The 56,621-nt window shown below is 62.9% G+C and carries 56 protein-coding genes (2 of these 56 cut by a window edge); 29 read left to right on the forward strand and 27 right to left on the reverse strand.

Annotated features, from left to right (window positions below; all coding sequences use genetic code 11):
- Positions 1–82 carry the 5' end (the start) of an aminotransferase class I/II-fold pyridoxal phosphate-dependent enzyme gene (locus IGB42_RS04615; RefSeq protein WP_201799822.1) on the reverse strand. Its footprint begins 1,214 nt before the window's first position, so the window shows 82 of its 1,296 coding nt (coding positions 1–82); the start codon lies at positions 80–82; its stop codon lies beyond the left edge, outside the window.
- A 446-nt stretch (positions 83–528) separates the two neighbouring features.
- Between IGB42_RS04615 and IGB42_RS04620 the strand changes: the two genes are divergently transcribed.
- From IGB42_RS04620 to IGB42_RS04655, 8 genes are all read left to right on the forward strand, one after another.
- A complete protein-coding gene (locus IGB42_RS04620; RefSeq protein WP_201799823.1) occupies positions 529–1,512 on the forward strand; it encodes a diiron oxygenase in 984 nt (327 codons plus the stop codon).
- On the forward strand, positions 1,509–2,552 hold the full coding sequence (locus IGB42_RS04625) for an iron-sulfur cluster-binding domain-containing protein (protein WP_159667483.1): 1,044 nt from the start codon (positions 1,509–1,511) through the stop codon (positions 2,550–2,552). The genes IGB42_RS04620 and IGB42_RS04625 overlap by 4 nt, the downstream gene beginning before the upstream one ends.
- A 38-nt stretch (positions 2,553–2,590) precedes the next feature.
- On the forward strand, positions 2,591–3,406 hold the full coding sequence (locus IGB42_RS04630; protein WP_236822490.1) for a YggS family pyridoxal phosphate-dependent enzyme: 816 nt from the start codon (positions 2,591–2,593) through the stop codon (positions 3,404–3,406).
- A 15-nt stretch (positions 3,407–3,421) separates the two neighbouring features.
- Positions 3,422–4,141 carry a glutamine amidotransferase gene (locus IGB42_RS04635; RefSeq protein ID WP_159667489.1) on the forward strand — a complete coding sequence of 240 codons (720 nt, stop codon included), beginning with the start codon at positions 3,422–3,424 and terminating at the stop codon, positions 4,139–4,141.
- The gene (gene pdxK, locus IGB42_RS04640; protein ID WP_159667492.1) at positions 4,138–5,055 is read left to right on the forward strand and encodes a pyridoxine/pyridoxal/pyridoxamine kinase; all 918 of its coding nucleotides are present in this window, start codon (positions 4,138–4,140) and stop codon (positions 5,053–5,055) included. Before IGB42_RS04635 ends, pdxK begins: the two co-directional genes overlap by 4 nt.
- Before the next feature lies 1 nt (position 5,056).
- Positions 5,057–5,296, forward strand: coding sequence for a cytoplasmic protein (locus IGB42_RS04645; protein ID WP_159667495.1), 240 nt, complete (start codon positions 5,057–5,059; stop codon positions 5,294–5,296).
- Between the two features lie 56 nt (positions 5,297–5,352).
- A complete protein-coding gene (locus IGB42_RS04650; protein WP_159667498.1) occupies positions 5,353–6,573 on the forward strand; it encodes an aspartate aminotransferase family protein in 1,221 nt (406 codons plus the stop codon).
- A 274-nt stretch (positions 6,574–6,847) separates the two neighbouring features.
- Complete coding sequence (locus IGB42_RS04655) at positions 6,848–7,315, forward strand: CreA family protein (protein ID WP_159667501.1); 468 nt, start codon at positions 6,848–6,850, stop codon at positions 7,313–7,315.
- A gap of 47 nt (positions 7,316–7,362) precedes the next feature.
- Here IGB42_RS04655 and creD read toward each other — a convergent pair whose 3' ends face one another.
- From creD to creB, 3 genes are all read right to left on the reverse strand, one after another.
- Entirely contained in the window at positions 7,363–8,763 is a 1,401-nt protein-coding gene (gene creD, locus IGB42_RS04660; RefSeq protein ID WP_159667508.1) for a cell envelope integrity protein CreD, read from the reverse strand.
- 105 nt (positions 8,764–8,868) lie between these two features.
- On the reverse strand, positions 8,869–10,299 hold the full coding sequence (gene creC, locus IGB42_RS04665; protein ID WP_159667513.1) for a two-component system sensor histidine kinase CreC: 1,431 nt from the start codon (positions 10,297–10,299) through the stop codon (positions 8,869–8,871).
- Positions 10,299–10,982 carry a two-component system response regulator CreB gene (gene creB, locus IGB42_RS04670; protein ID WP_159667518.1) on the reverse strand — a complete coding sequence of 228 codons (684 nt, stop codon included), beginning with the start codon at positions 10,980–10,982 and terminating at the stop codon, positions 10,299–10,301. The genes creC and creB overlap by 1 nt, the downstream gene beginning before the upstream one ends.
- Positions 10,983–11,084: 102 nt before the next feature.
- Here creB and IGB42_RS04675 point away from each other — a divergent pair, with 102 nt between their 5' ends.
- Both IGB42_RS04675 and IGB42_RS04680 read left to right on the forward strand, forming a co-directional pair.
- Complete coding sequence (locus tag IGB42_RS04675; RefSeq protein WP_159667540.1) at positions 11,085–12,653, forward strand: diguanylate cyclase; 1,569 nt, start codon at positions 11,085–11,087, stop codon at positions 12,651–12,653.
- Between the two features lie 103 nt (positions 12,654–12,756).
- On the forward strand, positions 12,757–14,079 hold the full coding sequence (locus IGB42_RS04680) for a DUF1615 domain-containing protein (RefSeq protein ID WP_236822491.1): 1,323 nt from the start codon (positions 12,757–12,759) through the stop codon (positions 14,077–14,079).
- Positions 14,080–14,283: 204 nt separating this feature from the next.
- On the opposite strand, the gene IGB42_RS04685 is transcribed toward IGB42_RS04680, so the two are convergent.
- Together IGB42_RS04685 and IGB42_RS04690 are read right to left on the reverse strand one after the other, a co-directional pair.
- The gene (locus IGB42_RS04685) at positions 14,284–14,742 is read right to left on the reverse strand and encodes a carboxymuconolactone decarboxylase family protein (protein WP_159667550.1); all 459 of its coding nucleotides are present in this window, start codon (positions 14,740–14,742) and stop codon (positions 14,284–14,286) included.
- An 86-nt stretch (positions 14,743–14,828) separates the two neighbouring features.
- On the reverse strand, positions 14,829–15,746 hold the full coding sequence (locus IGB42_RS04690) for a LysR family transcriptional regulator (protein ID WP_159667555.1): 918 nt from the start codon (positions 15,744–15,746) through the stop codon (positions 14,829–14,831).
- Positions 15,747–15,868: 122 nt separating this feature from the next.
- Between IGB42_RS04690 and IGB42_RS04695 the strand changes: the two genes are divergently transcribed.
- On the forward strand, positions 15,869–16,798 hold the full coding sequence (locus tag IGB42_RS04695) for an alpha/beta fold hydrolase (RefSeq protein ID WP_159667560.1): 930 nt from the start codon (positions 15,869–15,871) through the stop codon (positions 16,796–16,798).
- Positions 16,799–16,883: 85 nt separating this feature from the next.
- Here the strand turns inward: IGB42_RS04695 and IGB42_RS04700 are convergent, their stop codons facing one another.
- On the reverse strand, positions 16,884–17,756 hold the full coding sequence (locus IGB42_RS04700; RefSeq protein ID WP_236822492.1) for an RNA polymerase sigma-70 factor: 873 nt from the start codon (positions 17,754–17,756) through the stop codon (positions 16,884–16,886).
- Between the two features lie 148 nt (positions 17,757–17,904).
- On the opposite strand from IGB42_RS04700, the gene IGB42_RS04705 reads away from it, so the two are divergent.
- A complete protein-coding gene (locus IGB42_RS04705) occupies positions 17,905–18,984 on the forward strand; it encodes a DUF748 domain-containing protein (protein WP_159667563.1) in 1,080 nt (359 codons plus the stop codon).
- A gap of 121 nt (positions 18,985–19,105) precedes the next feature.
- Positions 19,106–19,642 (forward strand): YaeQ family protein, encoded by a 537-nt coding sequence (locus IGB42_RS04710; RefSeq protein WP_159667566.1) that lies wholly within the window; start codon positions 19,106–19,108, stop codon positions 19,640–19,642.
- Between the two features lie 409 nt (positions 19,643–20,051).
- Here IGB42_RS04710 and IGB42_RS04715 read toward each other — a convergent pair whose 3' ends face one another.
- Positions 20,052–20,954, reverse strand: a complete 903-nt coding sequence (locus IGB42_RS04715; RefSeq protein ID WP_159667569.1) for a LysR family transcriptional regulator — start codon at positions 20,952–20,954, stop codon at positions 20,052–20,054.
- A gap of 123 nt (positions 20,955–21,077) precedes the next feature.
- Between IGB42_RS04715 and IGB42_RS04720 the strand changes: the two genes are divergently transcribed.
- Positions 21,078–21,998, forward strand: a complete 921-nt coding sequence (locus IGB42_RS04720; RefSeq protein WP_159667571.1) for a DMT family transporter — start codon at positions 21,078–21,080, stop codon at positions 21,996–21,998.
- A gap of 132 nt (positions 21,999–22,130) precedes the next feature.
- Here the strand turns inward: IGB42_RS04720 and IGB42_RS04725 are convergent, their stop codons facing one another.
- Complete coding sequence (locus IGB42_RS04725; RefSeq protein ID WP_159667574.1) at positions 22,131–23,003, reverse strand: polysaccharide deacetylase family protein; 873 nt, start codon at positions 23,001–23,003, stop codon at positions 22,131–22,133.
- A 569-nt stretch (positions 23,004–23,572) separates the two neighbouring features.
- Between IGB42_RS04725 and IGB42_RS04730 the strand changes: the two genes are divergently transcribed.
- Entirely contained in the window at positions 23,573–24,643 is a 1,071-nt protein-coding gene (locus IGB42_RS04730) for an SGNH/GDSL hydrolase family protein (RefSeq protein ID WP_159667577.1), read from the forward strand.
- 4 nt (positions 24,644–24,647) lie between these two features.
- On the opposite strand, the gene IGB42_RS04735 is transcribed toward IGB42_RS04730, so the two are convergent.
- From IGB42_RS04735 to IGB42_RS04745, 3 genes are all read right to left on the reverse strand, one after another.
- A complete protein-coding gene (locus tag IGB42_RS04735) occupies positions 24,648–25,127 on the reverse strand; it encodes a DUF4124 domain-containing protein (RefSeq protein ID WP_159667580.1) in 480 nt (159 codons plus the stop codon).
- 108 nt (positions 25,128–25,235) lie between these two features.
- Positions 25,236–26,060 (reverse strand): SAM-dependent methyltransferase, encoded by an 825-nt coding sequence (locus tag IGB42_RS04740; RefSeq protein WP_159667583.1) that lies wholly within the window; start codon positions 26,058–26,060, stop codon positions 25,236–25,238.
- A gap of 94 nt (positions 26,061–26,154) precedes the next feature.
- Positions 26,155–26,487 carry a cupin gene (locus IGB42_RS04745; RefSeq protein ID WP_159667586.1) on the reverse strand — a complete coding sequence of 111 codons (333 nt, stop codon included), beginning with the start codon at positions 26,485–26,487 and terminating at the stop codon, positions 26,155–26,157.
- Positions 26,488–26,597: 110 nt separating this feature from the next.
- On the opposite strand from IGB42_RS04745, the gene IGB42_RS04750 reads away from it, so the two are divergent.
- From IGB42_RS04750 to IGB42_RS04775, 6 genes are all read left to right on the forward strand, one after another.
- Positions 26,598–26,807 (forward strand): SlyX family protein, encoded by a 210-nt coding sequence (locus tag IGB42_RS04750; protein ID WP_159667589.1) that lies wholly within the window; start codon positions 26,598–26,600, stop codon positions 26,805–26,807.
- 79 nt (positions 26,808–26,886) lie between these two features.
- Positions 26,887–27,393, forward strand: a complete 507-nt coding sequence (locus IGB42_RS04755) for a hypothetical protein (RefSeq protein ID WP_159667591.1) — start codon at positions 26,887–26,889, stop codon at positions 27,391–27,393.
- Positions 27,394–27,480: 87 nt separating this feature from the next.
- Entirely contained in the window at positions 27,481–28,080 is a 600-nt protein-coding gene (locus IGB42_RS04760; RefSeq protein WP_159667594.1) for a short chain dehydrogenase, read from the forward strand.
- A gap of 163 nt (positions 28,081–28,243) precedes the next feature.
- Positions 28,244–30,445 carry a YgiQ family radical SAM protein gene (locus tag IGB42_RS04765; RefSeq protein WP_159667597.1) on the forward strand — a complete coding sequence of 734 codons (2,202 nt, stop codon included), beginning with the start codon at positions 28,244–28,246 and terminating at the stop codon, positions 30,443–30,445.
- 32 nt (positions 30,446–30,477) lie between these two features.
- On the forward strand, positions 30,478–30,903 hold the full coding sequence (locus tag IGB42_RS04770; protein WP_159667600.1) for a hypothetical protein: 426 nt from the start codon (positions 30,478–30,480) through the stop codon (positions 30,901–30,903).
- Between the two features lie 398 nt (positions 30,904–31,301).
- Positions 31,302–32,855, forward strand: coding sequence for an FAD-dependent monooxygenase (locus IGB42_RS04775; RefSeq protein ID WP_159667603.1), 1,554 nt, complete (start codon positions 31,302–31,304; stop codon positions 32,853–32,855).
- A gap of 143 nt (positions 32,856–32,998) precedes the next feature.
- Here IGB42_RS04775 and IGB42_RS04780 read toward each other — a convergent pair whose 3' ends face one another.
- From IGB42_RS04780 to IGB42_RS04800, 5 genes are all read right to left on the reverse strand, one after another.
- Positions 32,999–33,439: a cupin domain-containing protein gene (locus IGB42_RS04780; protein WP_159667605.1), complete on the reverse strand. Its 441-nt coding sequence runs from the start codon at positions 33,437–33,439 to the stop codon at positions 32,999–33,001.
- 153 nt (positions 33,440–33,592) lie between these two features.
- The gene (locus tag IGB42_RS04785; protein WP_159667608.1) at positions 33,593–34,159 is read right to left on the reverse strand and encodes a hypothetical protein; all 567 of its coding nucleotides are present in this window, start codon (positions 34,157–34,159) and stop codon (positions 33,593–33,595) included.
- A 115-nt stretch (positions 34,160–34,274) separates the two neighbouring features.
- Complete coding sequence (locus IGB42_RS04790; protein WP_201799824.1) at positions 34,275–36,443, reverse strand: TonB-dependent receptor; 2,169 nt, start codon at positions 36,441–36,443, stop codon at positions 34,275–34,277.
- A gap of 37 nt (positions 36,444–36,480) precedes the next feature.
- Positions 36,481–36,882 (reverse strand): alternative ribosome rescue aminoacyl-tRNA hydrolase ArfB, encoded by a 402-nt coding sequence (gene arfB / locus IGB42_RS04795; RefSeq protein ID WP_159667611.1) that lies wholly within the window; start codon positions 36,880–36,882, stop codon positions 36,481–36,483.
- A complete protein-coding gene (locus IGB42_RS04800) occupies positions 36,879–38,150 on the reverse strand; it encodes a TIGR03862 family flavoprotein (RefSeq protein WP_159667615.1) in 1,272 nt (423 codons plus the stop codon). The genes arfB and IGB42_RS04800 overlap by 4 nt, the downstream gene beginning before the upstream one ends.
- Positions 38,151–38,338: 188 nt before the next feature.
- Here IGB42_RS04800 and IGB42_RS04805 point away from each other — a divergent pair, with 188 nt between their 5' ends.
- Positions 38,339–38,554, forward strand: coding sequence for a hypothetical protein (locus tag IGB42_RS04805; RefSeq protein WP_159667618.1), 216 nt, complete (start codon positions 38,339–38,341; stop codon positions 38,552–38,554).
- A gap of 232 nt (positions 38,555–38,786) precedes the next feature.
- Here the strand turns inward: IGB42_RS04805 and IGB42_RS04810 are convergent, their stop codons facing one another.
- The 6 genes from IGB42_RS04810 to IGB42_RS04835 all read right to left on the reverse strand — a co-directional run bounded on the left by IGB42_RS04810 (position 38,787) and on the right by IGB42_RS04835 (position 46,539).
- Complete coding sequence (locus IGB42_RS04810; protein WP_159667621.1) at positions 38,787–40,406, reverse strand: NAD(P)/FAD-dependent oxidoreductase; 1,620 nt, start codon at positions 40,404–40,406, stop codon at positions 38,787–38,789.
- Positions 40,407–40,728: 322 nt separating this feature from the next.
- Entirely contained in the window at positions 40,729–41,760 is a 1,032-nt protein-coding gene (fdhD, locus tag IGB42_RS04815; RefSeq protein ID WP_236822493.1) for a formate dehydrogenase accessory sulfurtransferase FdhD, read from the reverse strand.
- Positions 41,760–44,033 (reverse strand): FdhF/YdeP family oxidoreductase, encoded by a 2,274-nt coding sequence (locus IGB42_RS04820; RefSeq protein WP_159667623.1) that lies wholly within the window; start codon positions 44,031–44,033, stop codon positions 41,760–41,762. Before IGB42_RS04820 ends, fdhD begins: the two co-directional genes overlap by 1 nt.
- A gap of 255 nt (positions 44,034–44,288) precedes the next feature.
- Positions 44,289–44,546, reverse strand: a complete 258-nt coding sequence (locus IGB42_RS04825; RefSeq protein WP_159667626.1) for a hypothetical protein — start codon at positions 44,544–44,546, stop codon at positions 44,289–44,291.
- 334 nt (positions 44,547–44,880) lie between these two features.
- Positions 44,881–45,261: a hypothetical protein gene (locus IGB42_RS04830; protein ID WP_159667629.1), complete on the reverse strand. Its 381-nt coding sequence runs from the start codon at positions 45,259–45,261 to the stop codon at positions 44,881–44,883.
- A gap of 78 nt (positions 45,262–45,339) precedes the next feature.
- Positions 45,340–46,539, reverse strand: coding sequence for an MFS transporter (locus tag IGB42_RS04835; protein WP_159667632.1), 1,200 nt, complete (start codon positions 46,537–46,539; stop codon positions 45,340–45,342).
- Positions 46,540–46,739: 200 nt separating this feature from the next.
- On the opposite strand from IGB42_RS04835, the gene aceK reads away from it, so the two are divergent.
- From aceK to IGB42_RS04855, 4 genes are all read left to right on the forward strand, one after another.
- Entirely contained in the window at positions 46,740–48,533 is a 1,794-nt protein-coding gene (gene aceK / locus IGB42_RS04840; RefSeq protein ID WP_159667635.1) for a bifunctional isocitrate dehydrogenase kinase/phosphatase, read from the forward strand.
- An 86-nt stretch (positions 48,534–48,619) separates the two neighbouring features.
- The gene (locus IGB42_RS04845; protein WP_159667638.1) at positions 48,620–49,561 is read left to right on the forward strand and encodes a hypothetical protein; all 942 of its coding nucleotides are present in this window, start codon (positions 48,620–48,622) and stop codon (positions 49,559–49,561) included.
- Between the two features lie 404 nt (positions 49,562–49,965).
- On the forward strand, positions 49,966–50,487 hold the full coding sequence (locus IGB42_RS04850; protein WP_159667641.1) for an ABC transporter substrate-binding protein: 522 nt from the start codon (positions 49,966–49,968) through the stop codon (positions 50,485–50,487).
- 154 nt (positions 50,488–50,641) lie between these two features.
- Entirely contained in the window at positions 50,642–51,658 is a 1,017-nt protein-coding gene (locus tag IGB42_RS04855; RefSeq protein WP_159667644.1) for a class I SAM-dependent rRNA methyltransferase, read from the forward strand.
- Positions 51,659–51,678: 20 nt separating this feature from the next.
- Here the strand turns inward: IGB42_RS04855 and IGB42_RS04860 are convergent, their stop codons facing one another.
- Positions 51,679–52,242 carry a flavin reductase family protein gene (locus tag IGB42_RS04860; RefSeq protein WP_159667647.1) on the reverse strand — a complete coding sequence of 188 codons (564 nt, stop codon included), beginning with the start codon at positions 52,240–52,242 and terminating at the stop codon, positions 51,679–51,681.
- Positions 52,243–52,365: 123 nt separating this feature from the next.
- Between IGB42_RS04860 and IGB42_RS04865 the strand changes: the two genes are divergently transcribed.
- The gene (locus tag IGB42_RS04865) at positions 52,366–52,857 is read left to right on the forward strand and encodes a M48 family metallopeptidase (protein WP_159667650.1); all 492 of its coding nucleotides are present in this window, start codon (positions 52,366–52,368) and stop codon (positions 52,855–52,857) included.
- Between the two features lie 12 nt (positions 52,858–52,869).
- Here the strand turns inward: IGB42_RS04865 and IGB42_RS04870 are convergent, their stop codons facing one another.
- Genes IGB42_RS04870 through IGB42_RS04880 form a run of 3 tightly spaced genes read right to left on the reverse strand, consistent with a single transcriptional unit; the run spans position 52,870 to position 54,825 of the window.
- Positions 52,870–53,826 (reverse strand): SAM-dependent methyltransferase, encoded by a 957-nt coding sequence (locus tag IGB42_RS04870; RefSeq protein WP_159667653.1) that lies wholly within the window; start codon positions 53,824–53,826, stop codon positions 52,870–52,872.
- 21 nt (positions 53,827–53,847) lie between these two features.
- Complete coding sequence (locus IGB42_RS04875) at positions 53,848–54,075, reverse strand: RNA-binding S4 domain-containing protein (protein ID WP_159667656.1); 228 nt, start codon at positions 54,073–54,075, stop codon at positions 53,848–53,850.
- Positions 54,076–54,135: 60 nt separating this feature from the next.
- Positions 54,136–54,825: a phospholipase D-like domain-containing protein gene (locus tag IGB42_RS04880; RefSeq protein WP_159667659.1), complete on the reverse strand. Its 690-nt coding sequence runs from the start codon at positions 54,823–54,825 to the stop codon at positions 54,136–54,138.
- Between the two features lie 290 nt (positions 54,826–55,115).
- On the opposite strand from IGB42_RS04880, the gene IGB42_RS04885 reads away from it, so the two are divergent.
- Entirely contained in the window at positions 55,116–56,039 is a 924-nt protein-coding gene (locus tag IGB42_RS04885; protein WP_159667662.1) for a DUF808 domain-containing protein, read from the forward strand.
- Positions 56,040–56,270: 231 nt separating this feature from the next.
- Positions 56,271–56,621 carry the start of an ABC transporter ATP-binding protein gene (locus IGB42_RS04890; protein ID WP_159667665.1) on the forward strand. The gene runs 1,521 nt beyond the window's last position, so only the first 351 of its 1,872 coding nucleotides appear in the window; the start codon lies at positions 56,271–56,273; its stop codon lies off the right edge, out of view.

Here is a 56,621-nt window from a genome sequence, read left to right on the forward strand (position 1 = left end):
GGTGGCCAGGCTTCCAGTGCTCGAAGCGGATCAGGCGGTCTATCGATGCGGCAATTTCCACCGCAGTCGTACCCTCAGGCATGAATGTACTCATGCCAACATAATTTCATATTAATACATAAACGAGAAGTACCCGGATCAAAAAAGCCCTGCCTGTACAAAATGTTCCTTCATGGTGCCATGCCCTGCTTTGGCGCACTAATCATTGTTTTTTATAGCATTTTCATCAAATTTTTTTGAAGAAATGCGCACCCGTGTGGGGCGTGCAGTGCTTTTTCGCACCCAAATGATGCGGAAAGGTTGACGACAGTTGCAAGCACTGCTTTAATGTACTCATTCATAACGCAATTTGAACTAATACAAAAATGATTTGCCAGCAGTAACCGGTGCGGGGGCATGCATCGCTGGCAACGGTACGCCACCCTGCGCAAGCGGGCGGCGGCGGCCGGCGGCACCACCAAGCAACTTGTAACTGCAATAACCGTGTTCTCTGTGTTTCAACCAACCCAACGAAACGAGGTAACGACCATGGCAAGTTTCGAAGTTGTACGTGATGATTCAGTCGCCGCAATGCTCAAAAAACTCTCCTCGCTATGGCGCACGCGCGCCGCAGTGAATCAGGAGCTGCCCGAATACGCCGATCTGGCATTCGATCCGGCCAAGCAGGATTTCAGCGCCTCGCTGCTGCCGTTCAAGGATCACGAGGCGTGGCTGAGCGCGCCGGAGCACCTCAAGTCGAAGTGCCTGTCGTATGCATGGGGGATCTACAACCTCAAGACCATCTATATCGAGTGCGATATCGTCACGCCGGCGTGCGAAGACCTGATCAAGACGCCGCCCTCGTTCTCGCGCAACCGGGAAATCATCCAGGACGTGATTTCCGAGGCACTGCTGGACGAAGCGCTGCATACGCGCATGTCGGTCAGTGCATGCAACTACATCTACAGCATGCGTGGTATCCCGGCGCTGGATTTCGAGGACTTCAACCTAGTGAAGTGGCGCGATGCAGCGCTGGCCGAATGCTCGGCCGAGTGGGAGCGCAAGCTCACGCGCTTCGGCATTGCATGCGCCAGCGAAACGCTGATCACCGATTACCTGAAAACCATGGCGGAAGACACCGCCATCCAGGCCATTTGCCATCAGGTCACCCGTACCCATGCCATTGATGAATGGAGCCATTCCAGCGTATTCAGCTTCGTGGCGGCCGATATCGTGCAGGGGCTGGGCCGTGCAGAGCGTGCCTACCTGCGCGAGACCATCCTCAAGACCGTGCAGCTGTTTGCCAACAACGAGCTGGGCGCATGGGAAAAAGCCTTCTCGCTGGTGGGGCTACCGCACTATCAGGACATCCTCAATGACGTGGGCGATACCAACGAGATCGGCGTCTACACCGGATCGGTGGAAGCCCTGATCGAACGCATCGGCCTGGCCGATACCCAGCATGTGGGCGTGGTGACATCGCTGCCTGCCACGGGTGAGCGCAAGCTGGAAACCGCGGAGATCATTCCATGACAGCCCTTGTCCATGCGCGCTGCGAACAGGCCTGGCCTGAAGCAGGCGGCGTGAAGGTGTTCACGCTGCGCGCCGGCGCCGAGCAATGGGGCCTGCAGCCCCCCGCCCCCGGCGGCCATATCGCCATCGAATACCCGGATATCCGCGGTATTGCCCAGCAGCGCTTCTATTCGGTAGTACGCAAGAGCGCGCCGGATCTGTTTGAAATTGCCGTCAAGCGCACCGGCAACCAGGGGGTATCGGACAGCCTGCACGCCACGCTGACCGAAGGCGCCATCCTGCCGATCAGGTATGCATCCGGCCACATCACCGTGGCGGCCATTGCGCACCGGCAAAGCGTGCTGATGCTGGCCGGCGGCATCGGGCTGACCCTGCCGATCGCGCTGATCCGCGAGCTGGGCAAACTGGATGACGCCGGCCAGCCGGTGCCCAACGTCCATCTTTACCTGTGCAGCACCACCATCGGAGATGTGCCTTTCCTGCACGAGCTGCTGGCGCTGGACCTGCGCAGCAGCTGGTTCAAGGTACGCATTTTCGTCACGCGGGACGAAATCAGCAGCCGGGCACCGCACTTCGTGCAGGGCCGCCCCACCGAGCAGGACTTGCGCGGCTTCGGCAGCCCCGATGCCGTGGTGATCTGCGGTGGCCACAGCTTTGCCAGCACGCTGCAGCAAACGGTGAAGCGCATCCACCCGGCGGCGGAGATCCTGGTGGAGTCATTCACGCCACCGGCCGCCAAGGCAGAGCCCATCGTACTGGACGGCAAGCTTGCTACCGGCGGGCGGCTGCTGATTCCCAGCCTGGACCGGGCCATCAGCGTGAACACGCACAAGAGCATCCTGGATCAGCTGGAAGAGAACCAGATTTCCATCAAGAGCCAGTGCCGCTCGGGCATATGCGGCAGTTGCCGCATCAAGATCCTGGCTGGCGGTTGCCGCCGTGAGATCGATTTTGCCCTCAGCGATGCGGACCGCAGCAGCGGCTACGCGCTGGCGTGCTGCACCTACCCGGCGCAGGAAGAACTGACCATTTCCCTATGACCCTGCGCCAGCCGGCGCAAACAGCACGAGGCCGATCATTGAACGCACATGACCCGGAGCCGCCGCCCGCAGGCGCGGTGCCCACCTACCTGAAGGCAAGCTCGCAAGCCGAGCTTGCCCATAACCTGTCGGCCGTGCGCGCGCGCATTGCCGCAGCTTGTACACGGGCCGGCCGCAGTGCTGGCGCAGTGCGCTTGCTGCCGGTATCCAAGACGGTGGATGAAGCACGCATACGCCTGGCGTATGCCGCCGGCTGCCGCGAGCTGGGTGAGAACAAGGTGCAGGAAGCAGACAGCAAGTGGGAAGCCATGGGCGATCTGCCCGACCTGCACTGGAGCGTGATCGGCCACCTGCAAACCAACAAGGCCAAGGTGGTAGCGCGCATTGCGCACGAGTTCCAGGCGCTGGACAGCCTGCGCGTGGCCGAGGCGCTGGAGCGGCGGCTGCAGGAGCTGGGGCGTGGGCTGGATGTGTTCGTGCAGGTGAATACCTCGGGCGAGGCCAGCAAATACGGGCTGCCGCCGGAGGAAGCCAGCAGCTTCGTGCGCCAGTTGGCCGGCTTTCCGGCGCTGCGTGTGCACGGGCTGATGACGCTGGCGCTGCAATCGGACGACCAAACCCGCGTGCGGCACTGCTTTGCGCTGCTGCGCGATCTGCGCGCGCAGATGCAGCAAGACCTGCCTGCCGGTGCGGGCATCAAGGAATTATCCATGGGCATGTCGGGCGACTTTGAAATGGCCATCGAAGAAGGCGCCACTGTGGTACGGGTGGGCCAGGCCATTTTCGGCGCGCGCGCATTGCCGCATAGCCATTACTGGCCCGGTGTGGCCGATACCCATCCCTCCCCAACCTGAACAGGAGCAATCAGCATGTCCACCATCGTTGCAATCCGTCATATCCATTTCGAAGACCTGGGCACGCTGGAGCCGCTGCTGCGTGCACGCGGCCACAGCATTGAATACGTGGATGCCACCACGGCCGATCTGAGCACGCTGGATGTGCTCAGCCCCGAGCTGCTGGTGGTGCTGGGTGGCCCGATCGGCGCCTACGACGAGGCCATCTATCCGTTCGTATCCGCAGAGCTGGCACTGGTACGCGAGCGGCTGGCCGCCCACCTGCCCATCCTGGGCATCTGCCTGGGCGCGCAGCTGATTGCCCGCGCGCTGGGCGCCAAGGTGTACCCGCTGGGGGTGAAGGAGATCGGCTACTCGCCGCTGACGCTGACCGGCGAAGGGCGGCAATCGCCGCTGGCGGCCATCGGCAATACGCCGGTACTGCACTGGCATGGCGATCAGTTCGATATCCCCGAGGGCGCGGTGCGCCTGGCCAGCACACCTGTGGGCGCCAACCAGGCATTTGCATTGGGCCAGCACGTGCTGGGCTTGCAGTTCCACCTGGAAGCCGATGCCAGCCGTATCGAACGCTGGCTGGTGGGCCATGCCAGCGAGCTGGGCCAGGCAGGCATAGACCCGCGCCAGCTGCGCCAGGCCGCGCAGCAGTCCGGCTCGCAGTTGGTGGCCGCCGCGCATGACGTAGTGGGCAACTGGCTGGACGGCCTGGCTGCCGGGCCGCTGGCATCCGCAGCATGACAGCGGCAGCGCTGTTGCCCATCACCCCCGCGCTTCGCCAAGGCCGTGCACTGCCGATCGACGTGATCTCGGTGCAATCGCAGGTGGTATACGGCTGCGTGGGCAACAGCGTGGCCGTGCCCACGCTACAGGGCCTGGGGCTGGGCGTGGCAGCGGTGCCGACGGTACTGCTGAGCAACACGCCGCACTACCCCAGCGTGGACGGCGGCGCCATCCCGGATGCGTGGTTCTCCGGCTACCTGTACGAGCTGGAAGCCCGCGGGGTGATGGCCAGCGTGCGCGCCATCCTGCTGGGTTACCTGGGCAATCCGGGGCAGGCGCGCATCCTCGCCAGCTGGCTGGAACATACGATGGCGCGCTGGCCGGATATCCGCGTGCATATCGACCCGGTGATCGGCGATTACGGCCAAGGCATTTACGTATCGCCGGAGCTGATCCCGGCGTACCGCCAGCGCTTGCTGCCACACGCGCACGGCTTGACGCCCAATGGCTTCGAGCTGGCACGGCTGACCGGCCGGCGGCTGCACGGCATCGACACGGTGATCGATGCCGCACGCAGCCTGCTGGTGGGCCGCACCGAATGGGTAGTGGTAACCAGCGCTATCGATCCGGACAGTGGCCCCGCAATGCCGGCGCCGGTTGACGACAGCATCACCGTCGCAGTGGTGACCCGCCACGGCGCGCAGCTGCTTGCCCACCCGCGCATTGCGCTGGATGCCAAGGGTACCGGCGACCTGTTCAGCGCGATGCTGACCGGGCAATTGCTGGCCGATGTACCGCTGCGCGATGCGGCAGCGCGCGCATGCGATGAAGTGATCGCCACGCTGAAACGTACCCGCCAGGCGGGTTGCAACGAACTGATCCTCAACAGCCATACCGCGCTGCAGCCATGCAGCCACAACAAGGAGCACTGACATGCAGAAATACCGTTTGATCATCTGGCGCCACGACGAAATGCTGGGCTTTTTCGAAACCGAAACACCCCGCGCGCGCGAAGCGGTGGATCAGATCCTGCAGCACCTGCCATCGCGCGAGGGCTTCCGCGTCGAGGTGCAGACCGCGCAGGGCGAACGCCGCATCCTGGAAAGCGGCCCGGATGGCTTGCGCGTGCTGGGCACCGAAACGCTGTTCAAGAGCGCTGCACTGGCGTTGTAACTCCCCCCAAAAAACCATACCACCCCCTTAACCATCCCCCGGAGACCACACCCGCCATGGCCCAGCCCGCCGCCCACCTCATGCACGCGTACGCCCGCCAACCGGTCCATTTCGAACACGGCCAGGATGCCCGGCTGTGGGACAGCAATGGCCGCGAATACCTGGATGCCATCGCCGGTGTGGCGGTGACCAACCTGGGGCATTCGCACCCGGAAATCGCCGCAGTGATTGCCGATCAGGCCACGCGGCTGATGCATACCTCCAACCTGTTCGGCATTGCCTGGCAGGAGCGGCTGGGCGAGCGCCTGTGTGAGCTGGCCGGCATGGAGCGGGCGTTTTTCTGCAACTCCGGCGCGGAAGCGAACGAAACCGCGCTGAAGCTGGCGCGCCTGCACGCGCAATCGCGCCAGATAAAGCACCCGGCAGTGATCGTGATGGACAACAGCTTTCACGGCCGCACGCTGGCTACGCTGGCCGCCAGCGGCAACCCGGCGGTGCATCGCGGCTTCGAGCCGCTGATGCCGGGCTTCGTGCGTGCGCCGTTCAACCAGATCGATGCCGTGCGCGAGCTGGCAGCGCACAACCTGGACATCGTGGCCGTGCTGGTGGAAGCAGTGCAGGGCGAAGGCGGCGTGCATGTGGCCAGCACCGAATACCTGCAGCAATTGCGCGCGCTGTGCGATGAGTACGGCTGGCTGCTGATGATGGACGAAGTGCAGACCGGCATGGGCCGCACCGGTACCTGGTTCGGCTACCAGCACGCCGATGTGCTGCCGGACGTGATGACGGTGGCCAAGGGCCTGGGCAACGGCTTTCCCATCGGTGCCTGCCTGGCGCGTGGCAGGGCGGCGGAGTTGTTCGTGCCGGGCAACCATGGCTCCACGTTCGGCGGCAACCCGCTGGCATGCCGCGTGGGCTGCGCGGTGCTGCACATCATCGAGCGTGAACAGCTGCCGCAACGTGCGGGCGTACAGGGGCAAAAGCTGCTGGCCGGCCTGCGCCGCAGCCTGGCCGATCACCCCGCGGTAGCAGCCATCCGCGGCCACGGGCTGATGCTGGGCATCGAGCTGACAGCGCCGTGCGGCGAACTGGTCACCCGTGCGCTGCTCGATGAAGCATTGCTGATCAGCGTCACGCGCGAGCGCACCATACGGCTGCTGCCGGCATTGATCATCAATGATGGGCAGGTGGCACAGATCGTCGAGCGGGTAAGCCGGCTGGTGCATAGCTGGCATGCGGCACGCGAGAGCAAGCGCAGCCTGGCCCATGCGGGTTGACGGGGCGAATTGACGAACTAGCCGTCATCATCAGCAGCGGTTTGGGTTGCATGGTATTGCCCGGCGAACTGCTAGCCAGAAACCGGCCGCCACGTACCAGGCGACACAGCCGTTAGACAACGCCGTTTCTTCCCGAAAGAAACGGCGTTATTCATTACACGCACACAGCGGATGCGCCTGCATATCATCAGGCAAGACGGGCTGGCATCGTGCGCAGCAAGGCGGCAACATGGGCATGCTTGACTGTTATCCCTGCCCCCAACTCAAGGCCGCCATGAAAACCACTACTGCACTCGCTGCGTTCTTGCTGCTGACCACCACGCTGGCTGGCGCCGAGGAGGTCGGTTCGGTCGATACCGCATTCCAGTGGCTGGGCCCGGATCACAAGGTGGTGGTCGAGGCATTCGATGACCCCGGCGTGACGGGTGTGGCGTGCTATGTATCGCGCGCCAAGACCGGCGGGCTGAAAGGCATGGTGGGCATGGCCAAGGACCCGTCGCGTTTTTCGGTGGCCTGCCGGCAGATCGCGCCGCTGAAATTCCCCAAGGCATTGCCCCGGCAGGAAGAAGTCTTCAAGGCCGGGGCGTCGTTCATTTTCAAGCATGTACGGGTGGTGCGGGTGGTGGATGCCAAGCGCAACGCGCTGATCTACCTCACCTATTCGGACAAACTGGTGGATGGCAGCCCGGATAATGCAGTGACCGCGGTGCCGGTGCTGGGCCAGAAAATCCCGCTGCGCTAACAACAAGGCCGGCCACCCGGGCCGGCCTTGCGCATTACACCACGTCGTTACACCGCGCCCGGCAGCGGCGGCACTTTATCCGCCGTTGCATCGTTGCCGATACCGTACCAGTTGACCTTGCGCGTGAGCACCATCACCACCGCCAGCAGGCCGAACAGCACCAGGCTACCCATCAGCAGCGCCATGTCTTCCGACTGCAGGATGCCGAACAGCACCGCATACAGCACCGCCAGCAAGCCGGAGAAGCCCAGCCCGCGGCGCCAGCCGGCCAGCACATGGCTGATGTAATAGCCCAGCAGCGCAATCGACGAGGCCGCGGCGATCCAGTACGCGCTGGCAAAGCTCATGTGCTCGGACAACGACAGCGTCAGCAGGAAGAACAGCGCCAGTGCCAGGCCCACCAGACCGTATTGCACCGGGTGCACGATCAGGCGCTTGAGCACTTCCATCAGGAAGAACGCGCCGAAAGTCAGCAGCAGGAACAGCTCCGCGTATTTCACCGTGCGCTCCACCAGCACGTAGCGGTCTACCGGGTCGATCAGGCGCAAGCCAAAGCTGCCCACGCCCAGTTGCTCGCATTCCTTGTCTGCATCCGCGCAGCGCGCCAGCTTCTCTTCGGTCAGGCCGGTTGCCCAGTCGTTGGCCTGCCACGAGGCGGAAAAGCCCTTGGCCGCGGTGGTGCGCTCTGCCGGGGCAAACGGGCCGACAAAGCTCGGGTGCGCCCAATCACCGGACAGCGCCAGCTTGTTGGCTTTGCCGATGGGAGTGACGTTGAGCGTTTCGGTGCCGGACAGCGCCACGTTGAATGCGAAATCAAACTGCTGCACGTCTTCGGTGGTGGTGGTGTTGAGTGGCGCATGCACGCCGGCGCCCAGCCAGGATTGCGTGCTGCCCGGCAGGAATTTGAGCGCTACGCCGCCAATCGAGCCGGCTATCGTGCCAAGGCCACGCGCATCGCTCACGCCAACCGCCAGGTAAGGCTGGCCCCAGCGGTATTCGTAGCGCTTGCCCTGCGATTCACCACGTTGCTCCACGCTGCCGCGTGCTGGCAGCGTAAAGCGGCCGGCCAGCTTCAGGCCGGATTTGTAGATCGGCGCCTGGAAGATACCGCGCTTGAGCATGGTGACGGCAACGTTGCCGTTCACATCCAGCATATCGGGCTGCACGATGATGCGATGCACGGTTTCACCGCCGGCCTGCCACTCCTTGATGACCTCGCCGCGCTCCTTGCGCTCGGTCAGCGTCCATTCGGTCTGGATATACGGCGCGATCAGGAATGGCCCGGTCAGCGTTTGCGCCCGCGCGCTATGCTCGGCAATTTCCGCCACCACCTCTTGCGCCCGGTGCTGTCGCTCGTTGACGAGCGAGCGCACCAGCGACATCACGATCATCAATACCAGCACCAGAAAACCGATGGCCAGCAATTTGTACCCTACCGTCTTTTTCATTTCGCACTCTCCATGATGGGTTACCCCGCTGACGAGAGCATGCGATTGGAATATGGATGGACCGTGGAGCGTATGTGGAGGTGATGTGGAGAGCGTGTTGCCGGCTTAACTGGCGGTGCAGGGCAACCGCAGGCTGGCAACCACGCCCCCGCCTGCGGCATTGGCCAATGCCACGCTGCCGCCGTGCAGCTCGGCAATGGTGCGGGTGAGCGCAAGGCCAAGGCCGGTGCCTTTATGCTCGCGCCCGGGGCCAGGCAGCGAGAAGAAGCGCTCGAACAACCGTGGCAATGCAAAATCGGGGATGGGTGCCCCGTCGTTGTGGATGGTCAGCAGGCAATACCCGTCAGCAACGCTTGCCGCGACATGGATTGCGCCGCCGGCCGGCGTGAAGTCGAACGCGTTCTGCAGCAGGTTGCGCAGCGCCTGCTCCAGCAAAAAGCGCTCGCCGGTGATGCCGGCATCAGCAGCGATATCGCAATGGATGCTGCGCCCGTTGCGCCGGGGTTCCAGCGCGGCCAGCACGGTGTTGATCAGGTCGGCGAGCTTCACCTGTTCGGTGTCGGCCAGGCCATGGCGGGCTTCCAGCCGCGCCAGATCGAGCAGGCGGTCCACAATCGCCTGCATGCGCGCGCTTTCCTGCTGGATATGACCAACAAAGCGCGCATGGTCGGCGTCATCGAGCGGCTCTGCCAGCAGCTCGGCCGAGCCACGTATGCCGGCCAGCGGCGATTTCAGCTCGTGCGTGAGTGCGTGCACATACTGCTCGACATAGGTCTTGCCCTCCAGCCGATCACGCATTTCCCCCAGCGCATCCGCCAGGTGGGCCAGCTCGCGGTTGGCGGCAAATGCCGGCACGGCGGCGGGCTTGCCATCGCGTACCTCGCGGGCGAAATCGGTCAGCCTGGCGATGCCACGCGACAGCCACCACGAGAACACCGCACCCGCCAGCAGCGCCACCGCCACCAGGATCAGGCCGGCCCGCCACAGCTTGTTGCGGGCCCGGTCTATATACGGCTGCATGGCGGTATTGGGCTTGGCCACGGTCAGCACGCCGACGATGCGGCCGTTATCGATGATGGGCGCGGCCACGTACATCACGGTCGATTCGGCATCGTACGGATCGGCCGCGCTGGTGCGCGCACCGTACTGGCCGCGCAAAGTCAGGTAAACATCGCGCCATTGCGAGTAATCGCGGCCGATATCCGCACCGGCGGAATCGAGCTGGACGATGCCCTTGGCATCGGTCACGTACACGCGCAGATCAAGCTTGGTCTTGTCCTGCCCCCACACGGCGGCCTTGGGCGTGCGCTGCAGATAAGTGGCAATGGCGGCGGCAAAGCGGCCCTGATCGAGCCGGCCGGCAACGAAATCCACGCGGATCAGCTCGGCCAGCAGGTTGCTGGTGTCGATCATCACTTCTTCCGCCGACTGGCGCACCGCAGGCTTGATTTCATCGCGCACCAGCGTGAGCACGTACCAGCCGGTCAGACCGGCAAACAGGAAGTAGCCCAGGAAAATGCGCAGGCTGAAGCGCATCAGCCGGCGCTCAGCGCGTAGCCGAAGCCACGGTGGGTTTCGATCGGGTCTTGCGCGGGAGTGATCTCGCGCAGCTTGGCGCGCAGGCTTTTGATATGGCTGTCTATGGTGCGCTCGAAGCTGTCCTCCGCTGCTTCACCCAAGGCATCGAGCAGTTGTGCGCGGCTGAATACGCGGCCGGGCTGCGCCACGAACACCGCCAGCACATTGTATTCGGCCGGGGTGAGCTGCAGCCGCGTGCCCAGGTAGCTGATGCGCCGGCCGGCCACATCATGCTCGAAGCGTGCTGCATCGCGCCGCACTGCAGCGGGGGGCTGCACGCGCTTGAGGATGCCTTTCACGCGTGCTGCCACCTCGCGCGGGCTGAACGGCTTCACCACGTAATCATCCGCGCCCAGCTCCAGCCCCACGATGCGGTCCACTTCATCCGCCCGCGCGGTCAGCAGCAATACCGGCAGCTCGGAATGGCGGCGCAAGCGGCGCAGCAGCTCCAGCCCGCTGCCGTCGGGCAGGCCCACATCGAAGATCGCCAGGTCCACGCCGCCCGCGGCCAGTGCGGCTTCGGCAGCGGAGATGAGGCTATGCCACTGCACCACCATGCCTTCGCGGCCCAGCGCAAACACGAGGGTATCGGCAATGGCCGCTTCGTCTTCCAGCAGCAGGATGGTGGGCGGTTTGGTCATGGCAAGCAGGCTTGATGGGCATTGGCTACATTCTAAAGAGTGCGCGACCATATCCGGCATGGTTTTGTGCGCGCACACGCCCGGAAAGCAACGAGGACTGTCATGGGGATACGCGGGAAGCTGCTCGGCAGTCTGCTTTGCCTGCTCGGCGCGCTGGCGCTGGGCGTATTGTGGCTGCTGCGCGCGCAGATGCTGCACAACTACACCCGCATCGAGATGGAGCATGCGCAATCGGACTTGCGCAGCGTGGTGCTGGCGCTGGAGAACGAGAGCAAGCAGTTGGCGGTGCTGGCCAACGACTGGGGGCACTGGACCGAGCTTTACACCTTTGCAGCCGACCGCAATCCGGACTTCATCAGTGCCAACATCAACAGCCAGAATGATCCGTACCGCCGCAACGGCATTGCGTGGCTGGGCATCACCGATGCCGAAGGGCAACTGATTGCCCATCTGGGCATCGATCCGGCCCGGGGCCGTGAAGCACGCTTTCCGGAGCTGGAATTTGCCACTCCCGCATTGCAGCGGCAGCTGACGGCATTGGGCCAGCGCAACAACGGTTGCGGCATCGTCAACGTGGAAGCGGGGCCGATGCTGCTGTGCGGCGCGCCCATCCTCACATCGGAAGGCACCGGGCCATCACGCGGCACGGTGCTATTTGGCAAGCTGCTGAACGAGGCCGTGCTGGCATCGGTGCGGCAAACCACCAACAGCAGGATCGAGCTGCAATCCGCCGAAGGGCAGCCCATGCTGAACGTTGCCGGCCAGCCGTTTGCCATTGCCTCCACGCTGGGCAGCGGCACCGTGCGCTACGTGGAAAGCGATGCCGATTACCGCTTGCACTGGGCGCTGCACGACCTGGGTGGCAATGCGCTGGAAGACGTGGTGCTGATCTGGCCGCGCGATATCCGCACGCAGATGGACCGCATGCTGGGCATCGTGAGCTGGCAGCTGGCGCTGCTGGCCGGCCTGGCGGCGCTGGGCATGGGCCTGGTGGTCGAGGTATTGCTGGTGCGGCGCTTGAAGAAAATGGATGTGGAGCTCAAGCGCATTTCCGGCCAGCGCGACTGGCACGGGCGGCTATCGGTGGCATCGCAGGACGAGATCGGTGCCTTGGCCACGCATGCCAACGATCTGCTGGGCGTGATCCAGCAGCAGGTGGACGAACTGGAACTGAGCGCGATGACCGATGCGCTGACCGGCCTCGCCAACCGCCGTGCGTTCGATCATCACCTGGCAGAGGAAATCCGCCGGCAATCCCGCCATGGCCGCCCGCTCAGCCTGATGATGTGCGACGTGGATTACTTCAAGCGTTTCAACGATTGCTACGGTCACCAGGCGGGTGACATGGCGCTGCAGGCGATTGCACGCTGCCTGAAGAACGGCGCACGCCGCGGCGGTGATCTGCCGGTACGCCTGGGCGGCGAGGAATTTGCATTGCTGTTCATCGCTACCGAAGCGGCCACCGCGGTACGGCTGGCAGAAGAAATACGCCGCGCGGTGGAGGCGCTGGCGATTCCCCATTCCGGATCGGACGTCGCCCCCGTGCTCACGCTCAGTTTCGGTGTGAGCGAGCTGGGCGAGGACGATACCGCAGATACGCTGTATTTCCGCGCCGATACCGCGTTGTATGCGGCCAAGCAGGGCGGCCGCAACCGGGTGATGGCCGGCTAAGCGGGCCACGCACACGGCAGCCTGGGCGGCAATGTACCAGCGGTGTTGTCAGCAGGCTGGTGATCGCCTACCCTCGCGGCTTCACCGCCGCTGCTGCCCAACCGTGCTCCCCATACCTGCTTCCCCCCTTCGCGCCGCTGTGCGCCTGCGCCATGCACCATTGCTGGCCATCCTGACTGCCGTGCTGGCATCCGCATGCGCAAGCCAGCCCGATGCAGCTTCGCTGCCGGCCAGTGCAGCGCTGGCTGCCACGCCGGAGCCGTTGCCCACGCCGGTACAGCAACTCAGTGCCGATCCGGAAGCGGACCCGGAGGCAAACCCGGAAACCGGCGCCGAGCCGCCCGTGGCCAGTGCCGTGGAAGCCATGCCCACGCCTGCCCCCGTGCCGCAGACCACGCCGGCACCCAGCCTGAACCCGGCGCAAGCACGTGTGCTGCTGCAGAAGCTGCTACCGCCCAAGATGCCGGACAAGGCCGGCTGGACGGAAGACATCGTGGATGCGTTCACGGCGCTGAAAATCCCCTACACGCCGGAATACTTCTGCGCGGCCAACGCGGTGATCGAACAGGAATCATCGTGGCAAGGCGATCCGGGCGTGCCGGGCCTGCCCAAGATCGTGTGGGGCAAGATCGGCGAGAAAGCCGCCGCCAAGCATATCCCGCTGATTGCGGTGCAGACCGCGCTGCTCAAGACCTCCCCCAACGGGCAGAGCTACAAGAGCCGCATCGACAACCTGCGCACCGAACGCGAAATGAATGCGGTGTTCGAAGACCTGGCCGCGGATGCCGCGCGCCTGGGCTTGCCACTGAACATGAGCAACCCCATCCGCACCGGCGGGCCGATGCAGGTGAGCGTGGACTTTGCCGAGGCGCATGTGCGTGCCTGGCCATATCCGTACAAGCTCACCCGCAGCGTGCGCGATACCGTGTTCACGCGGCGCGGCGGCACGTATTTCGGCATTGCCATCCTGCTGCAGTACCCGGCACCGTACAACGACATGCTGTACCGCTTTGCCGACTTCAACGCCGGGCGCTACGCCAGCCGCAATGCAGCGTTCCAGGCGGCCATTGCCAAGGCCAGCGGCCAGAAAATCACGCTGGATGGTGATCTGCTGAGCTACAGCAACGGCGCGCCCAGCAGCAAGCCCAGCGATGTGGAGCAGGCGCTGGCCAGCATTGCCGACCGCTTGGGCATGGGCCGCGATGCCATCCGCCGCGATCTGCTGACCGAGAAATTGTCGCCCTTCGGCCAGAGCGAGCTGTACCGCAAGGTGTTTGCACTGGCCGAGAAGAACGGCAAGCTGCCGCGCGCGGTGCTGCCGGAAATCCGCCTGATCAGCCCCAAGATCACCCGCAAGCTGACCACCGCGTGGTTTGCCGACCGCGTGAATGGCCGCTACCAGACCTGCCTGGCGCGCGCGCGCTGAGCGTCTGTTTTGTATGCTCGCACGTTATCGGCGAATCAGCGGCATCAGGAACCCGGCCGAGCCGGGTTCTCATCGGCTGTTGAGGGTGGACCAGCGGTTCTCCCAAGTTGATTACACACCCCGCGCCTGCGCTGGGCTCGTCAAGCATCCCGCTCAAACCCAGGCATTAATCGCGGACAAGTTCCAAGCAATTGCAGGATGCCGTTACTGCGCCGGCAACGGTGCCTGCTTCACCGGCAGGTGCATCGCCACGCCGATGCGGTTGAAGGCGCTGATGACCGCTGCGGCATAGGTAAGCGCCACCACTTCGGTATCGGAGAAATGCGCTGAGACCGCGGCGAAGTCGGCATCCGGCGCGCGCGCGCTATCGATATGCGCCAGTGTTTCCGCCCAGGCCAGTGCAGCGCGTTCGCGCTCGCTGTAAAAATCGACTTCACGCCAGGCCACCAGGCTGTTGATACGCTGGAAATCCTCGCCCCCCTTGAGCAGCGAACGCGCGTGCATGTCGATGCAGTACGCGCAGCCGTTGATCTGCGAGATACGCAGGTAAACCAGTTCAGCCAGTTGCGCACCCAGCGTGGCCTTGGCGGCGTTGCTGGCGGCGACCAGGCCATTGAAGGCTTCCGGGGCGAGGGTGGCGTGTTGCAGGCGGGCTTGGGTCATGATGAACATCCTTCAGTTGTGCAGCAGGCTGCTGCTTCAACGTATAAGACGGCATGCCCCGCCGGTTTGTGACAACAGCGGGTTTTTTAACCGGTGGCCTCACCAGCCACTTGCGCACGCAGTGCATCGATCAGCACCCTTACCTTGCGTGGCCGGTGGCGTGCCGCCGGAAAAACTGCATGGATGCCGCCGACCGGCGCCTGCCATTGCGGCAACAACGCCACCAGCGCGCCGCTTGCCAGATCATCACGCACGGCAAAATCGGGCAGCATTGCCAGCCCGCCCCCTGCCAGCGCTGCCGCACGCACGCCATACGCGGTGTTGGCGCTGAAGCCGGCAGCAAAGCGCACGGTTTGCCGCGCGGCTGTGTCCTGATGGCTGAACGCCCAATTCAGCGGCTGCGGCAATACCGACAGCGCAATGAACGGCCAATCGGCCAGAGCGGCGGGCGTGGCCGGCACGGATCGGTGTTGCAGCAATGCCGGGCTGGCCACCAGCACATCGTTGAAGCCGGCAATGCGCACCGCCTGGTGATTGGAATCGGGCAGGTTGCCGATACGGATGGCGACATCGATGCCCTCGCCAACCAGATCGAACAGGCGGTCACCCGCCAGCAGCTCGATTTTCAGGTCCGGATAGCGCTGCCGCAGCGCGACGCATACCGGCGCAACCACGGTGGCACCGTAATCGATGGGCGCGGTAATTCGCAATGTGCCACGCGGTGCGCTGCTGTCCTGCGCGGCGGCATCCACGGCGGCTTCCACCTCGCGCACGATGCGCCGGCTGGCTTCATAGAAGGCTTCGCCCGCCTCGGTCAGGCCCAGGCGCCGGGTGGTTCTGACCAGCAGGCTGGTGCCCACCTCATGCTCCAGCCGTTGCATATGCGTGCTGACCATGGTTTTGGCGAGGCCCAGCCGGGTGGCCGCGGCGGTCAGCGAACCGGCCTCCACCACGGTCACGAACACCAGCAGGCGATTGAGGTTGATCGCGGCAAGGTTGGCCAAGGCATTCACCACTTTGAATGGACAGTCATTCCACAATTGAACGTCTTATCGCCAGCAATGCGCAAGCCTAATCTTGCGCCATAACCGGTGCGCATCGCGCCGCAATCCACAGGAGACCGATCATGACTGCCCAAGCCCTTGCTGCCGTTGCACTGGCCACCGCCCTCACCCCTGCCGTTGCCGCGGCGGTGGAATACCGCACGCTGGATGTCGACGGCATCCAGATCTTCTACCGCGAGGCCGGCAACCCGGATGCACCGACCGTGTTGCTGCTGCACGGCTTCCCTGCGTCGTCGCAGATGTATGCCGGGCTGATCGACGCACTGGCCGACCAGTACCACCTGATCGCCCCCGATTACCCCGGCGCCGGGCAGACGGTGATCGGCAAGGGCGTTGCTTTCACGCCCACATTCGACAATCTCGCCAGCGTGATGACGCGGTTTGTCGAACTCAAGGGATTGAAGCGCTTTGCGCTGTACATGCAGGACTTTGGCGGCCCGGTGGGCATGCGCATGGCCAGCCAGCATCCGGGATGGATCAGTGCGCTGATCGTGCAGAACGCCAACAGCTACGACGCCGGCCTGTCGGATGGCATCCGCCACAACATCAGCGCCACCAGCGCCGGTGTGAACGCCCGGACCCGGCCGATGCTGGAAGGCATCCTCAGCACCGAGGGGGTGCAGTTCATGTACCGCACCGGCCTGCGCCAGCCGCAACGCGTGGCGCCGGAGGGCTGGACCAACGCATTGTGGGGGCTGCAGAACCCGGTAAACCGCAATATCCAGATGGGCCTGCTGGCAAATTACCAGAGCAATCTGGATCTTTACCCGGCATGGCAAACGTATCTGCGCGACCAGCAACCGCCCACGCTGGTGGTCTGGGGCAAGAACGACCCGCTGTTCACCGCAGCCGGCGCGCTCGCCTATGGCAAGGACGTGAAGAAGGCGGACATCCACCTGCTCGATACCGGCCACTTTGCGCTGGACGAAGAAACGCCGGCGATTGCCGCGCATATGCGGCGGTTTCTGGCGGGGCTGCCAGCGGCAAAGTAAGGGCTGAGTCTCCATTGCCACATCAGCCTGGAAGCCAGCCCTGCCAAGGTTCGATGCGCATATCACCGGCCAGCGATACCACGCGTCAATAGTACTGTTGCAGCGCCGCCAGCTTGTCCGGGTTGCGCACGTTGTAAATGGCGGCGATGCGCGCGCCGTCCGCAACGATGACGATGGCCGAATCGATGTGGCCATCGATGAAGCGCAGCAGTGCCGGCTCGCCGTTGATTTCGGCGTGCCGGTATTGCGCGCTGCCGGCCTGGTTGGCGGCAATCACCTGATACAGCCGTGCCAGCCGCTCGGCACCGTACAGCGGGCGCAGCGTGGCGTAGACCTTGCCACCACCATCGGATACCAGCATGGCATCGCTGGTGAACAACGCCTGCAGCGCCGCATGATCACCGCGCAATGCGGCCGCGGCAAATGCATCGAGCAGGCGGAGATGGTCTTCGGGCGCGACCGGGCGGCGCGGTGCGTCGTCATCCAGCCGCTTGCGCGCCCGCGATACCAGTTGGCGTACCGCAGCCGGCTTCTTGCCAAGGATGGTGGCGATTTCAGCGTATTCGCAATCGATCACCTCGCGCAGCAGCAATGCGGCACGCTCTTCCGGAGCCAGCCGCTCCAGCACGGTCATGAAGGCCAGGCCGACATCGCTTTTCAGCTCCAGCGCCCATTCCGGCGATGGCGCGGTATCAGTCAGCAATGGCTCCGGCAGCCACGGGCCGGTGTAATGTTCGCGCTCGCGCTTGACCACCCGCAGCCGGTCTATCGCCAGCCGGGTGACCACGGTAACCAGCCAGGCTTCCGGCGTGGCAAGTGCATCCCGGCTGGCATCGTGCCAGCGCAGGTAGGCATCCTGCACCACGTCTTCCGCATCGGCGCGTACGCCCAGCATGCGGTAGGCCAGGCCGAACAGGCGTGGGCGGTGCAGGTCAAAAGCATCAAGCGGCAGGTTCAATCCGTATCCCCATCATCGGTGCAGATTCAAGACGGTGCTGTGACATGTTTTGTGACAAATTGGCAGCATTCCGTCTTTGCAGCCGGCAGGGCGCTTGTTATTGTCGCCGCATTGCCCTGCCAGGCCCGAATCCGCCCGCCACCACCGCATGAAACATCCACGCGCTTTCCGCTTTCTGCTCTGGGCCATTGCGGTCTGTGCACTGCTGGGCGTTGCTGCGATAGCTGTGCTGCATTTTACCGTGCAGCAACTGCGAGAGCACGTCATTGCCGCCCTGGGTAGCGAGAGCGAAGTCGGCGAGATCAAGCTCGGGCTATCCACGCTGGAAATCAGCAACCTGCGCATCAAGGCACCGGATGGCTGGCCCACGCGCGACAGCCTGCGTGCCAGCCGCGTGATCATCGTGCCGGACTGGCGCGCGCTGCTATCGTCCCGAGTGCATATCCATTCCATCACGCTGGAGGGCGGTTACCTGTCGATCTGGCGGCATAGCAACGGCAAGACGCGCTTGCTGCCCAGCCTGCTGGAACACGCCAAGGCCGCAGCCAGCGCGGAATCGGGCAAGCGCGAAGTGATCATCGACCGCATTGCCATGCAGCAGGGTGATGTCGACTTTTACGACAGTACGGTGAGCAAAACGCCGTACAAGATACCGCTCAGCCATGCCGATATCACGCTGGAAGCGCTGAACCTGCCGGCAGTGGCCAACCGCAGCCCGCTGACCGCCACCGCCACGCTGGCCGGGTCGCGGCGCCGGGGATCGGTAGATATCCGTGGCTGGATGATTTTTGCCGACAAAAGCAGTGTGCTGAGCACTCGGCTGCGCGGCATCGACCTGATCACGCTGCAGCCCTACCTGCTGAAAGCCACCGAAACCCGCGTAAAGCGCGGCACGCTGGATCTGGACCTGAATTCCACCATCGAGAACCGGCAGCTGAAAGCGCCCGGCGTGCTGACGCTGAGCGATCTGGAGCTGAAAACCCCCGATGGCTTCTGGAATACGCTGAGCAATGCACCGCGCCAGGCCGCGCTCTCCAGCCTGAAAGACGAGCGCGGCAAGATCGTGCTGCGCTTTACGCTGACCGGCAATCTGCACAACCCGCGCTTCGTACTCAACGAAGACCTGAACAAGCGGATGGGTCTGGGCGTTGCCGAAGGCATCGGCCTCACCATCAAGGGGCTGGCTGGCGGCGTGGGCAAGACCATCAGCAAGATTTTCGGCCAGTAGCAATCCCCAGCCGGTAAGCGCAACGTTCGTCCGCGATATGCACTGGCAAGCAATACCGTTACGCAACACGGCAGCGCCCGGTTAAACTGGGCGGCTTTTTTCATTTCCACCGAGCTGCCGTATGGCCATCAAAGCCACCATCTTCAAGGCCGACCTCAATATCACCGATATGGATCGCGGCTATTACGCATCGCATGCGCTGACCATTGCCCGCCATCCTTCCGAAACCGATGAGCGCATGATGCTGCGCGTGCTGGCCTTTGCCCGCCATGCATCCGAATCGCTGGAGTTCGGCCGCGGCATCAGCGATGACGAAGACGCCACCATCTGGCAGAAGAACCTGGTCGATGAAATCGAAGTTTGGGTGGAACTGGGCCTGCCGGATGAAAAACGCCTGCGCAAGGCATGCAACCGCGCGGCCGAAGTGTGGCTATACGCGTATGGCGGCCGCCAGGCAGAAATGTGGTGGGACAGCATCAAAGGGCAGATGATCCGCTTCGATCACCTGCACGTGGTGACCATCGCCCCGGAAACCTTCAGCGCACTGGGCGCCATGGCAGCACGCACCATGCAGCTGCAAGCCACCATCCAGGACGGCCAGTTGTGGTTGTCCAACGACAAGGAAAACCTGCTGGTGGAGCTGACAACGCTCAAATGAGCGCTATGCCCAGCGCGGAGCTGGCCGCTTTTTTCGACCAGTACCGTGCAGCTTTCAATCAGCTGGACGGCGCAGCGATTGCCGCGCAATACGCGGTGCCATCGGCCATCGTGCACGGCAGCAACTACACGCATTGGGTCAGCACGGAGCGATCTGCGCCAACATGCGCGCGCTGTGCCAGCACTATTGCGACAATGGTTATGCAAATGCCAGCTACACAATAGCGATGCTGCTGCAGCAAGGCCCCCGATCACGCCGACGCGGACCTTTGCTGGCACATCAGCCGCAATACCGGTCTGGCGCCATGGCAGTTCCACACCACACAACCTCACCCGTAGCGCAGCAGGCTGGCAGATACGCCTGTGCACAGACTACGAAGACGTCCGAGCAGCCAACTGACCATGTGCCGCTAGCCGGCAGCCAGGCCCTGCACCAGCTCCGTCACGAACTCGCGCATCGCCCGCACGCGCTGGCTGGCTTTCAGGTCGCGGTGGTAAACCAGCCATAGTTCCGGCACGGTGCCGGTATCCACGTCTGCCAGCCGCAGCAAGCCCGGCTGCGCATCGCCGAAGAAGCACGGCAGCGATACCACGCCCAGGCCGGCACCAGCGGCAACGTACTGCGCGGTCACGCTGTTGGTGCGCAGGATGGGCTCCCGGGCGCCGAAGGCTGCGCTCAGCCATACGCCCATCGGCCGGCCGGTCCACGATTCATCCCAGGTGATGTAGGGCAACTGGTGCCAGTCTCCATCCGGCGCGGCAGCCAGCAGCGCTGGCGCGGCGTAGAGCGCAAACGGCAGCTCGCCCACCCGGTGGGCGATGTAATCCGGATCGTGCACGGTGCTGGCGCTGCCGACGATGCGCAGCGCCAGATCGGCCTCGCGCCGGCCCAGGTCCGCCAGGTTGCGGTTGACCACCAGCTCCACCTGCAACGCCGGATGGCGGGCCAGCAGCAGGCCCAGATTGGGCGAGATCAGCTGATGGGCCAGCGTTTCGGAGGTGGCGAATTTCACCCGGCCGCTGACCACGCCAGCGGCGCCGAGTGCCCCGCTGCTGCGTTCCACTCCCAGCATGGCGCGCTCTACCTCTGCCACCTGTTCGAACAACGCGCTGCCCTGGTCGGTAAGCAGGTAACCGCGCTGCTGGCGCAGGAACAAGCGTGCGCCCAGCAGTGCCTCCATGCTGTCGATATGGCGCGATACCGTCGATGCGCTGGTATGCAGCTGCGTGGCAGCCGGCGTCAGGCCACCGCCGCGCGCCACCGCCAGGAAATACTTGAGATCGTTCCAGTCCAGCTGATTGATGTTTTTCATTTATGGAAAATGATTTTCCGGATTCTCGAATCACTTTGCGTATGCGGAAAATTATAATCCCAATACCGCATCAACATCCGCCGGTCACCGCCAGATGGTGACCTGTGCAGCAAGGAGTACATCATGGGCAGCCCGCTTACCTGGTTCAAACTCATCGGTGCCGCCTTTTTCTGGGCCGCCATGTTTCATCTGGGCAAATACGCGGTCAGCGCGATGTCGCCATTGGCCATCGGGGGCTGGCGTTTTCTGCTGGCCGGCGCCATTCTGCTGCCCATGGTGTACTGGCGCCAGGGGCTGGATTGGGCGGGCATCCGGCGCAATATCTGGCCACTGCTCGCAATGGCCACCATCGGCATATGCGGTTTCAATATCGCGCTGTTTTACGGGCTGCGGCTGACTTCATCGGTGAACGGCGCGCTGATCATTGCGCTCAACCCGGCGATCACCACGCTGATTTCCGCCGGCCTCAATGGCGAGCGCATCAACACCCGGCAGATCATCGGACTATTGCTGGGGCTGGCTGGCGTAGCCACCGTGGTCAGCCATGGCTCACTGCACACCTTGCTGACCATGTCGTTCACGCCGGGCGATCTGCTGGTGCTGCTGGCCGCCGTGGGCTGGGCGATCTACGCAACGATACCGCGCCGTTTCGTGAAGGGGCTGGCGCCGCTGCAGATCACCCTGTCCACCATCGTGATGGGCGGCGTGCTGATGGCGGTTTTTGCCCAGGAGATCAGTGGCGATCTGCTGCACGTACCGCCCATGGGCATCGCACTGGCAGTGGTGGTGATGAGCATCGGCGGCTCGGTGCTGGCGTATGACTGGTGGAACGACAGCGTGAGCAAGATCGGCCCCGCACGCGCAGCGCTATTCATGAACCTGGTGCCGATTTTTGCCACGCTGATCGGCGTGGTGCTGGGCCAGCCCGTTACCGGTGCGCAACTGGCCGGGGCTGCGCTGGTGATCGGCGGGGTGATTTACGCCACCACCAGACCACGCCCAGCCAATGTGCCCGCCATGGCGCTGCCGGACAGCGTGCGCTAGCCGATCCGGCAAGCGGCTACTGGAACAGTTGTTTTGCCCGCCCAAAAGACAACGCGCCCCGACGGGGCGCGTTGTGCTTCACGGCTGCACTTGTTTTACTCGGTGGGCCAACTGCGCCCGCCGGCGGGGTGCTCAGTCCAGGTACGGCTTGGTGCCGATCAACTGATCGACAGTGACAAACTCATACCCCTGTTTCTTGAGTTCCGGGATCAGCATGCTGACCGCCTCGACCGAATCGGCGCGGTAGCCGCCGCCGTCATGCATCAGGATGATGGCCTCGGGGTGCACGGTGTTCAGTACGGTCTTGTACAGCCCGTCTGCAGCGCCCAGCTTTCTGGCCACATACCAGTCCTGCGTATCGATGGACCAGAGGATGAGCTTGTAGCCCTTGTCGCGGAGCAAGGTCACCTGCTCATCGTTGATGACGCCATACGGCGGGCGGATCAACGCGGGCTTGATGCCCAGCCTGGCCTGGAAGATTTGCTGGCTGCGGCCAAACTGCTCGTCCCACAACTGCGTGTTGCTCAGCTTGTTCAGGTACGGATGGTTGTAGCTGTGGTTGGCAATGGTATGCCCGGCCTTGAGCGCGGCCTGCGCCAGCTCCGGGCTGGTATTCACATGCTCGCCCAGGAAAAAGAACGTGGCCTTCACCTGGTTCTTCTCCAGCACCTTGAGCAGGCTGGCAGTGTAAGCGCTCGGGCCGTCATCGAATGTCAGCGCAATGCGCTTGCTGTTGTGCAGGCCTTCCAGAAAATACGTCCCGCGATATCTGGCAGCCTGGTCTTCCAGCCGCTGCAATGGCACCTGATCCCAGCCATCCAGAAAGCTGGTGCGCACCTTCTGCGTGGGTTTTTCGTCTGCCGGCACCGCTGGCACGCTGGATGCCGCTGCTACCGTCGACGCCTTGACCGCAACCGGCGCAGACGCCGTATCCGCAGCCTGCACAGCGGCGTGCAATCCCAACAGCAGCAATGGCAGGGCAGACAGCAGCTTTCGAATCGACATGGCAGATTCCTCGAATGATGGTACGGATTTCACGTGCTTCATCCTAACGCAGCCGCCGGCCAAAGCCGCAGCGCAATTTGGCATACTGGTCATGCCGTGCGCTCATGACGCCTGCACTGGCCAGCGGCATCCATGCTCTGCAGCGAAACCGGTCCGGACAACCGTTGAAATGGGGGGCCATTCATCCGGGTACAGCGCGCCGATGGCATGCCGGGCCCGCCGTAGCGCAGCCGAGGCGCCAAGGTGCTTTGCTGAGCCATGCCACCCGGAACGGGTACCAACCATGTTGAGCCCGCCGCCGGCATGATCGGCCATGCCCGCCACCACGTGCGCTGGCACGTTGGTCATGGCGGCAGGCGTCGATACCATCGCCGGGCGTGCGCTGCTGCATGCGGTTGGGAAGCCCGCGATGCAACAGCCGCACGCACTGCAGCCGGCAGCGCTCTGGCAGCAGGTCGCGCTTGCCGGTTGCAAAGCCGGTTGCACAAAAACCATGTCCGCTGCACACCGACTGGAGGCGCCCGCAGCAGTGCGGCATCATCACGGCCATAACAACGAGGAGATTCTCCATGAACAAGCCCTTGATTGCGCTGCTGCTGTTGAGTGGCCTGGCGCACGCTGCCGATTCCGCCCCCGCGCTCAAGCAGGCTCAGGTCTTGGCCACCGGCCGGATCGAAGCCGGCAAGGACGGCTGGCAAGCCACCTGGCCGGGTACGATGCTGACCACCCGCTTCGATGGCCGGGCCATCGGTATCAAGCTTGATGATGGCCTCAGCAGCTACGTGGCCGAGGTCGATGGCAAACCGGTCAGGGTGATCGAGCCTGCCGGCGGCAACCGCACCGTATGGCTGCGCGACCTGCCAGCTGGCACGCATACGCTGCAGTTGATCAAGCGCACCGAATCGCCCGACGTACCGGGCGTGATCAATGGCTTCGTGCTCGATGGCGGCCATTGGCTACCGGCACCGCAAGCCAGCAAACGCCAGGTTGAATTCATTGGCGACTCATGGACTGCTGCGCTGGGCAATCTGTCGGAAAAACGCGAATGCAACTGGGAGCAATCACGTGATGCCACCGATATCACGCAAGGCTTTGCGGTCACGGTAGCCCGTCACTATGGTGCCGACTGGCAGGTGAACGCCATGTCCGGCATGGGCATGAATCGCAACTGGGATGGCAATCTGGCAGACCGCAGCTACCTGACTTTCTACCCGCGGCTGTTGCAGAACGAGGCCACCAGCAAGGCCGCCGCCGCAAGCTGGAAGCCGCAGGTGGTCGTGGTAGGGCTGGGCACCAACGATTTTTCGTCACCACTGAAAGCGGGCGAAAAGTGGAGCAAGGACAGCCTGGCTGCCGCCTACAAGAGCAGCTACAAAAAGTTGCTGGCAGAACTGCGCCAGCGCTATGGCAATGCACACGTGATCGCCACCGCCAGCTACCTGTGGCCCGACGATCAATTGCGCCCGCTGACCAGGCAGGTGGTTGACGAAGCCCGTGCAGCGGGTGACCAGCGTATCAGCTATCTGGGTTACGAAGACCTGAAGCTGACCGGCTGCCTGTGGCACCCGTCGCTGGGTGATCACAAGAACATGGCGCAGGCACTGATCGGCCTGATCGATACACTGGCGGTCTACAAGTAAGGCGTCAGGCGCCGACCTTCTTGCCCTCGGAGCTGCCTTCCGGCCGGACAGGCTTGGCCTGGAGTTTTTTCCGGCAGGTCTGGGCTGCCGCATCTTGCGCCTGCTCCAGTTGCGGGGGCAGGCGGCGCTTGGTGGTAGCCAGCCGCAGGTCTTCGTATTTGGCGGTATTGGCCAGCTCTTCGCCGATGCACAGGCAGGCCGCAGTGGCTTTGTCCGGATGAATACCCCGCTCAATCACGCCATTGCGGCATGACTGCATGAAGCCATCGATGAACTCGTCTTTCTCACGCTCGGTCAGGTTGGAATACCCTGCTCCACGCTCGACGATTTTCTGCCCGGTCTGATCCATGCTCTCGCACGGCTGATCCGTGAAGGTGACCTTGCCGGCCTTGTCCTTGCACTTGTAGCCGGCAGCTTGCGCTTGCGATGCCATCATCAGCAGCACACAGCAGATCAATGAAAAAACGATGGTCATGACACGCATTACGTACTCCGCTCACCGGGCAATGGCACACATGGCAAGATAAGCAAAAGCCGCGGCAACTGCCACGGCTTTTTGATCAGATCCGGATTTTGGCTGCCAAGCTGCAACTCAGGCGGTGTAAAAGCGCGATTGCAGTTCGTCCAGCCCCAGCGTGCCCAGCACTTCGTTCAGGCGCTCGGCCGGTTTGCGGCGCGGCAGGTTCTTGTAACTGGCCACGATCAGCTCATTCTTCATCGAATGCTCCCAGCCCACCAGCTCGGTCACCGTTACCTGGTAGCCGTGCGCCTCCAGCTGCAGGCAGCGCAACACATTGGTGATCTGGCTGCCGAACTCGCGCGTATGGATGGGGTGGCGCCAGATTTCCGCCAGCGGGTTCTTCAGTGCCTGCTGCTTGTTCTTGCGCAGCACGCTGGCCACCTCCGCCTGGCAGCACGGCACCAGCACGATGTGCCGGGCATGTTTTTCCAGCGCAAAACGGATGGCATCGTCCGTGGCGGTATTGCATGCATGCAGCGCGGTCACGATATCGATCTCTGCCGGCAGCGCGCCGGACGTGATCGAATCGGCCACCGACAGGTTGAGGAAATCCATGCCCTTGAAGCCGCAGCGCGCAGCCAGCTCTTTGGAATGCTGCACCAGTTCTTCGCGCGTTTCGATGCCGTAGATGCTGCCCGCAGGCGCATGGTCCTTGAAGAACAGGTCGTACAGGATGAAGCCCAGATAGGACTTGCCCGCGCCATGGTCCACCAGGCTGACCCCGGCATGCGCTTGCTGCACATCCTTGAGCAGCGGCTCAATGAAATTGAACAGGTGATACACCTGCTTGAGCTTGCGGCGGCTGTCCTGGTTGAGCTTGCCATCGCGCGTGAGGATATGCAGTGCTTTGAGCAGCTCCACGGATTGCCCGGGGCGGACATCGTATTTTTCGGTCATGGCGGATCCCTGATTCAAGGGCCGATTTTACCCTGTATCGCCGACGGGGCGGCGAACGCGCATCGGGCCGCCATCCCGCCCCAAGCCACGCCAGTCACGTGGCCGGATCGAAAACCCCATCCGTGGCCCACACCGCCAGCCATACCGTCTGCGGGGCCGTGTAGGTGACGCGGTGGCGGCGGTGCGGCTCGATCAGCACATGGTCGCCCGGCAGCAGCTGCGTTTCCGTGGCATCGCCCTCGAACAGCAAGCGTGCGGCACCGGCCAGCAATAGCACCCATTCGGTTTCGGCCTGGTCATACCACTCCGGCGAAACCTGCCCATCGGAAACAATGCGCTCGATGCGCACATGCGGCGATTGCAGCAGGGTTTCGAATACTTCGGCACCGCTGGCATCGGGTAGCGGGTGGAGCAGGTTTGCTTGCATTGCAGGTCCTTCATAAGGGTTTTCCGATGCATATTGTCATGCCCGATGCTCATCAGCATGCGATACCGCACTGCTATCATCGCGTTCCGCATCGACACGGCGAGGCTGCCATGGAAAACCGCATCACCGAACTCGAAATCAAGATCGCGCTGCAGGACGACCTGCTCGATACGCTCAACAGCATCGTGGCTGCGCAACAGCAGCAGCTGGACCGGCTGCAGCTGGACCTGCGGGCGCTGGCCATTCATGTCCGCAATATGGAATCACCAGGGCCGGGCGGGCCCGGCAAGCCGGAAGACGAGATTCCGCCGCATTACTAAGATGGGCCGTTCACGGCAGGCTGGATCATGCCGGCATGCATACTAAGATGCAGGTATCCGATCCTTAGCAGGCCTGCCGATGACCGAAGCCGAATGGGTAGCCCGCAGCTATGCGGCACTGGGGGAAGCCACTGCCGCCTTTCGTGGTGCGAAGTTCTTCGTTGCCGAAATGCTGTGCCTGACGCGGCTGACCGGTGCACGCTATGCGTTCGTGACCGTACGCGACAGCCAGCACGCTGCGCAAGGCTACAGCCTGGCGTTTGCCGATGGCGCCAACCCGCGCACACCGTTCCACTACGATCTGGCCAATACGCCGTGCAATGCGGTGCTCAGCGGCAATGCGATATCGCTGCCGTGCGATGTTTCGCAGCAGTTTCCCGCCGCGCGCGGCATCTATTCCGGCTACTGCGCGCAACCGCTGCATGATGAGCATGGCGCGGTGCTGGGCATCATCGCGCTGGCGGACGACAAGGCGCTGGGCCATGTGGAGCGGCTGGAAGCGCTGCTCAGGCTGCTGGCCGGCCGCACCGCAGCCGAACTGGAATGCCAGCTCAACCGCCGCGGTATCGCCGCCCCCGCCAGCTGAGCACCTGTGCGTGTTTGCCGCAATGGCGGCCGTGCCACGGCACGCTACGATAAGCGGCATTACCCACTGCATGCAGGGAGCAAGGCCATGAAGATCCTCGTCATCGGTGCCGGCGGCACCATCGGGCAAGCCGTGGTGGCCGAACTGGGCGCGCGGCACGACATCATCCGCGCCGGGCGCAATAGCGGCGATTTGCGCGTGGATATCAAGGATTACGCCAGCGTGCAGCAGCTGTTCCACGCTGCCGGCGCGCTGGATGCGGTGGTGGCTACCACCGGCAGCGTGCACTTCGGCCCGCTGGGCGAATTCACGCCGGAGCAATACGCGATCGGCATCAACGACAAGCTGATGGGCCAGGTGAACCTGTTGCTGGCAGGCCAGCACGTGCTGAATGACGGCGGCAGCTTTACCCTGACCAGCGGCATCCTCACGCACGATCCGATCCGCTACGGCAGCAGTGCCAGCATGGTGAATGCCGCGGTGGAAGGCTTCGTGCGCTCGGCCGCCATCGAGCTGCCGCGCGGCTTGCGCGTGAATGCGGTCAGCCCCAATGTGCTGATCGAATCGCTGCCGTCATACGGCGCATATTTCCGCGGCTTTGATGCCGTGCCCGCTGCACGCGTGGCGCTGGCGTACAGCAAGAGCGTGGAAGGCGCGCAAACCGGGCAGGTTTACCAGGTGCATTGATCCGCTGGCCTGGCTGGCGCGGGATTGGCCAGGCCAGTGCCCATCGGTGGACTGCACGCCCAAGCATGCCATCCGCCGGGCTATCCCGATGAAAAACAAGGCTTTTTTGGCATTCCGGGGCCAAATCTGCGAAAATGCCCGATTAGTCCTGCTTGTGATCACCATGAATTCTGTTCCGACCCCGTTGTTTGCCTATGCAAAGCCGCAAGTGCGCGCTGCTGCGCCCTTCCTGCCGATGAGCCGGCAAGAGATGGACGTGCTGGGTTGGGACGAGTGCGACATCATCCTGGTGACCGGCGATGCGTACATGGATCACCCCAGCTTCGGCATGGCGCTGGTGGGCCGCTTGCTGGAAGCACAGGGCTTTCGCGTGGGCATCATTGCGCAGCCCGAGTGGGACAGCGCCGAGCCCTACAAGGCGCTGGGCCGGCCGCGGCTGTTCTTCGGCATTACCGCCGGCAACATGGATTCGATGATCAACCGCTATACGGCGGACCGCAAACCGCGCTCGGACGACGCGTATACTGCCGACGGCATCGGCGGCCGCCGGCCGGATCGCGCGGTCACCGTGTATTCGCAGCGCTGCCGCGAGGCGTTTCCGGGCGTGCAGCTCATGATCGGCAGCATCGAGGCCAGCCTGCGCCGCATTGCCCAGTACGATTACTGGAGCGACAAGGTGCGGCAGTCGGCCATCGTCTATGCCAAGGCAGACATCCTGTTGTACGGCAATGCCGAGCGCGCGCTGGTGGAAGTGGCGCACCGCGCCAATGCTGGCGAAAAACTGCGCGATATCCGCGATGTGCGCGGTACCGCGTTCATGACGCCGCACGGCTGGCTGCCGGCGCGCGACTGGGCAGTGCTCGATTCCAGCACCGTCGATACCCCCGGCCGTGTGGATCCGCACCCCGATCCGTATGAAATGAAAGAAGAAAAGCAGGCCGCGCAGGCCTGTGGCACCGAGGGCGCAACGGATGCGCCCAAGCCCATCCGCATCGTCAGCAAGGCAGAGCGTATTGCCGCCAAGCAGGCCGAACGGCAAAAAACCGTGGTGCGCATCCCCGCGTATGAAGCCGTTGCACACGACCCGGTACTGTATGCACACGCCAGCCGCACGCTGCACCTGGAATCCAACCCCGGCAACGCGCGGGCGATGGTACAGGCACATGGCGAGCGCGACGTGTGGCTCAATTCGCCGCCGGTGCCGCTCACAACGCCGGAAATGGATTACGTGTACGGGCTGCCGTACGCACGCCAGCCGCACCCCAGCTACAACGGTGCGCGCATCCCGGCGTGGGACATGATCAAGTTCTCGATCAACATCATGCGTGGCTGTTTTGGCGGCTGTACCTTCTGTTCGATCACCGAGCACGAAGGCCGCATCATCCAGAGCCGCTCGGAAGAATCCATCCTGAACGAGATCGTGGAAATCCGCGACAAGACGCCGGGCTTCAAGGGCCATATTTCCGACCTGGGCGGCCCCACCGCCAATATGTACCGGCTGGCCTGCAAGGACCCTGCCATCGAGCAATCGTGCCGCCGGCTGTCCTGTGTGTACCCGGGCATCTGCGAGAACCTCAATACCGATCACTCGCACCTGATCCAGTTGTACCGCAAGGCGCGCGCGATACCGGGCGTGAAGAAGATCACCATCGGCTCGGGCCTGCGTTACGACATCGCGGTGGAATCGCCCGAATACATCAAGGAACTGGTTACCCACCATGTGAGCGGCCTGCTGAAAATCGCCCCCGAGCACACCGAGGACGGCCCGCTATCGAAAATGATGAAGCCGGGCATCGGCACCTTCGAGCGCTTCAAGGAGCTGTTCGATCACTACTCGAAGCAGGCCGGCAAAGAGCAATACCTGGTGCCGTACTTCATTGCCGCCCACCCGGGCACGCGCGATGAAGACATGCTGAATCTGGCGCTGTGGCTGAAGAAGAACAACTTCAAGCCCGACCAGGTGCAGGCCTTCACGCCCACGCCGATGGCGCTGGCCACCACCATGTGGCACACCGGCCGCAACCCGCTGAAAAAGCTGGCGCGCAGCTCGGAGAAAGTGCAGATCATCAAGGATGCCAAGCAGCGCACGCTGCACAAGGCCTTCCTGCGTTATCACGACCCGAAAAACTGGAGCATCCTGCGCGAGGGGCTGATTGCCATGGGCCGGCAAGACCTGATCGGCAACGGCCCGCACCACCTGGTGCCCATGCCCAGCGCCAAGGACCTGGCCAATGGTGAAAAGCGTGTACCGCCACCCTCACGCGTTGCCAAGCCGGCCAGCCAGGTACGCGGCGCGCAGCGCAAGCTGGTGCTGCCGGGGCAGGGCAAAGGCAAGAAAACGGCGGGCAAGGCACGCGGGCGCTGAGCACGTTTTGAACATCCGTCAGGTTTTTAGATATGCGATCTCTTGTCATCATTGCGCTTCTTGCCATCTGCAACCTTGCCGGCGCGACGGAACTGGCGCCCGGCCAGACTGGGGCATACCAGACTCGCCCCGGTGAGGCCGACTCGACACTGACCATCCTGAAGGTGGAGAAATACAACGATCTCGGCCCGGTGGTGCACATCCGCGTGGACAAAATCCGGATGAAAAACCCGGTCAAGGGCAATGTGGTTACCAACATTCCGCACCTTCCCTTCAAGGAAGCGGCCATCCGCTCCAGCATCACCAGATTGCTTTCACGCGCCACTTCGGTTCCGGCTTTTCAGGAAGGCTACGACACCTGGAAGACCGCGTATCTCGCAGGCAAGGCCGGCGCATTCAACATTCCGGTCAGCGCTACGCTTGATGGCATGCTCGGCGCAAAATGGACTGAAAAGTAACGCAGGCGCTTGATTCCCTCGCCAAGCCAAAGCATTGCGGCGAGTTACCGCTTGCATCACTGCCGGATTTGATTGAAAGCGAGGCCGCTGAGGCTGGCTTAGCCCGTTCTCCGCAATGCTATCCTGCTGTCTACGCCCCGCAACCCTCTCGCTGCAAAGCGGCCATCCCCAGCGACAGCAACCGTTGCCTCCCCAGCGGCACGATGATATAAAAGGGCTGTCGGAAAAGGCAGACTTGGTTTGGTAAGCCCAAGTCCTTCTGGTAACGGAAGCTCTGGTCTTTGGCCTCGTGCACAGGATCCCCACGTCGAACATCGGGCGCTGCAAGCGCCGTTATTCGGCCGTGCGGTTCTCAAGGTGGGGAACGCTCCGGTCGAACATCGACTGAGGCGCATTCCATGCACAACCACACCCCCCATATTCATGATGTCATCATTGCCGGTGCCGGCCCCGTCGGCCTGTTGCTGGCTTGCGAACTGCGCTTGCAGCAACTGTCGGTACTGGTGCTGGAGCAAGCGTCAGCCCCGCACACCCCGCTGAAGTGCCTGCCCTTCGGCATGCGCGGTCTGTCCATCCCTACCCTTGAAGCGCTGCACCGTCGCGGCCTGCTGGACGAACTGCTGGCGGTGCAACGCGCACACGAGCCTGCTGGCAAGATTGCGACTGCCGCCCACTGGCTGCAACAAGCGCACAGGCCAGCCGGCCATTTCGCGGGCATCCCGTTTTATCAGGACGACGTCGACACCACCCGGTGGCCATATCGGCTGACAGGTCCGGCCGATACCGGCATGGCCGTCACGCTGGATACGCTGGAAACAGTGCTAGCCCAGCGTGCCAGCGCGCTGGGGGCAGAAATCCGCCGGGGCTGCGGTGTCGATGGCTTTGTCGCGTCGGACACCGGCGTAACGGTTCGCGCCGGTGATGAAGCATGGCACGGCCGCTGGCTGGTCGGCTGCGATGGCGGCCGCAGCGCAGTCCGCAAGGCGGGCGGCTTCGAATTTGCCGGCAGCGATGCCGAGTTCACCGGTTACTCCATCGAAGCCGAGCTGGCCGATCCGGCAGCGCTGCAACCCGGCCGGCACTATACGCCAACCGGCATGTACACCTACGCGCAACCGGGCACGATTGCGCTGGTGGATTTCGATGGTGGCGCGTTTCACCGCAAGCCGCTCACGCAGGCGCATGTGCAGGCGGTATTGCGCCGCATATCCGGCGCGGATGTCACGCTGACGGCGCTCCGCCTTGCCACGACCTGGACGGACCGTGCCCGACAGGCCACTGTCTATCGCCGAGGGCGGGTGCTACTTGCTGGCGATGCCGTGCACATCCACTCGCCGCTGGGCGGCCAGGGGCTCAATCTCGGATTGGGGGACGCAATGAACCTGGGCTGGAAGCTGGCGGCCACCATCCGTGGCGATGCGCCAGCCGGCTTGCTGGACAGTTACCAGCAGGAGCGGCACCCGGTGGGCGCGCAGGGGCTCGATTGGTCACGCGCGCAAGTGGCACTGATGCGCCCGACGCAGAGCACGCGCGCGCTGGAGGCCATCATGCGCGATCTCATCGGCACCCGTGATGGCGCAACGTATTTCGCCCAGCGGGTGTGGGGCATTTCGCTGCGCCATGATCTTGGCGACAGTCACCCGCTGACGGGCCGCAGCATGCCCGACTTCGAATTTGCCGATGGCACGCGGGCGGGCAGCCTGCTGCAAAATGGGAAAGGGCTGCTGCTCGATTTCGATGACAGCGCTGTGCTGCAGACACTCGCCCACCGCTGGGGCGAGCGGGTAAGTTACGTTACCGGCGATGTACAAGACCGCCTTGGCCTGCAGGCAGTACTGGTGCGCCCGGACGGGATCGTCGCCTGGGCGGGTGAAACCGCCGCTGATCATGAAGACGTTGATCAGGCGATGGCGCGATGGTTTGGCGCGCCTGTGGATGCAGTTGGTCGCTGATGCCTTGCGTAGCAGGGGATTTCTGCAACCGCTGGCGGTTCCGGCGCACCTGCCGATCATCACCAGCTGCAGCAGGTTGAAAAGCGGCGAGGGGCATCACAGCGCTGGTCAAACCGGACGGAAGCGGCAACGGGCATGCCGGCTCAATGCTGGTGATCGGCATCTGCCTTGATCGTCAATGCAGAGCCAGCGGCACCGGTATAGAACACCACCAGCTTCACCGGTTTGTCGCCCACCACACGGCCGTTGTGCCATACGTCGACCACTTCGGCAAATGCATCGCCCGGCTTGGCGAGCTTCTTGCTGCCATCCTTCAGCGAGACTTCCAGCTGCCCTTCCACGATATAGGCAAACGACGGGACCGGGTGCTTGTGCCAGCCGGTCTCGCCGCCCACAGCAATATCGATCACCAGCGCGTTGACCTCGGCCGGGCCTTGCGGGAAGACCAGCGGGGCACCGTTCCAGCTGGTGCCGGTCTTGAGGATGGCGGCGGCCTTGACCGCTGGGACGGGTGCCGGCGTGGCATCCAGCGCATGGGTAACAGGGGCAAGCAACAAAAGGGCAATGATGGGCAGCAAACGCATGCAGGCAACTCCGGATTGATCTGGGGAACAAAGACATACAAAATTGATGCCAATGGCATATATCCATGAGCCCGAATCATACCCGCTACTGCCGCTGGGGTTGCATGTACCAGCAAGCGCGCCGGCCACCCGCGCTGCTCAGGTGGGTAAGCTTCAGCTGGCGCGCGAGCACACCAGCGAAAAACGGCCGTTGGCGCTACCCGCTTCGCCATGAGTGCCAGCTAGCGTATTGAATTTCCTGGCATCGGCCTGCTTGCCGAAAAACACGATATAGAACAGCCGGCCGGTATCGTTGTAGGCAGCCAGCCGCAAGCCGGCGATGGCAAGCCCGTTGGCAAGCACCAGCCGCCGGTACTTGAGTGCCGTGTAACTGAGCAGCATGCCGTCCTTGCCCAGCAGGGATGCGCCATCGTACGCGCTATCCTTGTCTTCCAGCATGTACAGGTCTTGCGTGTCAGCCTTGAGCACCATCGCGCTGCGGAATTTCTCTATCGGCCTGGACAGGCGCTGCGGAGGCTCGAACACATAGCCTGCGCTTTCCAGCGCCGGCTGCAGTTGCAGCAACAACGCGGGATCGCAGCGGCTGAATGACTGCAGGAAGAGGCGTGTCTGCGCATCATCCAGCGTGACCGGGCTTGCGGCCTGCGCCGCTGTGCTGATTGCAGCGCCCAGCAGGAATGTGGCAATGCCTGCACGGCAGGTATGGATGATGGCTATCACGGTGCGGGCTCCGATGGCTGAATAGCCGTCAAACCGTACGGCATACTGGTGGCAAGGTACCAGCCAGCATGGACTGGGCAGGTGACAATGGCGGTAATGCCCATCGACTGGACGCCTACCAGTCCAGCGTGGCGTTCACGCCCGCAAACACGTTGCGCCCAGGTGCCGGCTCGAAATAGCGGCCATTGCTTTCGTTGACGATCACCGAGCCGGCGTAGTCCTTGCCCAGCAGGTTGTCGATACGCAGGTATTCCTTGAAGCGCCATGCACCAGCGCGCTGCTGCAGACTGGCCTTGGCATTGAACGACAAGTACGCGGCGCGGCTATCGCTGTTCAGGTCATTGACGAACATGCGGCCGCCGTAAACCGCTTCCAGCCCGAACTGCGGCCCGTCCGGCTGGGCCTGCCATACCAAGTCGCCAAAGAAGCTGCTTTGCGGCACACCGGGGATGCGGTTACCGGCGGCAATCTGCACCGGCACGCACGGCGTGGTAGCACAGCTTTTGAAGGCCTCTGCATATTCCGCACGTAGCCAAGAGTAGGCGACGCTGCTGCTGAAGCCGTTGCCCCAGCTGCCCTGCGCGCCGATTTCCAAACCGTCGCGGCGGGTTCTGGCCACGTTCTGGTACACCGCGCGGCCGCCGGCATTGGCGAACGTGGCGATTTCGTTGTGCGTATCGATATGGAACAACGCCACATTCATCTGCCAGCTGTTCCCCAGCCGCGCCTTTGCGCCCAGTTCGTAGTGATCGCTTTCGGCCGGCTGCAGGCCAAGGTTCAAACCGGTGGTCAGCCCGGATGTGGAGCGGTACGACAACTCGTTCAAGGTGGGCGTTTCAAAGCCCTGCCCGTATGCAGCATAAAGATTGAACGCATCGGTAGCGCGCCAGGTGGCGCCCAGTGCGCCGCCCAGGTGCCGGTAATCCACTCCACCGCTGTCATCACCGTTGCCGGGCGTGATGTAGTGATCGGCAGAGCGGATATGCACGCTGCTGTTGCGCAGGCCGGCGTTGAGCAGCCACTGCGTACCGGGCTCCCACTGCAGTTGCAGGTACTGGTCGACATTGTTCACGCGATTGATTTCGTTGCGGCGCATGCGCCCCTGCACGCCCAGTTGCTCGCCGATGAAGTTCTCGTAGCCTTTGCGGTCTTCGTCCAGGTATTCCGCATTGATACCGGCCACCACGTACAGCGGCAGCGTATCGAAGCGGTGTGTCCAGTTTGCATCCAGCCCCTGGTATTGCCGTTGCAGGTCGATCACGCCGCCGGGGCTGGTGGGCGGCAATTGCGATGCCTTGGGGATGGCCTGGAATTGCGTGGTGGCACGCTCGCCCAGATAGATGCTGGCATGCACGCTGTCGTTCTGCCCCAGCTCCACCTGGTAATTGGCGCCCGCCTGCTGCTGGCGCACCGATTTGCGCGTATTGAAGCGCACCGCGCTGGCATCGGCCTGGCGCGGGTCTGCCTCGAACTGTGCGCGCGATAAGCCCAGCGGATCCTGCGTCTCCTGCATGTTCATGCCATTGGCTACCAGCGACAGTACGCCCGCCTCGCCAACGGCGAAGCTCAATCTGGCATTGGCCAGATCACGCGTGGCGGCGCTGTGCGCGCGGTAGCCATCGGTCTCGAAGCGGTTGGCATCGATCAGGTAATTGACGCCCTGCTGCAAGCCGCCGGCCTTGATGCCCACCTTGCTGCTGCCATAGCTGCCGCCCGCCACGCTGGCCTCCAGCTGGTTGCCGGGTTTGCCATCTTCGGAAAACACCGCGATGGTGCCGCCGGATGCATTGCCATACAGCACCGAGTACGGCCCGCGCAGCACCTCGATGCGCCCGGCCGAGGCCAGATCGATATGCGAAGTCTGCCCTTGGCCATCGGGCATGGTGGCGGGGATGCCATCCACGTACAGGCGCACGCCACGCACGCCGAACGTGGAGCGCGCGCCAAAGCCGCGTACCGATACCTGCAGATCCTGCGCGTAGTTTTGCCGGTTTTGCACCACCACGCCCGGCACACGCGCCAGCGGTTCGGACAGATTGACCGTGGGCTGTGCATCCCGGATGGCTGCCTGCCCCACCACATCGATGGACGCGGGCAGATCGAACGCACTTTGCGATACGTGCGTGGCGGTGACCACCACGGTATCGAGCGTGACGGCATCCGCAGCGCCCTCTGCTGCGTGGGCCAGATGGGCCACAGCGGCAAAGCTGCCGGCAGCCAGCCACAGCAGGTGCTGCCGGCGGGAAAACCTGATCGGTGTGGCAGCAGCAGAACGGTAGCGCATGGGGTTCCCTGTCATGCAGCCACAGGGCTGCGGTGTTTCAATCGACGATCTTGCCACGCAGCGATTTGATTTCACCGCGCAGCGTCTTGCCATCCATGCGGCGGCGTTGCGATGCGCGCGTGGGCTTGGTGGCGCGGCGGATCACCGGCTCGTGGGTGACGCTTTCCAGCAGCGCCAGCAGGCGGGCGATGCCTTCTTCACGGTTCTTGTCCTGGCTGCGGTGCTGCTGTGCCTTGATCACCACCACGCCCTCCTTGGTGATGCGGCTATCGTTCAGCGCCAGCAGCCGTTGCTTGTAGATATCCGGCAGCGACGACGCGCGGATATCGAAGCGCAGGTGCAGCGCGGTGGACACCTTGTTGACGTTCTGTCCGCCCGAGCCCTGTGCGCGGATGGCGCTGAAATCGATTTCTTCTTCGCGCAGTATGATCTTGCTCATCCACCGCCCCCTTGCTGCTCGCGCTCACTCAACCAGCGCAATGCGCCCCGCCCGGCTGCACGACCGGTGGCAAAGCACGCGGTCAGCAGGTAGCCGCCGGTGGGCGCTTCCCAATCGAGCATTTCGCCGGCACAGAATACGCCGGGCAGTTGCCGCAGCATCAGACCATCATCCAGCGCGGCAAAGCGCACACCGCCCGCACTGCTGATCGCTTCATCGATGGGGCGGGGCCGCAACAGCGTCACCGGCAGCGCCTTGATGGCATGGGCCAGCTTTACCGGATCGTTGAAATCAACCTTGCTCACACATTCGCGCAGCAGTGCGGCCTTTACGCCATCGATGCCCACCTTGCTTTGCAGGTGGCTCGATAACGAGCGGCTGCCGCGCGGTATCGCCACTTCATCCAGCACGCGCTGCAGATCACGCCCCGGCGCCAGATCAAGATAGACGGTGGCACTGCCGTGCGCGCTGATCGCATCGCGGATGCGGCTGGCAAATGCATAGATCAGGCTGCCCTCCAGCCCGTGCGCGCTGACCACGAACTCGCCGATGCGGCGCTCGCTGTTGCCGTGCAGGTCGGTGAAGCTGAGCGCCACGGATTTGAGCGGGCTACCGGCAAACTTCTGCACCAGGAAATCGCTCCACGCGACATCGAAGCCGCAATTGGCTGGCAGCAGCGGCGCAATATCGGCGCCGCGTGCCTGCAATAGTGGCAACCACGCGCCGTCCGATCCCAGCCTGGCCCAGCTGGCGCCGCCCAGTGCCAGCACGGTGGCATCGGCATGAATATGTTGCTCGCCATCTGCCGTTGCAAAGCGCAGCGCGCCGTCTTCTGCCCAGCCCAGCCAGCGGTGCCGCGCATGCAATTGCACACCTTGTGACTTGAGCCGCAGCAGCCAGGCACGCAGCAGCGGCGCGGCTTTCATGTCCTTGGGGAACACCCGGCCGGACGAGCCAACAAAGGTTGCTATGCCCAGATCGTGTATCCACGCTTGCAGCGCAGCGGCATCGAATGCCTGTATGTAGTTTTGCAACGAAGTCTGGCCTGCGCCGTAGCGTGCAAGGAAGGGCTCGGGTGGCTCTGAATGGGTGATATTCATGCCACCGATGCCGGCCAGCAGGAATTTGCGGCCAACCGAGGGCATGGCATCGTAAACATCGACTGTAACCCCGCCGGATGCCAGCATTTCTGCGGCCATCAGCCCGGCTGGGCCGCCACCGATGACGGCAACGCGGGGAACTGCAGAGCGATTATTGGCTGAAGGCATGGCAGGCAATCGATAGGGCGCCGGTAACACGCGCAAGCCGGAATTTTACCGGAAGCAGGCTGGCCTGCCCGGTGTTCCACGTACCCTTTTCTGTTTTGTATAAAAGTTACGGAAAATATGGTCTTGATAACGTAATAAAACTACCGTATATTACGTAGCAATACTACACAACCCAAGGAGAGCAAGCCATGATTACCATCGTCGCCGCTGCTATTGAACGTTTCTTCGGCACCCCGGAAAACATTGAAGTGAACGCCCGCGTAAACCGTCTGGCTGGTCTGGCCGCTGCTGAAAAGTATGATGGCCGCGTATTGAAGATCACCGGCAGCCGCGCCAAGGTGTGCTGGCCCAAGGGCGAGAAGACGGTTGAAGATCTGAACAGCCTGATCCTGATCGCCGAGTAATTGCCGGCCAGCAGTACAAAAACGTAAAGCCCCTGCCAGAGGGGCTTTTGTTTGGGCGCTGCAAACGCGCCACTAGGATGCTGCCGCAAGGCTGGATACCAGCCCATGCATGCAGCTTCGATGCGGGCACCGAGTCGGGTTGAGTATCTCGGCTGGCAAGCCGGACTCCACACGCGAAAGCCGCCAGCCGCGGTTACTCAGGCCAGCGTCTATCGTTCCCGCGCCGCCACACTCAGGCGGAGCCCAGCATGCGCTGCGCCAATGCTTCCGCCACCTTGATGCCGTCCACACCCGCAGACAGGATCCCGCCCGCATAACCCGCGCCTTCACCAGCCGGGTACAGGCCGTACACGTTCAGGCTCTGGCAATCGTCCCCGCGGGTGATGCGCAGCGGTGAGCTGGTGCGTGTTTCCACGCCGGTGAGCACCGCATCATGCATGGCAAAACCGCTGATCTGTTTATCGAATGCCGGCAATGCCTCGCGGATGGCGGCAATCGCGTAATCGGGCAGGCTGGGATCGAGCGAGCCGAGCTTCACGCCCGGTTTGTAGGATGGCTCCACCGCACCCAGCGCCGTCGATGCCCGGCCGGCAATGAAATCACCCACCAGTTGCGCCGGGGCCTCGTAGTTGCCGCCACCCAGCTCGAACGCACGCGATTCCAGCGCACGCTGGAAGGCGATGCCTGCCATCGCGTCGCCCGGGTAATCGGCCGGGGTGATGCCCACCACGATGCCGGCATTGGCATTGCGCTCGTTGCGCGAGTACTGGCTCATGCCGTTGGTGACCACGCGGTTGAGCTCCGAGGTGGCAGCCACCACGGTGCCCCCAGGGCACATGCAGAAGCTGTACACCGAGCGGCCATTTTTTGCATGGTGCACCAGCTTGTAATCGGCGGCGCCCAGCAACGGGTGGCCGGCGTATTTGCCCAGCCGTGCCTTGTCGATCAACGATTGCGGGTGCTCGATGCGGAAACCCACCGAGAACGGCTTGGCTTCGACGAACACGCCGCGCTGGTGCAGCACCTCGAAGGTATCGCGTGCGCTGTGGCCCAGCGCCAGCACCACGTGATCGCTGCGCAGCTCGCCGCCATCCGCGAGGCACACGCCGCGTATCTGCTTCTTGCCATCGGCGGTGTCGTCCAGCACCAGGTCGGTCACGCGCTGGCTGAAGCGGATTTCGCCGCCCAGCGATTCGATCTCCGCACGCATGCGCTCGATCATGCCCACCAGCCGGAAGGTACCGATGTGCGGCTTGCTCACGTAAAGGATTTCTTCCGGCGCACCGGCCTTGACGAACTCGGTGAGCACCTTGCGGCCCAGGTGGCGCGGGTCCTTGATCTGGCTGTAGAGCTTGCCGTCAGAGAACGTGCCGGCGCCGCCTTCGCCAAACTGCACGTTCGATTCCGGGTCCAGCACGTTCTTGCGCCACAGGCCCCAGGTATCCTTGGTGCGCTCACGCACTTCCTTGCCACGCTCCAGCACGATGGGCCTGAAGCCCATCTGCGCCAGGATCAGCGCGGCAAACAGGCCACAGGGGCCAAAGCCGATGATCAGCGGGCGGTGCGCCAGCTGGGCCGGCGCGCTGCCGATAAAGTGATAGCCGGTATCCGGCGTGGCGGTCACGTTGCGGTCGTCGGCAAACTTGCGCAGCAGCGCGGCTTCGTCCTTGATGTCCAGATCCAGCGTATAGATGAACATCATCGGCTTGCCCTTGCGCGCATCGTAGCTGCGCTTGAACACCGTGGCGGCCAGCAGGCGGCTGGCAGGGATGCCCAGCTTCTGCAGGATGGCCGCAGTGAGTTCTTCGGGCGTGTGTTCCAGTGGCAGGCGCAGTTCGGTGATTCGCAACATGGTCGGTCCGTTCATTCCTTAAACGCAAAAATCGCCACTGAAGGCGATTTGCGATGTTCAATACCGGCATTGTAAAAGCTCGGCGCAATCGGCGCTCGGCACAATGACGAACGCGGCGGGGCGGGCCTCCTGCCTGTTGTGCCCTAACTGATCGCTGATATGGCATCAAGCGCCGGGCGAAGACCGGCTCGAATCTGCTGCGACACACGAAACAACAGCCCTCTTTATTCCAACCCACGCCCCCCGCCATCGCCGCCGCGAGGCAGGCTCGCTGACGCTCGACATTGGCACCGATTAGCCGCAGCCCAGCGCTGAGACGCGGTTATCCTGACTCACAGACGATGCGCTGCGGATGGCTGTAAACCGTGATGCGCTCGCCACGGGCAAAGCCGATCAGTGTGATGCCGGCCTCCCCAGCCAGTTGCACTGCCAGCGCAGTGGGCGCGGAAATCGCCGCGACGATGCCGATATTGGCTGCCGCTGCCTTGTGAACGATCTCGTATGACGCACGCGATGTCATCACCAGCACGCCATCCCGGCGGGTATCCCGCGCAATGGCACCGACCAGCTTGTCCAGCGCGTTGTGGCGGCCGACATCCTCGCGCACGGTCAGTGTGCCGCCTTGCCACCAGCCGGCGGCATGCGTGGCACCGGTGAGCGCATTCAACGGCTGCAGGCTGGCCAGTTGCGCGATGGCGACGCTGACATCGGCTGCTGGCGTGGCAAACGGATTATCCACCCGCGCCACCGGCCGGATCGCGCTGGCCAGCGATTCATGCCCGCACAAGCCGCAACCGGTGCGGCCAGCCAGGCTGCGGCGTACGTCCTTGAGGATGTGAAAGCGCTGCTCCAGGATACGCATGTCCACGGTAACGCCATCAGCGCCTGCACTGATATCCAGATCGAGCAACTCGGCCGGCCCGGCGATGATGCCCTCGGTCAGCGAGAAACCCAGTGCAAAATCGGCCAGATCCTGCGGGCTGGCCATCATCACCGCGTGCGCGATGCCGTTGTACACCAGCGCCACCGCTGTTTCCTCGGCCACGCATTCATCCAGCGGCGTGGCCATACCGCGCTCGATACGCAATGCGGGCAGCTGTTGCGCGCCGGTTTGCGGCTGCGGCGCCGCGGCGCACTGCTGCCGGCCGGCATCGGTCAGCCATAGCGTGCGGCGCTTGCCATCGTCACGCGTGGTCAGCCAGCCCAGGCCACCTGCTTCTGCGCTGCTGGCGAGCACTGCCAATGCACGGTTGAGCTGGCTCATGCCCAGTTGCAACTGCTTGCCGATGCGGTGATCGGAGAGCCCGTCTTCTTCACACAGCAGCGCCATGATGGCGATCAGCGTGTCATCCATCAGGCGGGCACCACCGCATGCAGCGACAGCTTGACCGGCACCGATTTGGAAGCAGGCGTGCGGGCGCGGTCTGCCATGCTCGAGAGCGGTACCAGCGCATTGGTTTCCGGGTAATAGCTGGCCAGGCAGCCGGCGGGGATATCGTACTCCACCAGCAGGAAGCGCCGCGCCACACGCTCGCCGTCGTGCCACACCGAGGTCATGTCCACCCATTGCCCGGCAGCAAAGCCCAGCCGCGCCAGATCGGCCGGGTTGATGAAGCACACGCGGCGATGCCCGTATACGCCACGGTAACGGTCATCCAGCCCGTAAATGGTGGTGTTGTACTGATCGTGGCTGCGCACCGTCATCAGGTTGAACAGCGGCACATCGGCATGCTGGCGGCGCAAGGTGGCTATCGGCAGGTCGGTGGGCACTGCGTGGGCGATGAAGCGTGCCTTGCCGCTAGCGGTTTTCCAGTTGCGCTCGCGCGCGCTGTTGCCCAGATAGAACCCGCCGGGCACGTGCACGCGCTGGTTGAAATCGGCAAAGCCATCGATCACTTCGGCGATCTTGTCGCGGATGCGGTCGTAATCTTCCACCAGCCACAGCCACGGCGTTTTGCTGTGCGGTAAAGCGGCCAGTGCCAGCCGCGCCACGATGGCCGGCTCGGACAACAATTGCGATGCGGCTGGCACGTTCATGCCGGCAGAGAGATGCACCATGCTCATCGAATCCTCCACCGTCACGCCCTGCGGGCCGCCGGCCTGGATATCGATCTCGGTACGGCCGAGGCACGGCAGGATATATGCGGCACGGCCGTGCACCAGGTGCGAGCGGTTGAGCTTGGTAGTGACATGCACGGTGAGGTCACACTGGCGCAATGCCTGCTGGGTGCGGTCTGCGTCCGGCGTGGCGCTGGCAAAGTTGCCACCCATGGCAAAGAACACCCTGGCGCTGCCATCCAGCATGGCTTCGATCGCGCCCACCACGTCGTGACCAGGCTTGCTGGGCGGGGTGAAGCCGAACGCCTTGCCCAGCTTCTGCAGGAAAGCTGGCGATGGCTGTTCGTAAATACCCATGGTGCGATCACCCTGCACATTGGAATGCCCGCGTACCGGGCAGGCGCCGGCGCCCGGCTTGCCGATATTGCCCTTGAGCAAAAGCAGGTTGACGATGGCCTGGATGGTAGCCACCGAATGCTTGTGCTGGGTGATGCCCATGCCCCAGGTGAAGATGCTGGCGTTGCTGGCAAGGTAGATTGCCGCGGCCTCGCGCAGCTGTACCTCGGTCAGGCCCGATTCCGCTGTTATCGTTGCCCAGTCTGCTGCCTCCACCTCCGCCCTGAAGGCCTCGAAGCCATCGGTATGCGCGGCAATGAAGTCGCTATCGACCTGGCCTGATTCCAGCACCGCCTTGGCAATGCCGGTAACGGCGGCCAGGTCCCCGCCGATGCGCAGCTGGTAATAACTCGATGCAATGGCGCTGCCGTTCAGCGACAGCATGTCCAGCGGGCTTTGCGGATCGGCAAAGCGCTCCAGCCCGCGCTCGCGCAGCGGATTGAACACGGCGATCCTGCAGCCGCGCTTGGCCGCCTCGCGCAGCGTGCCCAGCATGCGCGGGTGATTGGTGCCGGGGTTCTGGCCAAAAATGAAGATCGCCTCGGCGTGCTCGAAATCTTCCAGCGTGACCGTGCCCTTGCCGATACCGATCTGCTCTTTCATCGCCGTGCCGGAGGGTTCGTGGCACATGTTCGAGCAATCGGGCAGATTGTTGGTGCCGAACTCGCGGATGAACAGCTGGTACAGGAACGCCGCCTCGTTGGAGGTGCGCCCGGAGGTATAGAACAGCGCCTGATCGGGGTGATCCAGCGCGCCCAGCTGCGCGGCGATGGCGGCAAAGGCTTCATCCCAGCTCGCCGGCACGTAGCGATCCGTCGCCGGCTCGTAGCGCATGGGTTCGGTCAGCCGGCCCTGTGCTTCCAGCCAGTAATCATCGTGTGCGGCCAGCGCCGCCACCGTGTGCTGCTCGAACAAGACGCGGGTGACACGACGCTCGGTGGCCTCTGCAGCCACGGCCTTGGCGCCGTTCTCGCAGAACTCGAACGTGGAATGGTGGTTCTTGTCCGGCCATGCACAGCCGGGACAATCGAAGCCATCGGGCTGGTTGGCGCGCAGCAGCGTACCCATGCCACGCGCCATCACGCCCTGCTCGCGCAGCGTATGGAATACGCTTGTGAGCGCCCCCCAGCCTCCGGCGGGCCGCTGGTATACCCTGATCGCCTGCTTGCTCACTGTCCACCGCTCCCGGAAGCTGTTCAGAATCGTGCTGCGGGGGCCTGCCCGGCACACATCTTCATGTTGCTGGCACCCACTCCCAAGGATCTTGTCGTGGTTCCTGCATGGCGGCGGGCCGGTATCCCCAGGTGCTTATGATAATCCGGGCCGGCTGCTTACGGCAGCTGCATCGGTGGCGGCAGGGGCAATGACGTTCAAGCAACAAAAAAGGGCCGCGAGGCCCTTTTTTTGCATTACGCATGCCAGCACGAATCAACCGTTGGCATACGGGCCGGTGCAGGTCAGGCGGGCGATGTCATCCTGCGTGAGCGGGCAATAGTAGATCGTGCCCGGGGTGCCATAGCTGCAGGCCGGGAGCGGACGCGGAGTGCAGGTAGCAACGATCATGCCGCTGTCGTAGCTGGAGGCGCTGCGGGCAGCCAGTTTTTCGGACAGTGCATCCGTATCGGCGGCGGCGGCAAAAGCGGACGACAGAGCGAAACCGAGGGCAGCGATATAGGCGAATTTCATTGTTTCTCCAACGATCTGTAAGTTTTAGTTAACTTCACGAGAGGTATTCCCGCAGAAGAAACATAATTTGCTTATGTAGATTTTCATACATACTTACTTGAATTTACCGATGAACGGTATAAATTTTCCAATGGACGGAAAAATAAGCCAAAAGAAAGTTGTTTGTACAACACCCATCGCAAACTTCTGCTGAAATCCGCTCAGTTGCTTACCCTATTCATTCACCTTTATTCCTCACGATAGCTTGTCTTTACGCATGGTTCGTCAGTTACCTTTCCCGCAAAAGCGAAAGGGCTCCGCAGAGCCCTGTCGCTACTACCGGATCAGTACGCGATCAGTTTGCGTAAGGGCCGGTACATGTCAGTTGTGCATATTCGTCCGGCGTCAGCGTGCAATGGTTGATGGCACCAATGGGGGCGTAGTAGCAACCTGGCAGCGGGCGCGGCACGCAGGCAGCAGCCACGATCAGGCCGCTGTCGTAGCTGGCACTGCGCACAGCCAGCTTTTCGGAAAGGACATCTGTTTCAGCAGCAGCAAACGTGGATACAAGCGCGAAGCCAGCGGCGGCGATATAAGCAAGTTTCAATTCAACTCTCCTGTAGCGTAAGTTTTTCTTCATGCAGCGAGAAACATTCCCGCACAGGAAACATAAATTGCTTTCGTGAATTTTTATAAAAACTGACCAAAAACCCGATAAACGGTTGATTTCCAGCATTCACCAGACACTAGACTGCTGCTGCAAACTCCACATCGCCACCACCGAGGCGCATCGGCAACACGGCAAGTCAAACGATCAGGACACCGTGCGCACCTGCCTTGCAACCCAGATACCTACCAGGCCGATCAGGCAGCTGAGCACGCCCACCCAGCCAAAGTGCACCAGCCTGCCTGCCGCATCCTGGGTCATGATGAAACCCGCCAGCAATGCCGCCAGCCCGCCGGCAAAGTTCTGCACCGCCGAATTGAACGCCATCAGGCGACCGCGCATGCGTGCCTCGGTGGCACCGGTCACCAGCGCAGTCGCCGGAATGAAACGGCCGCTGACAAAAATGAAGAACAGCGCGGCAATCAGCAACTGCCAGGGCAAACCCAGCGGCAGGGTCAGCGTGACCAGCATGATGGGCACGAAGCTGGCAATTACCAGCCCGCCCAGCACCGTGGTGCGCGGATAGCGGTCCGTCATGCCGCCGATCCACGGGCGGGTCAGCAGCGTGACGGCACCGCCGACCAGGTAGACATACATCAGGTCGTGCGCGGAGATGCCCACGTTGGCAATCAACGCCGGCGAAATGTATGGAATCACCATGAAGCCGGACAGCATCAGGCAGGCGGTCACCAGGCAGGCCCACCAGTGGTTGGGCACGCTCAGCAGCTCGCGGTAGCTGGCCAGCAGGCCCACGCGTGGCCGGGTGGCCTGTTCTTCCAGGTGGCCGCGCACAGCCGGAATCGCGCGCCAGGCCACCAGCCATACCAGCGCGCACAAGCCGGCCAGCACACCGAATGGCCAGCGCCAGTTGGAATGACTGGCGATGAACAGGCCCATGGGTACGCCAAACACTGCGGACAGCGAGAAACCCAGCATCACCCAGCTCATGGCGCGGCCACGGCGCTCGTTCGGGATCACGTCGCCAACGATGGCAAAACAGATGGAACCGAGCACGCCGCCGAATACCCCGGCAATGCAGCGGCCCAGCAGCAGGCTGTAGAAGCCGGTGGCCGCCGCGCATGCCAGCGTGGCCACAACAAGGCCGGCGTAGCAGAACAGCAATGCATTGCGCCGATCGAAACGGTCCGCCAGCGAGGTGGCCAGCAACGACGAAACACCGGCAGTCAGTGAATACGCGGAAACCAGCATGCCGAATGTGGCCGGCGTGATGTGCATTTCCACCATCAGGAATGGCGACAGCGGCATCAGGATCATGAAATCGACGATGGTGGTGAACATCACCAGCATCAGTACGATCAACAACGGCTTTTCCGTGGAAAGTTGCATGGGGGCTCGCAAGGCTGGCGGAAACCCTCCACTGTACTCCCCCATACCTGCATGAATGTAACAGTGCGCACATCTGCAGCATACCGTTACCACAGCAAGCGGCATGATGGCACTGGTGGCGGGCACAACACGCCACGCCGGGATAATCCGTATCACGCCATGCGCTGCAACAAACTAGGCTGATGGCAAGGGGGTACTGCATGCAACAAGCCAGCCAGAGCGCCATCACACCAGCAAGCGACGGGCGGGATCACGAAAAAGTCCACGCCATTGCCAGCGCGATACTTGATGGCTTCAATCGCCATTACCTGTTGTTCCGCAATGCCAGCCGGCAAGCGCAGCGCAACTTCGAGCAAGGCAATGTCCATGCGCAGCGCGATGCGGTACGCAACCGCATCGCCTTTTACGATATCCGCGTATCGGAAGCATCCGAACGCCTGCGCCATGATTTCCAGGCTGAAACGCTGCAGGATGCAACCTGGACGCAGATCAAGACCGAGTACATCCGCCTGCTGCTCAACCACAAGCAACCGGAACTGGCGGAAACATTTTTCAATTCCGTCTGCTGCCGCATCCTGCACCGCAGTTACTTCCACAACGATTTCATTTTCTACCGGCCCGCGGTATCTACCGAATACATCGAAGCAGATGCCCAGCCGGCCTGGCGCAGCTATTACCCGCGCCGGGGCGGGCTGGCGCATACCATAGAACGCCTGCTGATGGACTTTCGCTGGGGGCTGCCGCTGGTGGATCTGAAGCGCGATGTACGCCGCGTGATACGCGCAGTGCACACGCACCTGGGGCACTGGCCCAAGGTGGCGTTCAACGCGCAGATCCAGGTGCTGGCTACCCCGTTTTTCCGTGGCAGGGCTGCGTACATCATCGGCCGCGCCATCAATGGCGATCTGGAAATTCCCTTTGCGTTGCCGCTGTACCGCAACCAGCACGGCGAGCTGTATATCGACGCGGCCCTGTTCGCGCGCGAGCACATCCGCCACCTGTTTTCGCTATCCCGCGCGTATTTCCTGGTGGATATGGAAGTGCCGTCGGCCTATGTGGCATTCCTGCATGACCTGCTGCCCGAGACCTCGCGCGCCGAGCTCTACACCATGCTGGGCCTGGGCAAGCAGGGCAAGACCATGTTCTACCGCGAGCTGTTCCAGCACCTGCGCCACAGTGGCGACCGCTTCACCTTTGCACCGGGCATCAAGGGCATGGTGATGATCGTGTTCACGCTGCCGTCCTTCCCCTTTGTGTTCAAGGTGATCAAGGATGTAATCGCGCCCCCCAAGGAAGTGGACCGCAAGCTGGTACGCGAGAAATACCTGCTGGTGAAACGCCACGACCGGGTGGGCCGCATGGCCGACTCGCTGGAGTTTTCCGATGTGGCGCTGCCGCGTGAGCGCTGCGATCCGGCGCTGATCGACGAGTTGCGCGCATTGGCGCCATCAATGCTTGAAGAAGATGGCGACAGCATCGTGATCCGCCACCTGTATATCGAACGGCGAATGAAACCGCTGAACATCTGGCTGGACGAGCGCCGGGGCGACGTGATCGAGGATGTGGTGCGCGATTACGGCAACGCGCTGCGCGAGCTGGCCATTGCCAATATCTTCCCCGGCGACATGCTGTTCAAGAACTTCGGCATCACCCGCGCCGGCCGCGTGGTGTTTTACGATTACGACGAAATCGAATACATGACCGACTGCGATTTCCGCCGCATTCCGCCACCACCCACGCCCGAATTCGAGATGAGTGGCGAGGCGTGGTACACCGGCCACAAGAACGAGGTCTACCCGGAGGAATTCGCAACCTTCCTGCTGTACCGGCCGGACGTACGCGCCGCATTCATGAAATACCATGCCGATCTGCTCAAGCCCGCGTTCTGGCAGGACACCAAGGCCCGCATCAAGGCCGGCATCATCGAGGATTTCTTCCCCTACCCGCAGGCGCTGCGCTTTTCACACCGCTATGCCGAACGGACCAGCAACTGAGACTATAACCACTGTGGCAAACCCTTTCCGGCACTTTGAATCATGCCATGCCTGCCACATTACAATGGCCGCTGCCGCGGGGAATCATGAAAATTGAACCATCAGGAATCGTATCACCCGATCTCAAACCGCAATTGCAGTGGCTGTGGCATTCGGGTGAACGTCGGGGCTTTCTTACCGGTGATGACCGGAAAGCATTTTTTCTTCCGCAGGAAGCGATTGAAACCGGATTCGTGCTTGCTCATGCCCATGATGCGGTATCCAGAGCCTCATGCAATCTGCCGGTACCCGCCGGCGACTTCACCGAACTGCAAACCTGCGGCTGGCGTGGCTTCCGCTTCCTGGGGCACGGTGACGATGATTTTGAAAAAGCGGCTGATATGCCCGGAGATCTGCTCCGCACGCTCGTTTTCGGGCCCGATTACGGCCTTTATCTGGCTCACCCCGCGAGTGGCCTGATCGTTGCATTGCAATCAGGCTTGATGCAACTCGTCACGAGAATGCCGGATGGTTTCGAAGTAGTGGACGAGGTGCGCACACGTCGCCGGGCGGCCCTGACCTTCTGTGCGCATCCATCCGAGACATTGCTGGTATATGGCGACAATTACGGCAGTTTCCACGCCCATCATTTCTCTGAAAATGGTTTCGGCAGCGCGCGCAAGATCGCATCAAGGGATAACAAAGCTGGCGCAGTGGAGTTCATTGATCCGCAGACGCTATTGCTTGGGGGAACGGGCTATCTGGCGGCCTTTGCATACAGGGAATCCCGATTTCAGCTGATGCATGAACTTTCGATGCCGGTTCGGGATTTCACCTGGAACCAGCCCAGCAATCGCCTGTTCGTAAACCAGGGGCTGCATGGCATCGCGGTATTGGACTACACCAGCAACGGTTTCTCACAATGTGCGTGCCTGAAGCCCCCGTATCCGGTGAACCAGATCGCCGTCTCCAAATGCGGCAACTGGATTGCGGCCTCGAGTCAATCAGCGGCATCGGTCAGCATATTCCGCATGCCAGAAGTTGCGTAGCTGGCCAGCATCCTTGTTGCCATTCCAGCGAGCCAATCCGCTTTTCTGCCCGCCGCGTCATCCGGCGCGACATGGCACCCAAGCTGACCGGCATCGCACAGCAGGAATGGCCGCCGCCCGGCAGGCTGGCATTACAATCCGGATGCCACTGCTAGACTTGTAAGCAGCAAATTGACCGGAAATGACCATGCAACGCGGCTGGATTGCGATATGCGTGCTGTGGACACAGACCGGCGTGGCAGCGCCGCTCGGTATCTGTGCGGAAGACCAGTGGCCGCCGTTTTCCTTCATACAACGCAGCCGGCCGGCCGGGGCGTCCGTCGAACTCGTTGCAGCGGCGCTGAAGGCAGCCGGCCTGGAGGCCCGCTTCGAGAGCGGCAGCTACACTGCGGTGCCTGCAACTGGTGCGCGACGGCAAGCTCGATGCCTTGCTGGACGTTGCACAAAATGACGAGCGCAAGCCGCAGCTTGTCTGGACAAGGCAGGCCCTGCTGGTTCTGGCATTGCACTTGGTGGGCAACCGCACGCAAAATGACGTGCTCCCCGGTTTTGCCGCCATGCAACACAAACGTGTGGGTATCACGCGCGGTTACGAGTACCCCGGCCAGATGACCGGGCAACCCGGCATCCAGCTGGTGGAGTCGCCCAGCGAACTGGGCAACCTGCGCCATCTTGCCAAGGGCGATATCGACTTCATGCTGCTCAGCCGCGGCACACTGGCCACGTTGCTGGCCAAGCTCGGCCCGCAGGAAAGGCAACACATCCGCGACTGGGGGCAGATCGACCAGTTGCCGCTTTACCTGGCGTTCAGCCCCGGACAACCACTGGCCGCTGAATGGGCTGCCGCATTCGACCGCGGCATGCAGGCGATACGCAAATCAGGTGAGGACCAGCGCATTCATGAGCGCTGGCGTGCCGTGCCCTGAGCCTGCCCGCGGCGTTGACAGCACACTGCCGTCGGCATGCGTGGAGCCTCCACCGGCTGCATCGACAAGCTCATCCAGCCCATCCCTGCTAACATGCTGAATTATATGGGGCCTCCGCGTATGGGGCCCCTTTCCTATCAAGGCCCCACATTCCATGTCCACCACGCTCACCGACCTTCTCAACGCCGCCCTGGCCAACCGCAGCGATCTGCTGGCGAAGCTGCATGGCGAAAAGACCAATGCCTACCGGCTGTTTCACGGCAGTGCGGAGGGCGAGGCCGGGCTGACGGTGGATCGTTACGGCGATCTGCTGCTGGTGCAAAGCTTCCACGAATCGCTGACACCGGAAGAACTGGCCGAAATCGAAGCGTTTTACGCACGCGACTTTGCCGGGCTGGACGTGGTGTACAACGACCGCAGCCAATCCAACTCGCGCATCAGCAACCGGCTGACGCCCGAGCAGATCGTGATTGCAGAAACGCCGCGCATTGCGCAGGAGCTGGGTGTGGATTACCGCATCCAGGCGCGCCACGACGGGCAAGATCCGTGGTTGTTCCTCGACCTGCGCGCCGGCCGCCGCCGCGTGATGCAGGAGGCCAAGGGCAAGACCGTGCTCAATTTGTTTGCCTATACCTGCGGCGTGGGCATTGCCGCCGCCAAGGCCGGCGCCAGCCTCGTCACCAATGTGGACTTTGCCGAATCCAGCCTGCTGGTGGGCAAGGAGAACTCCCGCCTCAACAGCCTGGGCCACACCTTGCGCTATGTGGAGAGCGATGCGTTTGCCGCATTGCGCCAGTACTCGGGCTTGGGCCAGGCACGCGTGGTGCGCGGCAAGCGCCTGCCGCCATTCCCCAAGCTGGAAAAAACCCAGTTCGACTTGGTATTCCTTGATCCACCGCGTTACTCCAAGAGCATTTTCGGCGTGGTCGACCTGGTGAATGATTACCCCGCAGTGTTCAAGCCGGCGCTGCTGTCGACCAGGGAAGGCGGCACGCTGATCTGCTGCAACAATGTAGCGTCAGTAGACCGGCAGGACTGGTACGACCAGCTGCAACGCAGCGCCACCAAGGCCGGCCGCCCCATCCGCGAGATGGAATGGATCTCGCCGGAAGCGGATTTCCCAAGCACCGATGGCAAGCCGCCGCTGAAGATTGCACTGCTGCGCGTTTGATCCGCAGGCTGTTCCGGCGCCTAGGCTTCGTCAGCAGCCCGGAACAGCTCGCCCGACTCGAAAAACGCGCCACCCGCCACATGGTGAATGCTGCGCGGCGTTTCGGGCGGAAAGTGCCAGCGCCCTTCGCTGTACACCAGCGGGTCTGCCCACGCGGCGACCGCTTCGACGATGAACAGGTCGTATTGCTGCTGGTTGTGCGGCTCCGGGATCACCTTGCATTCCAGCCATGCCAGGCAGCCTTCCACCAAGGGTGCGGCGATCTTCTCCGCCGGGAAAGTGGCAATCTGGTGGGTGGCGAACTTGTCTTCGTCACGCCCGCTGACCGAGCCGACCGCATGCGTCAGCGCGGCTTGCGCGCGCGAGGGGATTTGCAGCGCCAGCGCGCCGCTGGCCTCCACCAGTTCGCGCGTGTAGCTGGCCTTGTCGATCACCACCACGAACTTGGGCGGGTCGAAATCCAGTACGGTGTTCCACGCCGCCGCCATCACGTTGCGGCGCTCGCCATATGCGCTGCTCACCAGCACGGTGGGGCCGTGGTTGAGTAGCCGGTAAGCCTGGGGCAGCGGAACGGCAATGGGCATGGGTTATGTCCTTGATTGAATTGATCACGGTGTAGCGCTGATCCCGGTGCGGCAGCCAGCAGTACCCGCACCATCGCTGCTTTATACGACGACATGGCCGCGCCGTGCTTTTACAATATTGCCATGCCCACGCTCAAATACCTCGCCGCTTACCCGCCGCACCTGCAAGACCAGGTGCAGGCACTGCTCGACCGCAACGAGCTGGGCAGCGTGCTGGCTCGCAAGTACCCGGACCGCCATGCGGTGCAGACCGACAAGGCGCTGTACGACTATGTGATCGGGCTGAAAACGCGCCACCTGAAAAATGCGGTGCCGGTGACCAAGGTATATTACGACAACCAGCTCGACCTGATCGGCGGCACGCTGGGTACCAATACCTTTGCGGTGCGGGTACAGGGCAGCAAGGTCAGGCGCAAGAACGAGATCCGCATCGCCAGCCTGTTCCGCGATACGCCGGCGCCGTTCCTGAGCATGATCGTGGTACACGAGCTGGCGCACCTGAAAGAGAAAGACCATAACAAGGCGTTCTACCAGCTGTGCTGCCACATGGAGCCCGATTACCACCAGCTGGAATTCGATCTGCGCGTGTGGCTGACATGGAAAGACACGCTCTGATTCGCCAGCAGGTTATGGCTGTTCTGCCACCACGGGCTTGCGCTGGAATACCCATACACCCGCTTGCAGCTCCGGCGGCAGCACCAGTTGGCTCAGGTCTGCGCGCTCTGCCCAGTCGAACGCGGTTTGCGCGGTGTAATCGGCCCAGTTGCCGGTAATGAAGCGCGAGCGGCTGCCGATCACGATATAGGTGTCCACGCTGCGGCTGCGGAACACCTGGCGCTCGAAATGGTTGCCAGCCGGTGGCCAGCAGCAGATCACCACCTTGGGCTGATGGCGGGCAATGGCAGCCACGGCATCAAGCTTTTCCACCGTTGCCGGGTAATCCACCGCCTTGCCCCAGCTATGGTCATCGCTTGCCAGCACGCTGGCACCCTGCCCGGTGAGGAAGCGCGCCAAAGTGCCATCGCCCGCGGCAATTTCCAGTGCTTTGCGGTTGCAGATCAGCGATGCCAGCCCGGCAATCAGCTCGCGGCTGTAAAAACAGTAGATGCCACGTTTTTCCACCAGCGGCATCAGCAGGCGCTTTTGCCACAGCAGCGGCCATAGCAGCCTGAATGCTCGCAGCGATACCGGTTTGCGCTCCAGCCCCTGTTTGAACAGCAGCCGCTGCGCAATCAGGCCATTGAACAGGTTGAAACGTGCTTTGCCGGCCTTGATGCCCGTAGCGGCAGAGAATGCGTACTGGCGCAGCGCCAGCTCGGTCAGCCGCTGGCGGATCTGTTCGCTCACGAACAGCTCGAACGCGCGGCCACTGCGCTCGCCGGACAGAAAGCGTTCATTGCGCGTGCCCCGGCTGGCACTGCGCGCGATCAGCGCGCGGATTTCCCCGGCATCGCACCGCTCGAACACACCGGACAGCTCGGCATGCACGGCGGCCCATTCTTCCGGGCAGGCTTCTGCCAGTGCGGTAAAGCCCGGGCTGCCTTGCAGCAGCTGCCAGCGTGCCTCGGGGCTGGATGAGGTCATGCGGCGCGGTGGAAAGGCGATTTATTCGGCAGCAGCAACGACGCGGATTTCCACCTCGTCTGCCACATGCACCACCATGCCGGGACGGATCTTGTTGGTCTTGCGCAATTCCTGCTCGCCATTGACCGAAACGATGCCGCTGGCCACCAGCGCCTTGCCGGCGCCGCCACTGTCGACCACGCCAGTGATTTTCAGCAGATCGTTCAGCGCGATGTATTCGTTGGAGATTTCAACTTCAAGGGTTTGCATGGCCGTGCCTGGAACTTTACGTAAAACCGCATCGTACCAGCGCTTGCCCCGGTGCAGTGCTCAGGCTGCCCAACGCTGCCACAGTAGCGCGAAGCGCTCGGCAAAGGCGGCCACCAGCGCGGCATCGTTGGTGACGGTGAGGTTTTCCTCGTTCACCGTGCTGGCAGTGCGCGTCCAGTTGTAGCTGCCATTCAACAGCCAGCTTCCATCGATCACCGCAAACTTGTGGTGCATGTGCGCGGGGCTGTCATCGAAAATCAACGGCACGCCCTGACGGCGCAGGCTGAACACATCACTGCCGGCATCCAGCGCCTTGTCGTCGTCCGAGATCACCCGCACCGCGATGCCGCGGCTGTGTGCAGCCAGGATGGCGGCGCTGATTTCGTCATCGGAGATGGTGAATACACAGATGTCCGCGCTGCGTTGCGCCTGGCGCAGCCGGTACAGCACTGCGTCGCGGCAACCGTTGCCCGGGCTGAAATGGGCTTCCGAATGCAGCGCGGCAACCGGCTCGCGCGCCACATCCAGGCTGCGCACGATGCCTTCAAGCCATTTGAGCACGCCCATCTGCTCGGGCGTCTGCAGCAATGCACGCACCTGGCCAAATGCCGCGTTGCGCAGCTGGCGCAGGCCTTCCTCTGAAGGGTGGCTGTTACGCAACATCTCGATGAACAGGCGCCGGTCGGCATCGGTCAGCCGCTCTTCGGCAAAAGAGGCTTCGATCTGGTCCAGCAGATGTTGCACAGGCATGGGGTCACCACGGTACGGGCACGGAAATACCGGTCAGACTAATGCAGCCAGCCCTTTGCGCCAACGCGGGGTTTCCCGCGCGCTGCCCGCGTGACGGCCATCCGGGAACAAATCATGCGGCTTTGGAAGCGGGTGAGCTGCGAAGCACATCCAAGTGCACGCGGGTGCGCTAAGATTGCGTGCTGCTGCTGACCGCGCCTGTAACCGGCCGGATGACAGCAACATTCAAAAAAATTCCGGCATGCCAACGCTGCATGCCGAACAACGCTCACGCACAGGAAATAGCCGCCATGGCCGGAACCAGCCTTTTGGTATTGATGGACGATATAGCCGCCGTACTCGACGATGTGGCGCTGATGACCAAGGTCGCAGCCAAGAAAACCGCCGGCGTACTCGGCGACGATCTGGCGCTCAACGCCGAACAGGTATCCGGCGTGCGCGCCGAACGCGAATTGCCGGTGGTGTGGGCAGTGGCGGTGGGCTCGCTGAAGAACAAGGCCATCCTGGTGCCGGCAGCGCTGGCGATCAGTGCGTTCATTCCGTGGGCCATCCTGCCCTTGCTGGCGGTGGGCGGTGCCTATCTGTGCTTCGAAGGCTTCGAGAAGCTGGCGCACAAGTTCCTGCACAAACATGAAGAAGCGGCAGAACACGCCGCCGTGGTCGAGGCAGCCGCCAGCCCGGTGGTCGATCTCGTGGCATTCGAAAAAGAAAAAATCAAGGGCGCAATCCGCACCGACTTCATCCTCTCTGCAGAAATCATCGTGATCGCGCTGGGCACGGTGGAACATGTTGCATTCAGCTCGCAGGTTGCGGTGCTGTGTGGTATCGGCCTTGTCATGACTGTGGGTGTGTATGGCCTGGTGGCCGGCATCGTCAAGCTTGATGACCTGGGCTTCTACCTGGACCGCAACAGCAAGAACGGCGCATTGCGCGGCATCGGTCGCGGGCTGATCCAGAGTGCCCCGTATCTGATGAAGGCACTGACCGTGATCGGCACCGCTGCCATGTTCCTGGTGGGCGGCGGCATCCTCACCCACGCGATCGGCCCGCTGCACCATGCAATCGAGCACCTCGCTGCAAGCGCGGGCGGCCTTGGCAGCGTGGTTTCGGCGCTGCTCAACGGCCTGTTCGGCGTGGCCGCCGGTGCGGTCTGCCTGGGCGTGGTCAGCGTGCTGGGCGGCGTGTTCAAGCGCTTCAAGGGCAAAGCCGCCTGAACGGGGCAGAGCCGGGTGGCACCTGTAGTCACCCGGCAAGCCTGACCGATCAGGAACCGCGGCCGGGGCCGCAGGGTCACACCTTGCGAGCCCGATAGACGGGGCCGCCACTGCCATTCACCCGCTCTGGAATGGCTGGCAGGCACTCAAGTACCATGCAGCAAGGACCGCCAGCATTGCCAAAAGCGATGTGCCTGGCCGTTTCCGCCCTATTCCCACAAGGAGCAGCACGTGTTCAGCTGGTTTGAAAACCGGGTCGATCCTTATCCATCCAGTGTGCCGGAGCAGCCGCCCGGCGGCTTCTGGGCATTTGTCTGGGCCGGCACCGCCGGCATGCGGCCGATGATTGCCGCCATCGTCGTGCTGACCGCAGCCATCGGCGCATTCGAGGCACTGCTGTTCTCGATGATGGGCACCATTGTTGACTGGCTGGGCCATGTGCCGCCCGCCGAGCTGTGGACGCAGCACAAGGACAAACTGCTGTTGCTGGGCGGCATCCTGCTGGCCAGCCCGGCGGTGATCGCGCTGCAATCGCTGTGCAAGTACCAGGCACTGGCCGGCAACTTCCCCATGCGCCTGCGC

The organism is Andreprevotia sp. IGB-42, assembly GCF_009848685.1.
GTDB lineage: Bacteria > Pseudomonadota > Gammaproteobacteria > Burkholderiales > Chitinibacteraceae > Andreprevotia.

Coding starts and splice junctions, on each gene's coding strand:
- IGB42_RS04620 (WP_201799823.1), top strand. CDS start 529: ATGGCAAGTTTCGAAGTTGTACGTGATGATTCAGTCGCCGCAATGCTC.
- IGB42_RS04705 (WP_159667563.1), top strand. CDS start 17,905: ATGAAACATCCACGCGCTTTCCGCTTTCTGCTCTGGGCCATTGCGGTC.
- IGB42_RS04870 (WP_159667653.1), bottom strand. CDS start 53,826: ATGACCTCATCCAGCCCCGAGGCACGCTGGCAGCTGCTGCAAGGCAGC.
- creD (WP_159667508.1), bottom strand. CDS start 8,763: ATGAAAAAGACGGTAGGGTACAAATTGCTGGCCATCGGTTTTCTGGTG.
- IGB42_RS04810 (WP_159667621.1), bottom strand. CDS start 40,406: ATGTTGCGAATCACCGAACTGCGCCTGCCACTGGAACACACGCCCGAA.
- IGB42_RS04765 (WP_159667597.1), top strand. CDS start 28,244: ATGAATTCTGTTCCGACCCCGTTGTTTGCCTATGCAAAGCCGCAAGTG.
- IGB42_RS04755 (WP_159667591.1), top strand. CDS start 26,887: ATGACCGAAGCCGAATGGGTAGCCCGCAGCTATGCGGCACTGGGGGAA.
- IGB42_RS04725 (WP_159667574.1), bottom strand. CDS start 23,003: ATGTCGATTCGAAAGCTGCTGTCTGCCCTGCCATTGCTGCTGTTGGGA.
- IGB42_RS04715 (WP_159667569.1), bottom strand. CDS start 20,954: ATGAAAAACATCAATCAGCTGGACTGGAACGATCTCAAGTATTTCCTG.
- IGB42_RS04675 (WP_159667540.1), top strand. CDS start 11,085: ATGGGGATACGCGGGAAGCTGCTCGGCAGTCTGCTTTGCCTGCTCGGC.
- IGB42_RS04825 (WP_159667626.1), bottom strand. CDS start 44,546: ATGAAATTCGCCTATATCGCTGCCCTCGGTTTCGCTCTGTCGTCCGCT.
- IGB42_RS04800 (WP_159667615.1), bottom strand. CDS start 38,150: ATGCCTTCAGCCAATAATCGCTCTGCAGTTCCCCGCGTTGCCGTCATC.
- IGB42_RS04645 (WP_159667495.1), top strand. CDS start 5,057: ATGCAGAAATACCGTTTGATCATCTGGCGCCACGACGAAATGCTGGGC.
- IGB42_RS04650 (WP_159667498.1), top strand. CDS start 5,353: ATGGCCCAGCCCGCCGCCCACCTCATGCACGCGTACGCCCGCCAACCG.
- IGB42_RS04835 (WP_159667632.1), bottom strand. CDS start 46,539: ATGCAACTTTCCACGGAAAAGCCGTTGTTGATCGTACTGATGCTGGTG.
- IGB42_RS04780 (WP_159667605.1), bottom strand. CDS start 33,439: ATGCGTTTGCTGCCCATCATTGCCCTTTTGTTGCTTGCCCCTGTTACC.
- IGB42_RS04740 (WP_159667583.1), bottom strand. CDS start 26,060: ATGACCGAAAAATACGATGTCCGCCCCGGGCAATCCGTGGAGCTGCTC.
- IGB42_RS04830 (WP_159667629.1), bottom strand. CDS start 45,261: ATGCTGGAAATCAACCGTTTATCGGGTTTTTGGTCAGTTTTTATAAAA.
- IGB42_RS04745 (WP_159667586.1), bottom strand. CDS start 26,487: ATGCAAGCAAACCTGCTCCACCCGCTACCCGATGCCAGCGGTGCCGAA.
- IGB42_RS04885 (WP_159667662.1), top strand. CDS start 55,116: ATGGCCGGAACCAGCCTTTTGGTATTGATGGACGATATAGCCGCCGTA.
- IGB42_RS04750 (WP_159667589.1), top strand. CDS start 26,598: ATGGAAAACCGCATCACCGAACTCGAAATCAAGATCGCGCTGCAGGAC.
- IGB42_RS04770 (WP_159667600.1), top strand. CDS start 30,478: ATGCGATCTCTTGTCATCATTGCGCTTCTTGCCATCTGCAACCTTGCC.
- IGB42_RS04760 (WP_159667594.1), top strand. CDS start 27,481: ATGAAGATCCTCGTCATCGGTGCCGGCGGCACCATCGGGCAAGCCGTG.
- aceK (WP_159667635.1), top strand. CDS start 46,740: ATGCAACAAGCCAGCCAGAGCGCCATCACACCAGCAAGCGACGGGCGG.
- IGB42_RS04805 (WP_159667618.1), top strand. CDS start 38,339: ATGATTACCATCGTCGCCGCTGCTATTGAACGTTTCTTCGGCACCCCG.
- IGB42_RS04790 (WP_201799824.1), bottom strand. CDS start 36,443: ATGCGCTACCGTTCTGCTGCTGCCACACCGATCAGGTTTTCCCGCCGG.
- creC (WP_159667513.1), bottom strand. CDS start 10,299: ATGCGCTTCAGCCTGCGCATTTTCCTGGGCTACTTCCTGTTTGCCGGT.
- fdhD (WP_236822493.1), bottom strand. CDS start 41,760: ATGGATGACACGCTGATCGCCATCATGGCGCTGCTGTGTGAAGAAGAC.
- IGB42_RS04855 (WP_159667644.1), top strand. CDS start 50,642: ATGTCCACCACGCTCACCGACCTTCTCAACGCCGCCCTGGCCAACCGC.
- IGB42_RS04655 (WP_159667501.1), top strand. CDS start 6,848: ATGAAAACCACTACTGCACTCGCTGCGTTCTTGCTGCTGACCACCACG.
- IGB42_RS04775 (WP_159667603.1), top strand. CDS start 31,302: ATGCACAACCACACCCCCCATATTCATGATGTCATCATTGCCGGTGCC.
- pdxK (WP_159667492.1), top strand. CDS start 4,138: ATGACAGCGGCAGCGCTGTTGCCCATCACCCCCGCGCTTCGCCAAGGC.
- IGB42_RS04720 (WP_159667571.1), top strand. CDS start 21,078: ATGGGCAGCCCGCTTACCTGGTTCAAACTCATCGGTGCCGCCTTTTTC.
- IGB42_RS04735 (WP_159667580.1), bottom strand. CDS start 25,127: ATGCGTGTCATGACCATCGTTTTTTCATTGATCTGCTGTGTGCTGCTG.
- IGB42_RS04860 (WP_159667647.1), bottom strand. CDS start 52,242: ATGCCCATTGCCGTTCCGCTGCCCCAGGCTTACCGGCTACTCAACCAC.
- IGB42_RS04880 (WP_159667659.1), bottom strand. CDS start 54,825: ATGCCTGTGCAACATCTGCTGGACCAGATCGAAGCCTCTTTTGCCGAA.
- IGB42_RS04730 (WP_159667577.1), top strand. CDS start 23,573: ATGAACAAGCCCTTGATTGCGCTGCTGCTGTTGAGTGGCCTGGCGCAC.
- IGB42_RS04685 (WP_159667550.1), bottom strand. CDS start 14,742: ATGACCCAAGCCCGCCTGCAACACGCCACCCTCGCCCCGGAAGCCTTC.
- IGB42_RS04625 (WP_159667483.1), top strand. CDS start 1,509: ATGACAGCCCTTGTCCATGCGCGCTGCGAACAGGCCTGGCCTGAAGCA.
- IGB42_RS04635 (WP_159667489.1), top strand. CDS start 3,422: ATGTCCACCATCGTTGCAATCCGTCATATCCATTTCGAAGACCTGGGC.
- IGB42_RS04695 (WP_159667560.1), top strand. CDS start 15,869: ATGACTGCCCAAGCCCTTGCTGCCGTTGCACTGGCCACCGCCCTCACC.
- IGB42_RS04865 (WP_159667650.1), top strand. CDS start 52,366: ATGCCCACGCTCAAATACCTCGCCGCTTACCCGCCGCACCTGCAAGAC.
- IGB42_RS04875 (WP_159667656.1), bottom strand. CDS start 54,075: ATGCAAACCCTTGAAGTTGAAATCTCCAACGAATACATCGCGCTGAAC.
- arfB (WP_159667611.1), bottom strand. CDS start 36,882: ATGAGCAAGATCATACTGCGCGAAGAAGAAATCGATTTCAGCGCCATC.
- IGB42_RS04710 (WP_159667566.1), top strand. CDS start 19,106: ATGGCCATCAAAGCCACCATCTTCAAGGCCGACCTCAATATCACCGAT.
- IGB42_RS04845 (WP_159667638.1), top strand. CDS start 48,620: ATGAAAATTGAACCATCAGGAATCGTATCACCCGATCTCAAACCGCAA.
- creB (WP_159667518.1), bottom strand. CDS start 10,982: ATGACCAAACCGCCCACCATCCTGCTGCTGGAAGACGAAGCGGCCATT.